Origin of the sequence: Myroides odoratimimus (genome assembly GCF_030326305.1) — a bacterium.
GTDB lineage: Bacteria > Bacteroidota > Bacteroidia > Flavobacteriales > Flavobacteriaceae > Flavobacterium > Flavobacterium odoratimimum_A.
The window spans coordinates 50,074-107,744 of the sequence record NZ_JACAKB010000008.1; the positions used below are offsets into that span (position 1 = coordinate 50,074).

The following is a 57,671-nucleotide window of genomic DNA, read 5'->3' on the forward strand; positions in this document are numbered from 1 at the left end:
GAAGAGTTAACTAAAGCACGAGAAGAAAGTATAGCTAAAGCGGAAGCTTCTCGCTCTAGAATGCTAGAAGAGAGAAAAGTAATTCTAGCTAAAGCGGAAAAAGTACGAAAAGAAGCTTTAAAAGCACGAAAAGAAGAGTTAACTAAAGCACGAGAAGAAAGTATAGCTAAAGCGGAAGCTTCTCGCTCTAGAATGCTAGAAGAGAGAAAGGAAAGGGAGGCAGCAAAAGAAGATCTAGATTTTCGTTTAGAAGAATACAGAAAGAAGTTGACGGAAGGCACAGTAATAGATGGTAAGAATGTAGTTATCATTAAATCTGGTAAGCGCAGTAAAGGGGAGTTTGTGTATTATGTAAACGGAAAGCTGTATGATGAGAGTAATAAACATGAAGCAGAAGCACTAATAGAGAAATCAGGTGTTAAAACTGTTCGCGTTTATAATAGGGCAGCTGCAGCTGACGAACTTGGCTATACGGGTAATGGTAGTGTGTATGGCTTTACATTAATGACAGATGAGGATCGTGCGAATGAGGCTAGAGTAGAAGTGATAACTAAAAAATATAAAGAAAAAGTCATCAAAGATATGACTCAAGTACAGAATAGCGACTATAAAGGACTAGTATATGTCAATGGTGTGAAGAAGTCTGCCGAAGATCTAAAAAATATACGCACAGATAAAATGGTATCAATGGATGTATTTAAAGGAGATGCAGCAGTCGAAAAATATGGTGAAGAAGGAAGAGAAGGTGTTATCCTAATACGTGTAAAACCTTAAGTGAGATTCTTATATAAGATTATGTTAGCGAGTGTGATCTCTATAAGAGGTTACCACTAAAAAGAGATAAAGCCAGATTACGATCTGGCTTTATTATTTTAAGTAAGGTCTCTGCTTAGAAAATACGTTTAATCACGTGGAATATTTGGTATACACTATTAATAGGGTATTCAAATGGTTCGTATATTTTATTACGACTAGATAAGGTGATGACACCTTTTTTCTCGTCATAGTTCGTAATGTCTTTTAAGAAGGTAGCATCTTTAGTGATGACGATGAATCCATAAGTCGTGTTTCTAAAACCGCCTTCCCATAGGTGTCGTCCTACTTCACGTCCTAGTACTTCTGCTCCATCAGGGGTATCTTCTATATTTCCTCCATTCATAGAGTCTCCTACTACATCAAATGCCTTATAATGACCAAGCCCAAACTTATCTACTCTGAACTGTACTGTGTCAAACTCCTGTATAAGCTGTGCGTCATCCTGATAGCAGGTAATATAAGAAGCATGAGCTGATGAAGGGATCTTTAGTACTTCTATATAGATACGCCCATCAGGGTAGAAGGTAAACTTGTTTCCGTGGTTATTATACATAATCTCAGGTACAGTATCCTTCGTGATATTAGTGGCTTCGAAGTTATAGAGCTCTTGCGTAGGAGTATCTCCTGTTAGCTCTTGTATCGCTGGAGATGTATGTGATGTTAATAACATACTCCCTTCTCCTGTTAGTAACCAATGCTTGCTTAAGCTTAGGGCAAATTTGGTTAGATTCTCTATAAAGTTATCGCTGATGTTTACACGTCCATTTACTATCTGAGAGAAAGAAGACTTAGTATACCCTAGTTTTTGTGCTAGATCTGTTTGGTTCTTCGCTAATCCCTCAAAGAAAATCCACTTGATGGCATCGTTTACGCGTTGAATTCTATCCATAATAGTAATGATATTTTAAAAACTATGTTTCTAATTGTTTTTATAATCGAAACTTTGTTTGTATGTTTGTAAAAGTAATAGGAACAAAATTAGTCAAAAAAAGCATAGATAGCTAATTTTAAAGGGATAAACTGAAATAATAGCGGTAGAATACTTCGACAGAAACAAGTAAGATATTCTAAATAAGCAGTGAACTCTCCTTTATAATACGAACGATGTTTATATTCTGGGTGTGTTTTGTTCGATATATCAACACCAAAAAATAAATTATTATGAAAGCAGTGATGAGTACATCAACCGTATTTGAAGCAGGAGAGCCAGCTATTCTGACTTTAAAAGAGAAACGAAGTATAGAGCGTGAACTGTATCTATACAGTGCTTTATATAGAACTAATGGCACTGGATACGTCACTTCTGGGGAGCGTATCTGTATAAACCAAGAGAGAGGGTATCACCTAAGCGTAGGTGGAGAAGAAGAGTTAAAACCTTATCAAATATCTAGTGAGTTAGAAGAAAAAATAGCTAGGCTAAGAGGTAGAAGGTAGTGGGTAAGGAATAAGTGATTGTAAATAAAGTTTCGATTATTAAATTGTTTTATCATTAAAAATAAAAGTTATGACCAAAAGAGTAGCAGGTAGTCAATTAAATAAGTTGAGAAGATATAAGCTGATCTTGGATTTGTATAATCAATACAAGACAGAAGACATCCCAGTGACGGTGGTGTGGAAGAAATATATCTGTCCTGTGTATCCTATTTCTCGTACGACTCTATATGAAGTGCTGAATACACCAGTGTATAAAGAACTCGCAAAAATAGAGGCAACCATGAAAGACTTAGATTAGAGTTATTAACAGTGTTTATAAGATGTGAACAGAGTTGTTCAGCCTCTTGACAACAAATAGGTTATGCTGTTGATAAGTGAGATTTTTGTAGAATAATAATTAGGTTATCAACAGTGACTATAAGAAGTGAACAAGAGTGTTCAGTTACTTAACAGAAAGTTGAGTTAAGGTAGTAAAAGAACGATCTTTGTAGAGTAGAAATGCAGAAATAAAAATTAGGAATATAGGAGTAGTACTTGCACAATTGGCGCCTACGTGCAATGTCTTTCCATCAGTATATTCTTTCCATTACAGATGAGAGTAATCTCATCACAGTATTTATAATCCAATAAAAAATAGAGTAAAGTGTACTTGCTGTCAAAAAGCGAGCAAGGATAATTATGTCTTTATTGTTTAGAAAAGTATTAACCAATCAAAAAAAATAAAATTATGTCAATAGAACAGAAAGCAAATTGTACTAATGTTGATTCATTAGTAAGCGTAAAAGTAGATATCAATAAGGATTTGTTGTGTAGCGGGAGTACTCAAATTTGTGAGTATTTACTATTAGAGGAAAGAAAAAAATTCAAAAGTTTATTCAATTTCATGTATGTAAAGGTATTTACTATAATTACCAATTGAAGGATGGTGATACGATAGCCAAGTTAGGAATAACTGAAATTGATGGTAGGAAATATCCGGATGAAGAGTTTTATAGTCAGTATTATGTTAAAGTGTATTTGGAAAATACTTCAGATTATGAATTTGTGCCATTCAATTACATTTCAGTTGATGAAAAAGTTCCTGATATGGTCAACTATATTGGTAAGACTATACAGCTAGTTAATATTTTACGAAACATGTAATTAATCGTTATGAATAAAGTATAACCAATCCAAAACCAGTGTGCTAATGAATGAAACAATAATAGTGACGGTAGTAGGCTTAGTTTCATCATTAGCGACATGGTGGGCTGCTAGACGTAAGAGTAAAGCTGAGGTACAAAGCTCAGAGCTCGATAATGTAGAGAAATCTCTAAAATACTATAGGGATATAGTAGATGACTTAGGAATTAAATTAAAAGAAGCTACCAATGAGCTTTATAAAACGTCTAATCTGCACCGTGAGGCTATCGATGAGCTAACTGCTGCTAAGAAGGTAATCATCAATCTAGAACAGAAACTAGAGAAATTGGCTCTACAGAATAAGGAGTTGATCGATGAACTAAGGAAATATAAACAGCTAAATGGTAAGAGAGAATGAGAACACAATTAGTTAAACAAGCTCAGAGTCAACTTCATGTACAAGAATGGCCTATCAAGAATAATAAAGGACCTGGAGTAAAAAAGTATCTGAACAGCGTAGGGTTAGGCGAGGGGTATGCGTGGTGTATGGCTTTTGTGTACTGGTGTGTACAAGAGGTGTGTACTGATTATAAACTGTCAAATCCTTTAAAGAAAACTGGAGGAGTTTTAGCTCAATGGAATGCGAGTAAAGAGCTTCGTGTTACTAAACCTGAGGTAGGAGATATCTTCATCATGGACTTTGGGAAAGGATTAGGTCATACAGGTATCGTGATAGCTGTGAATGGAGATATTATCACAACTATAGAAGGAAATACGAATGACCAAGCAAGTAGAGAAGGGTACATCGTGGCTGAGAAGAAACGTCATATCCAAACGATCAATAAAGGATTTATCAGTGTGTTTAGTAACTCGTGATGCTATACAGTCTACCCAATTACATAATCAAAAAACTATATGAATATGAAAAAGCATGATCGATATATGCTCGTTTTTTTAGTGTTGTTGTTAGCACTTCTATTGATGAGCTGTGGTAGTCGCAAGACAGCGATTAATATGCAACCGACCACCACTGAGCAGGTAACCCAGACGGTAGAAGAAGTAAAGAGGGATACGGTACTGGTAATCCCTGCTGATAAGAGTCAGTATATAGCTGAATTAGCTGTACAAGGAAATAAAATAGTTGTGAAAGATGCGAATATAAAGCGCAGTAAAAACAAGGTGTTACAACCGCCAAAAGTACAGCTTCAAAATAATAAGCTAATCGTAGACTGTGAGTCAGAAGCTCAACGCTTATTCTTCGAATGGAGGGATAAGTTTATCAAAGAACAAAAGGTAGTGGAGACAAGAATACCCGTAGCTGTACCCCTGAGTCTATCATGGTGGCAACAGACACAGATATGGCTAGGAAGAGGGTTTATGTTGTTGGTGTTCTTTGGTATGATAGGATTAGCTCTTAGAGTAAGAGTGTGAAAAAAGTAACCAATCTAAATTATAGAGAGACAGTTTAATGAGACAGATCTTTAATAACAGATAAAGTTTAATAAAATTTATTTACCAACGCTCTAGGCTTGCTTAGGGCATTGGTTTTAATATTCCATTCTCTAGGAGTAGTGATTTAGTAGCTATAGTGTTGACTACATCAGTGTTGTGGTCTGTGAGGATGATGATTTTATGTCTAGCAGTGGTTCTAATAGCGTCTGCTATAAACTCTTGTAGTAGTGGAGAAATACCTGCGAAAGGTTCGTCTAATAGACAGATAGGTTGAGGTAAGTTTAGAATGTAAAGCGTCTGGATGAGTTGTTGTTCACCAGTTGACAAGTCACTAATCTTAGTATTTAAATATTGATGAAGGGATGTGCTTCGAATCATATCTTCTTTTACAACATCTTTTACTGTAAGATGCTTAGGAAAGATATTGAATTGAGGTTTATAGCTAAAGTACTGATTGAGCTCATGCTTATTGTTGATAATATTCTTGTCTATTCGGATATAAGCATGATTTGCTTTAAGTGTACCAAATAAGATTTTCATTAATGTACTTTTACCAGCGCCATTGCGTCCACGAATATTGAGTATATCTCCTGTGGAAGCAGTGAGGTATATGCCTCTGAGTATGGGGGTATTCTCAATCGTGTAGCTAAGGCTATCAATATGTAGGGTATGGTTATAAGACATGTAATAAATATTGAATGAGACATGTGATGACTAAACAGCATAAGGCCGTTAGGAGTAAGGTTTTTATAATCGGCGTTTGATTGTTGCGGTGATAGAATAGTTCGTTCTTCTTGAAGGTCAGAAAGTAGATACTGTATAGACCTAACGTAATTATAGGGATAAAGAAAAACAGAACATTGCGCATCACTATGGTTAGGATGATATTTAAAGCGAGTATAGATAGTATGTTTCTCCAGGGGATAATCATGTTGGGATGCATAAATGTATAGTAGTTAGAGTAATAGGGTGTAATTTACCTTTTTTTATTCATTGTAAAGGAATTTAGATAATTTTAATCTAGGAAGAGACTGAGTTATTAGATTAGAAGAACAAGTAGGTTATGTTTATAAATAAAGATGATGTTTTCGTTAGAGTGTAAATTAATTGTAAAACTTCATTGTGTCCGTTGGCTTTCAATAGTTTTAATTATATTTGCCTCTAAACTAATAACATCAATATGAATTTCGGTACTATTATTAAAGAGGCACACTCGGGTGTTGCTTATTTAGCCTTGATTTTCTTAGCTATAGTAGCAGTGAATGCTTTTATGGGATTATCAGGGAACAAAGAGTTTAAAGACAAAGACAGAAAATTAGGATTGTTTGGATTGATATTCACTCATATTCAGTTATTATTAGGTCTTGTACTTTATTTTGTATCTCCAATGGTTCAAGGATTTGGAGTAGCAATGAAAGATTCTACATTAAGACTTTATGCTTTAGAGCACCCATTGATTAACATCATTGCGATAGTATTAATCACTATAGGATGGTCTAAACACAAGAAAGCGACAGATAGTAAATCTAAGTTTAAGAAATTTGCGATTTTCTATACATTAGGATTAGTGTTGATTTTATCAAGACTTCCATGGAAAGTATGGATGCCAAGTTTATTCGCTTAAGCTTATTAAAATATAGAGTAAAAAAGGATCTTCGAAAGAAGGTCCTTTTTTTATTGGTATGCTTATTGCAAATATTCCTCTGTTCTATTTTATAAAACATGAAAACATATCAATATTTACTAGCTATATCTTTTGTAATTTTCTTATCGAGTTTCGGTGGGACTACAAGAGTCATAAAAGAAAATAATGTAAAAACATTATTGACAAAAGTGACTCCGGATTCTCTAGAGTTAGACAACGATTCTATCGTAATAGGAGAAGAAGAAACAGAAGACTTTATCGTAGTAGATGATGATACACAAGCATCTTATTATCACGATAAATTCACTGGAAGAAAGACAGCTAGTGGAGAGGTGTTCGACAACCAAAAATACACTGCAGCCCATAAAACACTGCCGTTTGGGACAAAAGTGAAAGTGACTAACTTAAAGAATAAACGCTTTGTGATATTGACTATTACAGATCGTGGACCATTCGTTAAAGGTAGAAGTATAGATATCTCTAAAAAAGCTTTTGGTGAGCTAACAGATAATGTTGGTCGCGGTGTTCTAGATGTAAAAATAGAAAAGTTTATTGGAGAAAATGAAGAACAATTATAGTATAAAATATTATTTTCTTGTAATTATATTAACCCTGTTTTTAGGAAGTTGTTCTTCTGTAAAAAACGGACAATACACTTCTAAAGGTAATTACAAATCAAATGTAACTGCCTCTTATTACCACAAAAAGTTTAATGGAAAGCGTACAGCGAGTGGGGAAAAATTCCACAACTCGGGGATGACAGCCGCACATAAAAGCTTACCTTTTAATACGAAAGTAAAAGTTACGAACGTAAGTAATAAAAAATCTGTAAAAGTTCGTATTAATGATAGAGGGCCTTTTGTTAAAGGGCGCGAAATAGATCTATCTAAAAAAGCCTTTATGAAACTAGCGGATCACAAAGGCGAGGGATTACTACAAGTAGATATTAAAATCATTAAGTAATACTACCATTTCTTATAAGGATGATTAGCGATATAAGAGTTGTAATACTTTAGATCACCTGTCACTTCCTCTCCTAACCATATAGGTTTCTCGAATTGTTCAGTTTCGGTAGTTAATTCTATTTCCGCTAGAATTAAACCTTCATTATCTCCGTGAAAGATGTCCACTTCGTAAGTGTGTTTATCAATTTGGATAAGATATCTCGTTTTAGATATTACAAAATCTTCACATAAGGCTATAAGTTGATTCGCTTCATCATAGTTTATTTCTTTTTCCCATTCTAGACGAGAAGTACCTGCTTCATTACTCTTTCCTTTAATAGTAATATAGGCTTTAGTGTCTTTTAATCTGATGCGAACAGTTCTTTCTGGATGAGAGTTAAGATAACCTTGAGTTATTTTATTAGACTTAAAGGATTGCTCTATGAATTCTAGAGAGTTGACTAGAAATTTTCTTTCTATTTCGATCATGATTGTTAAGAATAAAATGTAATTTTATGCCAAAATAAACGTTTTTATTTTACTAACGATTTAAAAGTAGATTTTTTTTCAAATGAAATTACGACATATGTTGCGCTCACCTCATGGGGTAGAGGAATTATTTAATAAATATGTTATTGACGGGAAGGTTTATGCTACAGAGGATTTACTTTTTATTGTTGATTTAGTACATATTTTTAGACCTAAGAATAATAAAAAAATAAATAGAGTATCTATTGATGCACTTTTAGCTTATCTAAAGACACATGAGATAGAAAGAGTAGCCTTAATGGAATACCTAAAAGAACTGTTATCTAATCGACACTTTAGTCGTATGGTATCAGATGCTGGTATACTACAAGATGCTGATTTCTTCGATGAGGTAAAAAAGAGATTATGGGCAAAGGTGCTACCATATCAGCCAGAGAAACAGACTTATGAATACGTTTTAAATCAGGTGTTCTATAAACATACTGATGCTGAATGGGTAGATATGATACCTGAAGAACAGTTAATAGAATTGTTTACCCTACTAAATTTCAATACTATCTTCACAGAAGAGAAAGATGGAGGCGCGCTTAACGAATTGTTGACATCTATAGATATTATTACTCAGCGTATGAGTGGTAGAGCGATGGAAAGCTCGATTATTAATATGGTGCCTGAGTATTCTCATTTGGAAAGCCCCTTTAGAGCTTTGGAACAAGAGTTTTCTATTGTATTGCAAAGCTTCCATAAAGGAGAAATGAAGTTCTTGTTAGAGAATGATATTAACTATAAGCAAATCGTGGTATTGCATAAGCAATGTCAGGAATTTGTAAACCAAGCCTTCAAGAATAGTTCTAAGTATGGAATCTCTATGAAAGTGAATCAAAGTTTACTTAGGTTGAGACAACAACTGGCAAGGGTATATATTCTTATCTCCATCTTGGTAGTAAAAGAAGGTACATTATTAGAACGACAACAAAACTCTATAACACTAGCTCGTAAGCTGATAGAATATAACTGTTATAAGTATAATGTAACAGGACTGGTCAAAGAGAGTACACAGCTGATCTCTTATGAGATTACACAACATACTGCTAAAACAGGAGAGCACTACATTACAAATACGGGTAAAGAATACTGGCATATGTTCCGTGGGTCTATGGGGGCTGGTATTGTTGTTGGTTTTATGTGTATTTTAAAAGTTTTTGCGCATGAAGCTGATGTAAGTAATTTTGGTGAAGCCATGTTGTATAGTTTAAATTATGCATTAGGTTTTTGTTTAATTTACTTACTCGGTTTTACTTTAGCTACAAAACAGCCTGCAATGACTGCAGCTACAATTATTACTGCTATTGAGAATGGAAGAAAACAACATATAGACAGCGTAGATAAGCACATTGGCTTTGCTAAGCTATTCGCTAGGTTGTTTAGATCACAGTTCATTGCTTTCATTGGTAACGTGATTTTAGCATTCCCCGTGGCACTTTTGTTGATTTGGGGAATAGACCAGTTGTTTGGTGTAAATATCACTTCTCATGGATGGGACAAAATGTTAATAGATGCTGATCCTATTGAATCACGTGCTTTGTTTCATGCAGGAATAGCTGGGGTATTCTTATTTATGTCAGGTATTATATCAGGTAATGTATCAAATAGAAATAAACACAATAAAGTATTTTATAGAATCCAAGAACATCCATGGTTAAAAAGAAATATTGGTGTTGCTAGTACAACAAAATTGGCAAACTGGGTAGATACAAAATGGCCTGGTATTATTTCGAATGTTTGGTTTGGTATTTTTATGGGTACTTGTGGGACAATAGGAGCGTTTATAGGTTTAGGTATTGATATAAGACACATTACATTTGTAAGTGGTAACATTGCTCTAGGTTGGTATGGATCAGGCTTTAATGCTCCTGTAAATATGCTTGTATGGGCTTTTGTAGGAATGTGGTTAATAGGATTAATGAACTTTTTAGTGAGTTTCTCTTTATCTCTATTCTTAGCATTCAGATCTCGCAATATACCTCTGAAGGAAACTAAGGATTTGGTTAAAGCTACATGGAAACATTTTAAGAGCTTTCCGATGGAGTTTTTCTTACCTACATCAAGTGTAATCGTAGATAAACCTGCACAGCAGACAGGGGATAAGAAAGAAGATAAAACAAAGTAATTTATTTGTATATAAATAAGAGGGGGCTATTACACGTGTAATAGCCCCTCTTGTATTAATTGATGTCGTTAGAATCAGACGCTGTTTTAGGTTGATTATTGTGACTTCGAGTATTCTTTAAACTGTTTTTCAACATTTCTGATTGTTCTGCAAACTCTAATCTAGATACATTGATGTAGTCTTCTAAATTATGTATGTTTTTGGCTAGCTTTCTAAGAGATGCTCTATCGCTTTTGATAAAAAGTTCACTTTGCATATTTGCTTCTTCATGGCTAAAGCCTAGTTTTTCCAGCATTACTCCACCTACATATACAGCAGAGAAGAAAGTCTCTCTATACACTTCTGTAAGACCATCCTGTAAGTATTCATAAGCATTCTTACGGTTCTTCGCTCTTACAATAACTTCTACATTTGGGAAGTTCTTACGAAGTACAGCTACTAATTGTTGATTTAGTTCAGGAGGATCCATTGCAGCAATAACGTAATCGGCTTGATCCACACCAATAGACTTTAGTATATTAATAGAAGTAGCATCTCCATAATACACATTAAAGCCTAACTTGCGTAAATGATCTACACGTTCTGCATCATTATCAAGAACTAATGTAGGTACATCATTAGCTTGCAGTAGTCGTCCGATTGTATTTCCAAAGTCTCCAAATCCTGCAATTACAATTTTCTTTTCAGCAGTAATATGTGATAAATCGTCGTATTCTTGTTTTTCTGTAGTAGAAGGGCTTAATCCTAAGTAAGGAGCAATCCATTTCTCATTAAGAAGTAACAAGATAGGCGTCACCACCATAGACAGTGCTGTAGTAGCTAGTAAATAATCATACCATTGTTGGTTGATTAGATTAATTGTTTTTCCTAATGCCAAAATAACAAAGGCAAACTCTCCAATTTGTGATAATAAGATAGCAAATAAGAAGTTCTGATCTTTTGGAAACTTCTTCCACTTTCCAATAGCTAGTAAAACAATAGTTTTAATTGCCATAGTACCTAGTAGTAAACTAGCGATAATAAGTGGCTCATTGATTATGATCTGGAAGTTGATAGTAGAACCTACTGCAATAAAGAAGATTCCTAAGAGGAGTGCTTTAAAGGGTTCTATATCACTTTCTAGCTGATGCTTATATGGGTTATTCGCTAGTACTACCCCTGCGATAAACGCTCCTAAAGCAGGTGATAAACCTACCATCTGCATTAATAGTGATACTCCAATCACTAGTAATAAAGCGGAAGCAGTGTAAATTTCTCTAATCTGTAAACGACCTACTGATTTAAATAAAGGGTTTACAATATAGTTACCCACTAAGAAGATAATAGATATAGCTCCTAGTATAGCTAGTGTTTTCATAAAAACTGGTGCTCCGTCTAACCAGCTGTCAGCTTCAGTAGTAATAGGTGTCTTAGTAGAAACAGCTAACAATGGAATAATAGCCATCATCGGAATTACCATAATATCTTGGAAGAGAAGTACGGCAAAACTTGATTTACCCGCATTGGATTGATTTAATCCCCGCTCAGATATGGTCTGTAAGATAATTGCGGTAGATGACATGGTGATTACAAACCCCATAGTCAAGGAGGTTCCGATACTTAAACCAACACCCCAATGTGCAATTGCAGCAACGATAGCAGTAGTACCTACTGCCTGGGCGGTACCAAGTCCAATAATCTCGTTTTTAATTTTCCAAAACTCTTTAGGGTCTAGTTCTAACCCTACTAGGAACAGCATCATTACAACACCGAATTCGGTAGCATGCATGATGTCAGCACTGTCATTTCCAACAAACTTTAGTACAAAAGGGCCAATTAAAACACCTGCAAAAAGATATCCTAATACTGAACCCATTCCTAATTTCTTAGAAATTAGGACACATACAACAGCTGCAAATAGAAAGACAAATGCTTGTGCCAAAAAATCATTCATTACGTTTAGCTATTTTTTTTAGTTAATCAATAATGATATAATTATCATTATATGTTTTCATAGTTCTTACAAAATTAAAAAAAGAGAATAGGATTATTAAGAATATATTTAAAAAAAAGAAGATTATTTTTGTACAAGACGTTTTTTAGGTCTGAATAGATAATTAGTTGATTAGATGAATCGTAAGATTATACATGTTGATATGGATGCTTTCTACGCTTCTGTAGAGCAATTAGACTTTCCTGAACTAAGAGGAAAGGCACTAGCTGTGGGTGGTAGTGAAGAAAGAGGTGTTATCGCGGCAGCTAGTTATGAAGCTAGGAAGTATGGAGTGCGTAGTGCAATGAGTGCGATGATAGCAAAGAAGAATTGTCCTCATCTTATTTTTGTCAAACCTCGATTTGAAAGATATAAAGAAGTTTCTCGTATTATACGTTCTGTTTTTTATGAATACACTGATCTTGTAGAGCCTTTAGCATTAGATGAAGCATTCTTAGATGTAACAGAGAATAAGATAGGATGTCCTAGTGCTACGTTGATAGCCAATGAGATTAGGATGAAGATATTAGAACGAACAGGATTAACAGCATCAGCAGGTATTTCGATTAATAAGTTCTTAGCAAAAATAGCAAGTGATTACAATAAGCCTAATGGGCAAAAGACGATCGAACCCGATGAGGTGATTAGTTTTTTAGAAGAATTAGAGATAAAGAAGTTCTTTGGGATTGGGAAAAAGACTGCGGATAGGATGTATCATTTGGGAATTTTCACAGGTAAAGATTTAAAGGCAAAATCAGTAGAATTCTTAACAGAGCATTTCGGAAAGGCAGGACAAATATATTATGATATTGTGAGAGGACTTAGCAATTCTCCTGTAAGGCCTAATCGAACTATAAAATCCGTAGGTACAGAGCGAACGTTCGATGAGAATCTATCTTCTGAGGTTTTTATTGAGACTAAGCTTGATATGTTAGTAGAAGAGCTTAGTTTGCGTTTAAAGAAACAAAATTTAGGAGGTAAAACGATTACATTGAAGATTAAGTACTCTGATTTCGTACAGCAAACACGTAGTACTACTGTTCCTTATTTTGTATCAGATAAAGAGATTATTCTTGATTTAGCGAAGGTGTTATTATATCAAGAAAAACTAAAGGATTCAGTCCGACTAATAGGTGTGTCACTTTCTAATCTTAATACAGATGAAAAGAAGAAGCCTATAGCAGTACAATTAAGTTTTGATTTTTAATTTTGTATAAATCAGAGAAGTACTTTAGTATTTTGAAGATTGTAATTTTAATGTATTTAAAAAATGATAAAACCAGCATATTTAAAGAAAGGTGATAAAGTAGCTATTGTGTGTACAGCGAGAAAGTTTAGTCACGAAGAAGCGAAACAAGCAATCGCTCTGTTAGAATCATGGGAACTCGAAGTTGTATTAGGAGATACTATTGGTTTAGATAGCTATCAACTAGGTGGAACAGATCAACAAAGGGCAAGTGACTTTACAAAACAATTAAAAGACCCTAGCATAAAAGCGATATGGTGTGCTAGAGGAGGATACGGTACAGTGCGTATTATTGATGATATTGACTTTAGTAGTTTTGTTGATAATCCGAAATGGGTAATAGGTTTTAGTGATGTGACTGTATTGCATAGTCATATTCATAATCTAGGAGTAGAGACTATACATGGACTTATGGCTTTTAGTGTAGAGAAGTCTTTAGTAGAATCTAGAGATTCGCTATATAGAGCTTTATTTGGACAAGAACTTATTTATGAGATAGACAGTGATAGTAGTAATAGATTAGGTATTGCAGAAGGGCAGATAGTAGGAGGAAACTTATCTATCCTTTATAGTCTTTTAGGTTCTAGGTCTTCAGTTGATACAAAAGGGAAAGTACTCTTCATAGAAGATCTAGATGAATATTTATATCATATTGATCGTATGATGCATAATCTAAAGCGAAATGGTATGCTTGAAGGGCTTGCAGGTTTAGTAGTTGGAGGGATGACAGACATGCATGATAACGCAATACCTTTTGGTTATGATGCAAAACAAATTATACTATCTGTAACAGCAGAGTATGATTATCCTATTGTTTTTGAATTTCCTGCTGGACATGGAGTTAGCAATTTAGCATTAAACTTAGGAAGTCAGATTCATTTAGAAGTTAATTCAGAGAAGACTCAATTAAAGTTTATATAATATGGCTAAAAATCATGAGGTAGGTAAAGAAGGAGAGACTTCTGCTGTCGATTTTTTGATTAAACGAGGGTATGAGATTCTCGCTAGAAATTATTTTGCTGAGAAAACAGAATTAGATATTGTTGCTTTAAAAGATGATATCCTTGTTTTTGTTGAGGTCAAGACGAGAAGCTCTCTTGATTTTGGAATCCCTCAAGATTGTGTAAATAATCGGAAGATAAAATTATTGATTAAAGCCGCTAATCTGTTTATTACCGAATTTGAAAGAGAAGAAGAAGTTCGTTTTGATATTATCGGTATCCATAAGAAAGGAGACGTCTTTGATATAGAACATATAGAGGATGCTTTCTATTTTTTTTAAATACTATTAATGATAATTTCCTAAAAAATCCCCTGTTTTATAAGACCGAAATATAGGTTTTGTAAGGATTATACTTATTTGGTATAGAGTTATTTAAAAAAAGTCTTAATAAGGTTTGTTTCTTATTTAGAATCATTTTATTTTTGCACTTGTTAAATGAGTCTAAATAACATAATAAAGTATGAGATTAATCAATACTCTTTTGTTTACTATTGGTGGGGTAATAGTAAGTATAGCACAAACGTCGACAATTAAAGGACGTGTTGTGGATGAAACTAATAAACCAATTCCTTTTGCAACAGTTTTTGTAGGGGAAGGAAATGTGGCTACACAAGCTGGTGAGAATGGAGAGTTTAAACTTGTTGATGTACCTAGAGGTAAAGCTCTAGTAAAAGCGTCTTCAGTTGGTTTTGTTGATGCTCAACGTGAATTAAATGTTGCAAAAACGGATGAAGTACTTAACTTCGTTCTATCTTCAGATAGTCAGTTAAATAATATTACTGTTTATGGTAGAAGTAATAAGGATGTAAAAAAACTACAATATTTAACTAGACTTCCATTAGGATTACAAGACCAAGTTCAGTCTATTAGTATTGTATCAGGACATATTATTAAAGAACAAGGGGCATTAACTATTACTGACGCTGCACGTAACGTAGCTGGTGTGGTACAGTTCTCTAACTATGGTGGGCCTGCTGAGAGTATGTCTATTCGTGGATTTAGAGGTACTCCTGTATTACGTAATGGTGTAGGTATGGACTCTGACTTTAGAACAGCATCAGCTATGGCTGATATGCAAGGAGTAGAAAGTGTTGAGGTAATAAAAGGATCAGCAGCTGTATTACAAGGAATTGGTAATGGTCTTGGAGCTGCGGGTGGTGTTATTAACTTAGTTACTAAAACACCTAATTTTCAAAATAAAAGAGAAGTTAGCTTCCGTACAGGAAGTTATGGACATGTGAGACCTGCTTTTGATATTGAACAAGTATTAGATAAAAAAGAAACTGTATCATTCCGTTTGAACGCTGCTTATGAGAGAAATGATGGGTGGAGAACGCATACTGGAAATGATCACTTCTATATTAACCCATCGTTAGCTTGGAAAATAGATGATAAAACCAAATTAACTGTTGAGATGGATTATTTATCTGGGGATTATACACCAGATAGAGGAACTGTAAATTTAGCACCTGATTATGTTGAAGCATTATATAAAATGCCTCACAATAAATTCTTAGGATTTAAAGGAGATAATCAGAGTATTAAAATGCAGAATTATGTTGCTCGTTTTGAGAGACAACTTACAGATAAGTTGACATTCAGAACTTCATATACTGCTTCTATTTATAATGAAGATAGTCGTACTACAAGTGTTGGTACAGTGAAGAAAAAGAATGATATTACTGATTGGAATGACTTCCAAAATATTAGACGTACTGTGTCTAGAGGTGAGACAGGGGATTATAACTCAGTATTCCAAGCTGATTTAGTTGGAAAAGATATCTTTACAGGAGTTCTTAAACATACATTCCAAATAGGGTTTGACTATAGACAGACAAAAACGAATAGTGGAAGTGTAACAGGACAAGTATGGGGGAAAGACAAAAATGGTAATCCTGCTTTAGTAAATTATACTAATGATATAAATGTTTTAGGACCGATTGACAATACATTCCCAGAGGACATTATCTTTGGTGATATTAATAAAACTAGAACGATGAGTCCAACTATTGGATTTATGGTACAAGATTACGTTGCAATTGGTGATAAGTTAAGTGCAATGTTAGGAGTGCGTTATAGTAGATTAAATGGAAGCACTACTGAGAATGCTACTATTGATCGTTGGAATCCTATCTTTGGTTTAATTTTTAAACCTCAAGAGAATATTAGTACATTTATTTCATACACTACAACTTCAAGCTTAAGACAGTCTAATAAGCTTATTCATGGAGGAGGTACAGCTGGTGCTTCAGATACTAAACAAGTTGAGTTTGGTTTTAAATCTAATTGGTATAATGATCGTTTAGGAGTTAACTTTAGCTATTTTATGATTAATCAAGATAATTTATTAGCTCCTTATATTGATCCTATTACTAATGAACAATCTAAAACAGAAAGTATCTTAGTAGGTAGTTTAAAACGTAGTGGCTTTGAGTTGGAAGTTAATGGTAAAATTACTAATAACTTAGAAGTGATGTTAGGATATGCTAACTTAGACGCTAGATATAAAGATAGCCCTAACTATGTAGATGGTTCTGCTCCAATGAATGCTCCAGAACATGTGGCTAATGGATGGGTTAATTATAAGTTTAATGACGGTAAATTAAATGGACTTTCATTAGGATTAGGAGTTTATTATGTTGGTCAAAGACCAGTTAATGAATATGCTAGAACTGCTGATGGACATGGTTCAAATGTAAATAAACGTCCATTTGATATGCCAAGTTATATCACAGCTAATGGACAGATATCTTATACATATAAGAATGCTACTTTAGGAGTTTATATGAATAATATATTTAATGAGTTAGGTTACACTTCATATTATAGAGGAGGATACATCAATGAGATTGCACCTAGAAATTTTGCAGCTCAATTAACTTATAGATTCTAATTATAACAGTTGAATTAGTAGACAAAAACACGACTTTACTCGCAGAGTAGAGTCGTGTTTTGTGATTATAGACCTTTTTATGAAGACAAAAAAGAAGAGCACCTTTCGAAAATTAATGAACGACTTACATTTATGGCTTGGTATAGCTAGTTCATTAATACTATTTGTGGTATGTCTAACAGGGACAATCTATACTTTTAAAAGTGAGATTCAGAAACTGTTAGCACCAGACATGTATAAGTTGACTGTTGTTAAGGATAAGGTATTATCTATTGATGAGATGAAGGCTTATGTTGAATCCACTTATCAAGGAACAGTACAACGTGTAAGTATAAGCCATAAGAAGGATGCTCCTTATGTGTTTTCAGTAAGTTTTGCGGAGAAAGAGAAGAAGAACGAAACGGTATATCTTAACCCATATACAAATGAAGTAGTAGGCAGTGGTAGAGGACCTGCAGACGAATTTTTTATGACTGTATTTAAGCTACACAGATGGTTGTTGTTAGAGAGTGAGATAGGGCGTCCTATAGTTGGAATAGCGACTATTATTTTTGTTTTTTTGTCTGTTTCGGGATTGATTCTTTGGTTGCCAAAGAAAATAAAAGGATGGAAGAGCTTTAAACCTGGCTTTAAGATTAAATTTAATGCAAATTGGAAACGTATTAATCACGACTTGCATAATACACTTGGTTTTTATACTCTTATTATTGTGTTGATTATGTCTTTGACAGGACTGTGTTGGTCTTTCGAGTGGTATAGAGATGGGTTGAGTAAAGTGTTAGGGACAAAGGTATTCGGTGGGCGCAACGAGGTCAAACCTGAATCAGTTGTTCAAGATGATAAAACGATTAGCCTAGCTCAAGCGATTGATATTGCAAATAAAGAACTTCCTTTTACGGCTAGGACTATTACGATATCTATACCTAAAGATTCTGTAGGGAGTTATGAAATAAACAAGAATGACTTAGCACGTTTTAATGAGACTGTGACTGACAGAGTGTTTATAGATCAGTATTCAGGAGATATTATTAAACAAGATCTGTTTAATGATAAGAGTGTAGGAGAGAAGATAGCTAGTTCTATTCGTGCTCTACACTTTGGAGATATTTATGGAATGTTTTCTAAGGTTATTTACTTCATTGTCTGTTTGATAGCTACAAGTTTGCCGATAACAGGTATTTTTATCTGGATAAATAAGATGAAGAAGGGGACTTCTAATAAAGTATAACATTTCTTTATAATTCAGATGTTTTTATGTTTAATAAAAAATGTAACTTTGCTTTATAACCTAATTTTAGATTTATATTATGTATCCAGAAGAAATAGTAAAACCGATGCGTCAAGAATTAGTTGATGCAGGATTTGAATCATTACATACAGGAGCTGATGTAGAAGAAGCTTTACAAAAAGAAGGGACTACATTAGTAGTTGTAAACTCAGTATGTGGATGCGCTGCACGTAATGCACGTCCAGCAGCAGTAATGAGTTTAGGAGGAGAGAAAAAACCTACTAATGTGATCACTGTATTCGCAGGAGTAGATAAAGAGGCAGTAGATGTTGCTCGTCAGCACATGTTCCCATTCCCTCCATCATCTCCTTCTATGGCTTTGTTTAAAAATGGTGAATTAGTTCACATGTTAGAGAGACATCACATTGAAGGAAATACTGCTGATGCTATAGCAGAGAACTTAATGGATGCTTATAAAGAATTTTGTTAAGAATCAAGACCACCTTTTGGTGGTCTTTTTTTTGTCCTTTCTTCACTATTATAGTGTTACTTGATTCTGTCTAATTTGTTTAGAAATAACTTTTAAGAGAATACTTTTAATACAAATTCCTAGATATAATACCTTATATAAGAGTTAATTTGCGAGGTATGTTTATTGTTGTATATATGTTTAAGTGTATATTTGCGATAAACTAATCGATTAATGCAAAAAATAATATCATATCCTATATCTATACTATTTGTGATTATTATGCTAATAGTATTATGTGTATTTCACGCATTACAGTGGATTGCATTCAACCTGTTTGGATATAAAGCTCATAATGTTACTGTTAATGGACTTGTATGGTGGCTAATGGCCTGTACAGGTATCCTTGGTACGAGTTATAAGTTCCGTCAAGAAGAAGAACTTCCTACAGATCGTCCGATCATATTTGTTTCTAATCACCAGAGTATGTTTGATATTCCGATGATTATTTGGTTTTTTAGAAAGAATCACCCAAAGTTTGTTAGTAAGAAAGAACTAGGAAAAGGTTTCCCTAGTGTATCATATAATCTTAACCATGGAGGTTCTGTATTGATAGACCGTAAGGATGCTAAGCAAGCATTAACAGCTATTAAAGGATTAGGACAATATATCACTAAGCATAACCGATCTGCAGTCATCTTTCCAGAAGGAACACGTAGTAGAGATGGTAAGCTGAAGAGGTTTTCTGAGAATGGAGTTAAAATGCTTTGTAAGTTTGCGCCTGATGCATTAGTTGTACCTTTGACTATTAATAATTCTTGGAAGATATTCCGTTTTGGAAACTTCCCTTATGGATTAGGAGCGAGAATAAGCTTATATGCTCATCAACCTTTTGCTGTGAAAGATTACTCTTTTGAGGAAATTATTCAGAGGTGTGAAGACAAGATTAAATCAAAAATAGAATAGAATAAAATTCTAAATATAAACTAGCCTTTTGCTACTGTCAAGCAAACTAAACCAAGAAGTAGTATAGAGGCATAAACATAATTGTATGTCTATAAAGAATGTTCGCCTAGAAGTAATGCAATTCTTAGAAAAGAATATTGATAGCTTCGTAGAGAGTTATCTGATCCCCGTAGAGAAAATATGGCAACCATCAGACCTATTACCAGATTCAGAAGGTGAAAACTTTTTGGAAGAAGTAAAGGAATTAAGAGAATACGCTAAAGAATTACCTTATGATTTTTGGGTTGTTTTAGTAGGTGATACTATCACTGAAGAGGCATTACCAACGTATGAATCATGGTTAATGGATGTAGAAGGAGTCAACCAAAAAGATGGTGAAGGTGGTAATGGATGGGCTAAATGGTTACGTCACTGGACTGGTGAAGAGAACCGTCATGGAGACCTTCTTAATAAGTACCTATATTTATCTGGTAGAGTAGATATGAAAGAGATAGAGATTACTACTCATCACTTGATTAATGATGGTTTTGATCCAGGTACTGATAGAGACCCTTATAAGAACTTTGTATTTACGAGTTTCCAAGAGTTAGCGACTTATATTTCTCATAACCGTGTAGCTAAATTAGCGAAGCAGTATGGAGACCATAAGTTGTCTAAGATCTGTAGATTGATTGCAGGAGATGAGATGAGACATCACCATGCATATAGTGAGTTTGTTGACCGTATCTTTAAAGTAGATCCTAGCGAGATGTTATTAGCATTTGTGGATATGATGAAGAGAAAGATCACGATGCCAGCTAACTTAATCCGTGAATCAGGAGGTAAGATGGGAGATGCTTTTGAGCTGTTCTCTGATTCTGCACAGCGAATAGGTGTTTATACAGCGCATGATTATATCGATATTATGCAGAAATTAATTGACCGTTGGCAAGTAGCAGAGTTGAATAATCTTACTGATGATGCAGAGAAAGCAAGAGATTATCTAATGAAGTTGCCAGCGCGTATGGCTAGAGTAGCTGACCGTATGACCATCGGTAAAGAAGAACACATATTTAAGTGGGTTAAACCAGCCCTTATTAAATAATAAAACAATACAATACAATAGATATGGACAAGCGTATAGATCAAGTCATCCTTTATGTAAAGAAAGAGTTACAGCAAGCTGAGAGCGGTCACGACTGGTTCCACATTGAACGAGTTTATAAGAATGCTTTAAACATCGTAGAAGGAGAGGGAGAAGTGAATCTAGAAATAGTGAAGTTAATAGCCCTACTACACGATATAGCAGATAGTAAATTTCACAATGGAGATGAGACAGTAGGCCCAATTAAAGCTAGAGTATTACTAGAAAACTTAGGATATGATGAAGATACTATTGTACATGTTGTAAAAGGAATTGAAAATATATCTTTTAAAGGAGGTAACTTTAATCAAGCTTTTCGTTCTAAAGAATTAGATATTGTACAAGACGCAGATCGATTAGATGCTATCGGTGCTATTGGTATCGCTAGAACATTTAATTACGGAGGGTATAAGAATAATTTGATTCACGACCCTAGTATTGATCCTAAGATTGGAATGTCTAAAGAAGAGTATAAGAAGAACGTTGGAACTACGATTAATCACTTCTATGAGAAATTACTTCGTTTAAAGGATCTAATGAATACCGAAACAGGAAAACAATTAGCAGAAGGAAGACATCGCTTTATGGAGTCTTTTCTTAGCCAGTTCTACGATGAGTGGGAAGGTAATGCTTAGTACGTTTTATAAGAATAAGAAGAAGCCATTCGTATGAATGGCTTTTTTTATGCCTTCTAAAGAGATTATTTCTGATAGAAATCAAATAATAAAGCGTTTTTCTATCTAATAGGTATTGTAAATTTATTTTTTTGTTAACTTTAGTTAAAATTATTAAACACGACTGAATATGCGTTTAGACTATGAGCATGAAAATCGACCATTAAAATCGAAGAGAAATTACCTTATTATCTTTTTTAATGTTATTGCGTTATTACTTCTTATCAACTATTTACCATACGAACCACAAGTTAATAAAGGATTAGCTCTTTTAGTCTTTGTAGCTGTGTTATGGTTGACAGAGGCGATACATGTGACCACCACAGCCGTGTTTGTACCTGTGCTTGCCATAGGACTTGGATTGACGGATACTAAGCCTGCTTTAGCCTCTTTTGCAGATCCTACTATATTTCTATTTTTAGGAGGTTTCGTATTAGCAGGAGCGCTGCATGTGCAGAAATTAGATATGATTATAGCCAATAAGATTATGTACCTCGCTAAAGGAAGATTGTCTTATGCTGTGTTTTATCTCTTTATAGCTACAGCCGTATTATCGATGTGGATTAGTAATACTGCTACAGTAGCGATGATGCTACCATTAGTGATAGGAGTATTAGGTCAGTTAGATAAAGACCAGTATAGAAGTACCTATGTGTTTGTACTCTTAGGTATAGCGTATAGTGCTAGTATCGGAGGGATGGGAACAGTAGTAGGTAGCCCACCTAATGCTATCGTAGCTTCTCAGTTAAATATTTCTTTTGCAGAGTGGATGAAGATGGGGATTCCTATGGTCTTGATATTATTACCACTGATGATAGGGGTGATTTACTTTGTGTTCAAACCTAAGCTAGACTTTGAATTTAAAGCTAATACAGAGAGAATTCCAATGACTTCTGATAGATGGCTAACATTAGCTATATTTATTACTACAGCACTGTGTTGGATCTTTAGTGATCAGTTAAATCCACTAGTAGCTTCCTTAGTAGGCTTTGAAAGTAAGTTTAGTAATTTTGACACTTTTATTGCCTTAGGAGCATTTATGTTGATCTGTGTGAGTCAGGTTTCTAGATGGAAAGAGTTACAGCACAATGTAGATTGGGGAGTTCTTCTTTTATTTGGAGGAGGTTTGACTTTGAGTATGGTACTTAGAGATTCTGGCGCAAGTGAAGTTTTAGCAGACTTATTAGTATCAGTGATTCGTGATAGTAGTTATTTCACTATTGGGCTAGTAGTATCGTTCTTTATTGTATTCTTGACAGAGTTTACTTCTAATACAGCTAGTGCTGCCTTGTTAGTCCCTTTGTTTATTACGATATCAGACCAGTTAGGATTACCACCATTAGGATTGTCTATGATTATAGGTCTAGGAGCCTCATGTGCCTTTATGTTGCCTGTTGCTACTCCACCTAATGCCATTGTATTTGGTACAGGTGATATTCGTCAGAAGGATATGATGAAAGCAGGTTTTGTATTGAATATTATCTGTGCGGTATTAATTGCTATTATCGCGTACTTCTTTTGGTTACAATAACTAATATAAGTTATATTATATAAAGTAAAAGGGCTGTTATCTTTTGATAACAGCCCTTTTATTATTTAGTCTCTTGTGATGAGATATGCTTTATTTTATATTCTAGTATGGTTTTTCGTCTCTTCCTTCGTAGAAGTTGATAAAAGCTCTATTTACGACTCTATTTCCTCCTTTAGTAGGATAATCACCAGTGAAGTACCAGTCTCCTAAATTCTTAGGACAAGCGATATGTAAGTTCTCTACAGACTGGAATACAATCTTAACTTCAGACTTTATATTCACATCTTTTACCATTACAGCGATCTTATTAGAAATCTCTTCATCTGTAAATGGTGCATAGATATCTTTTACATAGTTAATGACTTCACTATCTTGTAAGTGCTCTTGTGCTTTAGACTTCTTATACACTTCATCTACGATATGATATAAGTTGCGCTCTTTTAATAGCTCTATAGCAGCTTGGAAAGCGATTAATCCCTCTAGCTTAGCCATATCGATACCATAGCAGTCAGGGTATCTCACCTGTGGAGCAGCAGATACCACCACGATACGCTTAGGGTTAAGTCTATCTAGCATGCGGATAATACTCTTTTTAAGTGTAGTACCACGTACGATACTATCATCGATGATCACTAAGTTATCAGTAGGTTTAATCACACCATAAGTCACATCGTATACGTGTGCTACTAAGTCATCGCGACTACTGTCATCTGTGATGAATGTTCTCAGTTTAGCATCTTTTACAGCGATCTTCTCTGTTCTTAGTTTTACAGATAAGATCTCTTGTAACTTCGCTTCAGATAAGTCTTCTTTATTCTTTAGAATATCACTTATTTTACGTTGATTAAGGAAGTCTTGTGCTCCTTCTACCATCCCGAAGAATGATGTCTCAGAAGTATTCGGGATATAAGAGAACACAGAGTTATCTGTATCATCTCCGATCGCTTTTAATACCTCAGGGAAGATTAGCTTACCTAAATCTTTTCGCTCTTGGTATATATCTGCATCATTTCCTCTAGAGAAATACACTCTCTCAAAAGAACATGCTTTAAGAGGAAGTGGCTCTAAGATTTGTTCAAATTTTACTGAAGCATCTTTGCGGATAATGATAGCCTTACCAGGATCTAATTCTTTAATCTCTTCGAATGGTACATTGAATGCAGTCTGTATCACAGGTCTTTCACTAGCTACTACCACGATCTCATCATTCTCGAAGTAGAATGCAGGGCGTATACCAGCAGGGTCACGTAATACGAATGTATCACCATGTCCGATCATACCAGCCATCGCAAAACCTCCATCCCAGTTCTTAGAAGCACGGCGTAAGATACGCGCTACATCTAGACGTTCTCCGATTAGTGGAGAAGCTTTCTTTTTAGTATATCCTTCTTGTTTTATTTTATAGTATAAGTCATTTACTTCATCATCTAAGAAGTGCCCTATCTTCTCCATTACTGTAATGGTATCAGACATTTCTTTAGGATGTTGACCTAGTTCTACTAAGTCTTGGAATAAATCACGTACGTTAGTCAGGTTGAAGTTACCCGCTACGATTAGGTTTCTGTGCATCCAGTTATTCTGGCGCAAGAATGGGTGAACACTCTCGATATTGTTCTTTCCGAATGTTCCATATCTTACGTGACCTAAGAAAACTTCACCTATATAAGGAATATGTTTTTTCTGAAGATCTACGTTGTTTTGGTATTCAGGGTGTGCTTCCATTTCTTCATTGATACGCTCATTGATCTGCATGAAGATATCCTGAATAGGTTGTGCTTTGTTTGAACGAACACGACTAATGTATCGCTCACCAGGTTCCATATCAAGTTTAATACTTGCTAGTCCAGCTCCATCTTGTCCTCGGTTGTGCTGTTTTTCTAGTAATAGATACATCTTTTGTATCGGGTAGAAAGCACTTCCATACTTCTCTTTGTAGTAGGATAACGGTTTTTTTAGTCTTAGAACCGCTATACCGCATTCGTGTTTTAAAGCGTCGCTCATGTTAGTTGTGTGTTGTTGTTGAATAAAAAAAGCCCCATAACGAGGCTTATAATTTTACATTATTGTTTTAATTCGATATCGAATTGAGTTAACATTTTAAATTGTTGTAGTCTTCCCACCACTTCTTTGTCGTTTAATTTTTCCATCCTTGATGTTCCAAATTCTTCTACACAGAATGATGCAAGATTCGAGCCATATATGATAGCATTCTTCATATTTCTGAACGAAACATTGCTGCTCTGTGTCAAATAACCTGTAAAACCACCTGCAAAAGTATCTCCAGCTCCTGTCGGATCGAACACTTCTTTTAACGGTAATGCAGGTGCGAAAAATACGTCTTTATCTTCAAATAATAAAGCACCATGTTCACCTTTTTTAATCACAACGTATTTTGGTCCCATGGTATGAATAACTTCAGCAGCTTTCACTAGAGAATATTCTCCAGATAGCTGACGTGCCTCTTCATCATTGATAGTGATAACATCGATTCTCTTTAGCACTTCCTTTAATTCATCTAGCGCACAATTCATCCAAAAATTCATGGTGTCTAGAACGATAAGTTTAGGTTTAGCGGTTAATTGATCTAATACTTTGATCTGAATGTTTGGATGAAGATTACCTAACATTACTACATCAGATTCTTTAAAATCTTCTGGTACGATAGGATTAAAGTCAGCCAATACATTAAGCTGTGTATCTAAAGTATCTCTAGAGTTTAGATCGTTATGGTATCTACCACTCCAGAAGAAGGTTTTACCATCTTTTACTACTTCTATTCCAGTAGTGTCAATGTTTCTACTATTTAAAAGATCCAAGTGTTCTTGTGGAAAATCATTTCCAACTACAGACACTATAGCTGATTTAATATTAAAGTGTGAGGCAGACAATCCGATGTATGTCGCTGCACCACCTAATATCTTGTCTGTTTTTCCGAATGGAGTTTCTATTTCATCAAAGGCCACCGTCCCCACTATCAGTAATTTATTCATATTTTTTGCAAAGAAATAAGCTACAAATATATGGCAATACTCTTTTTACTACCAAATTTAAAAGCTATAATTAACTATTTTGCTAACACTGAGTGTTTTAGTATAGATTGTTGTTTTTAACGCAATTATCTAGTACTTAGTCAGTATTATTCTATAAAAGGATGATTATATCACCTTTATCAGATATGGTTATTTAACACGGAATTAAATAATTATAAAGTCTTTTCTCTGAAGCTTATTTCACTTCTTTTTTAGAAACTACCCGATGCATAATACAGTGTGCAAAGGAGTCTATACACTAGCTTAAAGATAGTGAAATAATCATAATGGACACATTATAAAAACACTTAAATACTTCTTGCTTCAAGAGTGCTACAACACCTATTCAAGATTCCTTCAACAAAAGCCTTGTTAGCTAGAGCAATATTGGAGAAATGTTGAAGAAGTGTTGAAGGAATTGCTTCGATTGCTTATAAATACTAAGATTAGAGTGTGTTAAGGCTTATTGAGTGATTTGATTGATTTTGTGTTAATATGTTGGTAACTAGCTTTTTGTGTTTATTTTGTTGACAAATTAGGTATAAAAAAGAGTGCCGTTTTTTCTGCTAAAAGAGGATGAATACCCCATAATCTCATCAAAAAACAGAAATAAGGAGTTGTAGTTCGTCTTTTATAGGTCTAAAAAGTGTTTTTTAAGGGGATAGAATAGAAAAAAGAGAAATGTTTTTTAGATTTACGATAACGAACTAACTAATAACCTTATTAATTATGAAGAAGAGCTTAATGCTTTTAATAATGTGTGCTATGGGAACTCTCGCTAGTGCTCAGGTGCGTATTCCTTTTAGACTGACTAAGTATAATAATGTAATACTAAAGACAGTCGTGAATCAGAAGGATAGCCTAGACCTAATGTTTCAGGTAGCGATGGATGATGGCGCTATCTCGCCTGTGCGTGTGAATAAGGTAGAGCATATCATTTTTGATAAAGAAGATTATAGCGCTTCTAATACAGTAGAGATTAGTGGGCATGTGTGGGATGGTATTTCCTTTGTAGATAAGCAGTATAGCGGATCAGAGTCAGATGGTAAGATCGGTATGGCGTTGTTTAAAGATAGTGTATTAGAGATAAATTATGATAAGGAGGAGTTGGTGTCTTATGCAAGTATGCCTAGTGTAGAGGGATATCAGTCTGTTTCTGTTCATTATCGCAATGGTGCTATGTTTATCGATATGCTGAGTGAGATAGCTGGGCAGGAGTATGTACATTCTTTTTATCTTCAGTCTGGTTATTCGGGAGGGATTCTATACGATGACAAATTTGCGGAGGAGAATAGGTTAAAAGACAAATTAGTTACTATAGATCATAAAGAATTAAAGAACTCAGCAGGCAAAAGTGTGATTACGAATACTGCTGAGGTGACTAAAGTAAGTTTAGGTAGTGCTGAACTACAGCAGGTGAGAGTGGCGTACTTCTCAGGAGAATTAAAGAATCAACCTTTTAGTTTATTTGGAGCAGATATGATGAAACGTTTTAATTGGATTATTAATGCAGAGAGAACTAGGGCTTGGATAAAGCCGAGTAAGCATTATAAGGATGAATTTATAAAACTATAGAAGAATTATGAGAGGGATAAGTATAGTGTGGTTCATATTTTGTTTTCTTGTGCCTTCTTTAGTGTCAGCACAGGGATCACATATTATAAAAGAGCCTATCGTATTATTAATGAATGCAGCAGCAGGAGAGAAAGAAGTAAGAGACGCTAAACAGCTTAGATTTATTGGTAATCCTATACGAGAGGATGGTCTGCTTAAGGAATTTCAAGTGAAAGTATATGAAAATAGTGGTGTATACTATGTGTTTAATTTCTCTGTTGTAGAGTCGGGTGTGATATTAGATACAAAGTCAATGGGGCAGGAGATGTCGATTAGTAAGTTTTTTAAATTCGCTGAGTTAAAAGCTACTCAACATAATAAAGCTAATAAAAAAGTGGGGAGACCTTATTTCTCTTTGGCATCTGATTTGATATTTGAAAGTGTAATTCTTAAAGAAACTAAAGAAGATGGTACATCAGTTTATTATACAACTGAGAATAAGAACAAAAGTGGGATACTCAGTTACAAAGGAATAGAGTAAAATGAATGAGAAGATAGATAAATATTACGAGGGAATTGACTTTAGAGAATGTGATATCTTTTTTGAATACTGATACGAGTCGACAAGAAAAGGTGATTACTGAGAACAGTGATATTGCTTATAATTTTGGATATGGTCTTGATATAGATGATTTACTTATTTCGCTAGAAGATGAGTTTGGGGTAAGTTTTGATTATTTTGAGTTCGCTCGCTATTTCTATCACGAACGAAATATAAATACACTTATGTGTTTAGTTTTATTTTTTGGATTATTCATTTATGCTTTTAAAAGATTATTCGGTATAAAAGAACAGTATCAACCTGATCCAAATAAGGAGGTATGTACGCCTGTGACTCTTTATGTGGATATGTTTGAAAACAAAAAGATTGAATAGGGTATTTTATAATCATTAATATGTTTATTTTTGTTAAAAAAATATAATTAATGAATAAAGAATACTTTATCTCTATTAATGGCGAAAGTCAAGGACCATATCAGTTCTCTGAGTTAGGACAGTTTGTAATCTCTCCGACTACGCTAATCTGGCATAGTGAATTGCACGATTGGACAGAGGCAAGATTTCTACGAGAGTTTGAGGTGTATCTTCAGAGACCGATGTATAGCACACCAAATTATGGGTATAATCAAAATGTTAGTTTGGCTTATACTAGGGATAATCGATATGTGATTGTAACTACACCTACAGAACGAATTCACTATCGATACGCTGACTTTGGAGAGCGTTTTGTAGCAGGGTTATTAGATGGTTTGATTCTTTTAATACCAAGCCTCTTTTTTCCATTTATAGCTGGGTGGCTCTATTTTTCATTAATGCAGAGTAACGATGGACAAGCGACTATAGGGCAAAAAACGATGAAGATTATGTTACTTGACTGTAAGGGACAGCGAGTGACTTATGGTCAGGCTACAGGGCGATTTTTTGCTAGATTATTATCTGGTTTTATGTTATGTATTGGTTATTTTATGTTTTTCTGGTCAGATCAGAAGCAGACTTTACACGATAATCTAGCGGAGACTCTAGTAGTAACAGAGATTCGCAGGGAGAGGCTGTAAGGACAAAGGGTATAAATCAATAACTATAATGCTAAATTAAAAGGAATAAGATGAATGAGTTTTCTAATGACAATAAACAGTTAATCCATAATGTAACGAATATTATTGGGCTTTCTCCGAGTGTAGATACATTTCATAATCACGAACATGCTGTGCGTATAGATGTACTACAGTGTCAATATCCTTTAAATAAAGATATTGATATTTACTGTACTGTAGGGGTGTCGGATAGTGAGAACCTTATAGAGATGAGGGATGGTAGTCTGGTGAATATACCTGTGGAGATACTAATGGAGGGGAATGTGAATTCTGATAAGTGGCATTCTATCATTTTGGCAGCAGGCTTTAGTATAAAAGTGGATAAAAATCCATGTCAACCCTATACTGTATTTAAAGATCTCATTAGAACTTATATAAAAGATACTCATTTACCTCATTTATTATTCGTTCACCCGTATTTATGGGAAGATAGGTTAGGTCAAATGCAACTAGAAGATAAGACAGTATATTTTTTACTAGCTGTACCAATATTAGATAATGAATTAGCATACTTCACAGAATATGGAGCTAGTGAGTTATGCGATAGGTTATTTAGTAGTGACTTAGATTTTTCGGATATAGAGAGACCTTCTCTTATGTAGTATAACGACGAAGAGCATCCCTTAAAAAGATGCTCTTTGTTGTTTTATTAATTTTCTTCAGACTCGTAATATTCGTCTATTAATAATTTAGTTCCTGTTGCTGCTTTTACTGCAAGGACATCACATCGTTCGTTCATAGGATGGTTGTTATGTCCTTTTACCCATTTAAACTGGACGTTGTGTTTGCGGTATACTATTAAGAAGCGTTGCCATAAGTCGGGGTTCTTTTTGTCTTTAAAGGCTTTTTTCTCCCATCCGAATACCCATCGCTTTTCTACAGCGTCTACCACATACTTAGAGTCAGATACCACTAGGACATTAGTGCCTTCGTTCTTTAGCATTTCTAAGCCTACGATCACCGCTAGTAGTTCCATGCGGTTATTGGTAGTTTTGCGGTATCCTTGGGATGCTTCTTTATAGACATTATGACCTGCCCACTCTAGTATTAGTCCATATCCACCAGGACCAGGGTTACCTCTAGAGGAGCCATCGGTATATAGTATTACTTGTGGCAAATTCATTTATAATATTAAAATAGTAGTTTCTCGATTACTTGTGGGAAGTGTAGGTGTTCTAGTTTAAGTACAGCTGCGCCTACTTCTTCTGGTGTATAGGAAGGTTCTATCGGAGTAGAAGCTTGGAATATAACAGCTCCTTCATCATAGTTTTCGTTTACATAGTGAATAGTGATTCCAGACTCCTTCTCTTTATTTTCTACGACTGCTGTGTGTACGTGATGACCATACATTCCTTTGCCACCGTATTTCGGTAAAAGGGCAGGGTGTATATTAATTACTTTATTCGGATATTTTTTAACAAGGTCATCAGGAAATTTCCATAAGAAGCCTGCTAATACAATTAAATCAGGTTGAAATTGTTCTAATTTTTGAGATACAACACCATCATTTAGCATATTTCTGTCAAAAATCAGAACTGGAAGATTTCTTTTTTCAGCTTTTTCTATTACCTTAGCATTTTGGTTGTTAACCAATATAAGGTATTGATTAGAAATAGACTTGCTTTCAAAGTAGTTGATAATGTTTTCTACATTAGTCCCTGAACCAGAGGCGAATAGAGCTATGTTTTTCATGTAGTTAGTTGTGTTATGAAGTTGAAAGTACAATAAATAAGTACAAAAAAAAGAATAATAACTGACAATAAATAGAAAAATAGCGATAAGTATTAATAATTTTTATAATTTCGCACCGACAATTAACATGGAAAATCAGGTTTTAAAATAAAGTTTTTTATTTTTGCCTACGAAATTAAATTTAAAATTAAAGATTATGTCAGACATTGCATCAAGAGTAAAAGCGATTATCGTTGACAAATTAGGTGTTGACGAGAACGAAGTTGTAGCAGAAGCAAGCTTCACTAATGATTTAGGAGCTGATTCACTAGACACTGTTGAGCTTATCATGGAGTTCGAAAAAGAATTCGATATTCAAATTCCAGATGACCAAGCTGAAAACATTGCTACAGTTGGACAAGCTATCTCTTACATAGAAGAAGCTAAAAAATAATAACTATATCCCGCGTGTTTATTCCATAAACATGCGGGTGTTATTATTTTTTTGAAAATGACTGATTTTTAGAAGAAACAAAAAAGGACAGATTGGCAACAATCTAACAAATACAATCAAACAAACACCCCAATGTTTCCTTTTTTTACAAAAGTGAAGATTGGGATTTTTTTTTATAGTACAAACCATATAAGTTATTTTATGAAATTAAAGCGAGTTGTTGTTACCGGTTTAGGTGCCCTTACGCCAATTGGAAATAATATTCAAGAGTATTGGAACAACCTAATTAATGGAGTAAGCGGAGCTGCACCCATTACATATTTTGACGCTACCAATTTCAAAACTCAGTTTGCGTGCGAAGTAAAGAATTTTAACGTAGAGGATTTTATTGAGAGAAAAGAAGCACGTAAAATGGACCGTTATGCACAGTATGCCATGGTTAGTGCAGATGAAGCGATCAAAGATTCAGGTTTAAATTTAGAAACTATTGATTTAGATAGAGCAGGAGTTATTTGGGGTTCAGGTATAGGAGGATTAGAAACATTCCAAAACGAGGTGACTAACTTCGTAGAAGGAAATGGAGTACCAAAGTTCAATCCTTTCTTTATCCCTAAGATGATTGCAGATTTAGCAGGAGGACATATCTCTATGAAATACGGTCTGAGAGGACCTAACTTCACTACAGTGTCTGCATGTGCATCATCTACTAATGCTATTATAGATGCATTTAACTATATTCGTTTAGGTATGGCTGATATCTTCGTAACTGGAGGTTCTGAGGCTGCTGTAACGATAGCGGGTATCGGTGGATTTAATGCAATGCATGCACTATCTACTAGAAATGATGATCCTAAGACTGCGTCTAGACCAATGGACAAAGACAGAGAAGGATTCGTATTAGGAGAAGGAGCTGGAGCTATTATCTTAGAAGAATATGAACATGCTGTAGCACGTGGTGCTAGAATCTACTGTGAGATCGGTGGAGGAGGTATGTCAGCTGATGCTCACCACTTAACAGCACCACATCCAGAAGGATTAGGGGCTACTAATGTGATGATCAACTGTCTTAAAGATGCTGGATTAGAAGCGAAAGATGTAGATGTGTTAAATATGCATGGTACTTCTACACCACTAGGAGACATCGCAGAGTCTAAGGCTATTCTTAATGTATTCGGAGAGCATGCTTATGAGATGAACTTGAATTCGACTAAGTCGATGACAGGTCATTTATTAGGAGCTGCTGGTGTTATCGAGGCTATCTCTGTGATTTTATCACTAGAGCATGGTATCGTTCCACCTACAATTAACCATTTTACAGATGATGAAGCGATAGACTCTAAGTTAAACTTCACATTTAATAAAGCACAGAAGAGAGATGTAAAAGTAGGAATGAGTAATACATTCGGCTTTGGTGGACATAATGCTTGTGTGTTGGTTAAGAAATTAGAGAAGTAAAATCATCCTATAAAGATGAAAAAGTTACTAAATAGAATATTCAATAATTCCCGTTCCTTCAATAATGAAGACGGGAATTTTTGTCGAAAGGTGACTGAGATAGTAGGTGTAAAGCCTGTAGAGATATCTTATTATAAAATAGCATTCACTCATCGATCGATGAATAGATGTGATGAAGCTGGCCACCCCATTAACTATGAGCGTTTAGAGTTCTTAGGAGATGCGATGTTGGGTTCTGTTATTGCTTCTTATTTGTTTATAGAAGTTCCGAGTGGAGATGAGGGCTATCTGACGAAAATGCGTTCTAAGATTGTGAGTCGAGAAAATCTAAACCAGCTAGGTAAAGATTTGAAACTAATCTCACATGTAGAGAGTAAAATGGGCAATCAACAGTTTGGAGAGAATATACATGGCAATTTATTAGAAGCTATTATAGGAGCTATTTATCTAGATAGAGGTTATCCTGCTTGTGAGAAGTTTATCCATGAACAACTATTGAGTAAGGTATCAGATATCCAAGAGTTGGAAACAAAGATAACTAGCTATAAGAGCTTGCTAATCGAATGGTGTCAGAAGAGAAAGCATACGTTTAAATATGATACTTTCGAAGAAGACACAGCAGAAGAATTAAAGTACTTCGGTGTACGTCTGTTTATAGACGATAAACTAGTGGCTAAAGCAAGAGCTACTTCAAAAAAGAAAGCAGAAGAGAAGGCATCACAACGTGCATACTTCGCATTTCAAGAGCAGATAAAGCAATAATTTTTGTTAATTCCTTAACTTTTTTATAATCTATTATAGCGAGGTTATACAAATATAGCTCGATAAAAGTTGTATATTTGTGTAACTAATTTCTTATATGGGTATAATAAAATATAAGCTTGAAGACTTTGATAGTGAGGATTATCGCTTGATCGCTATACATACTTCCAGAAAAGAAGATTACAAAGTAGTGTATTTTATAAATTCAATACTTGAAATTAATCTAGAAAGAAGTAAGAGTGATGTAGACATCTTTACAGATGTAGGACATGCTTTTTTTTCATTCTATGAATATGATGATTTTGATCATCACGTGTATTGGAAGGTGGTAGCGAATAAGGCTTTTTTAATACCTGAGTCAGGATTAGATTCTCCTTTATTTGTCTCAGCTAATCATCCAGTAACCAAGCAAGGGTATTTATTGCCCGAATTAAAGTCAGTCGATTATTTGATTAAGATAGAAGAAACTGATAGTCAGTTCGAAATTGGTACAATCATTGATCGGTTGAATTCAGTAAAAATTATCTCTGCAGCTTATGAAATAAAGCAAGAGATATTAAAAAATAAAACGAACTTAATTTTTTAAAAATATGTTAGCACAAAAAAAGACGAAAATCGTAGCAACGTTAGGACCAGCATCTAGTACGAGAGAGGTATTACATGATATGATTAAAGCTGGTGTAAATGTTTTTAGAATCAACTTTTCACATGCTGATTATAAAGATGTTCAAGAGAAAGTAAATATAATCCGCGATCTAAATAAAGAGTTTGGATATACTACTTCTATTTTAGGTGACTTACAAGGGCCTAAATTAAGAGTAGGGGTGATGTCTGAAGACGTTATCGTGAATCCTGGTGATGTGATTACATTTTCTACTAAAGAAGAGTTTAAAGGTGACGCAGAACGCGTTTACATGAATTATAAAAAATTCCCAACTGACGTTAACGCAGGAGAGAGAATTTTATTAGACGATGGTAAACTTATCTTCGATGTATTAGAAACTAATGGAGAGGATGAAGTAAAAACTGTAGTTGTACAAGGTGGGCCACTTAAATCTAAAAAAGGGGTTAACTTACCAATGACTAAAGTATCATTGCCAGCGTTAACGGAAAAAGATATTAGAGATGCTATTTTTGCTTGTGAGTTACAAGTAGATTGGATTGCATTATCTTTCGTTCGTACACCTGAAGATTTGATGGACTTACAGAACTTGATTAAAGAACATTCTGATCACAAGATTCCAATCATTGCTAAAATAGAAAAGCCTGAGGCAGTAAAGAATATTAAGAAGTTAGTAGCGTACTGTGATGGTCTAATGGTTGCACGTGGAGATCTAGGTGTTGAGATTCCTGCTCAAGAGGTACCATTGATCCAAAAAGAATTAGTTCACGTAGCTAAGAATGCTAGAATCCCTGTAATCATCGCTACACAGATGATGGAAACGATGATTTCTAGTCTTACGCCTACTAGAGCTGAGGTAAATGACGTAGCAAACTCTGTAATGGACGGTGCTGATGCTGTAATGTTATCAGGAGAGACTTCTGTAGGAGCATACCCAGTACAAGTAATCGAGAAAATGACACAGATTATTCAAAGTGTTGAGACTTCTCCATTAATTAAAGTACCACAAAGTCCACCTACAATCAAGACAAACCGTTATATCACTAAAAATATTTGTTACCACGCTGCTTTAATGGCGAATGATATCGAAGCTAAGGCTATCTGTACATTGACAAATAGTGGTTATACAGCCTTCCAAATTTCGGCTTGGAGACCAAATAGTAATATATTAGTATTCTCTTCTAATCGTCGTATTATTACTCAATTAAACTTGTTATGGGGAGTTCAGGCTTTCTATTACGATAAATATGTGAGTACTGATGAGACTATTGAGGATATCAATGCTATGGTAAAAGAGAAAGGATTAGCTGAGACAGGAGATATGGTTATCAACTTAGCAGCTATGCCAATTATCGAAAAAGGTATGGTGAATACACTAAGAATATCTGAGGTACAATAATTATCGTACTTCCACAATATAGAAAGCTCAGGACATGGTTCTGAGCTTTTTTTGTTTGCCCAAGAGCGCTGTAGTGTATAATGAATAAAGAATCTGGGTTTAAGGCATAAAAAAAGCTCCATTGCTGGAGCTTTTAATAGTTTGTAATGAGGTGCAAAAATTAATTATTTTGCCTCTGCGTATCTTCTTGCTACTTCCGCCCAGTTGATAACATTAAAGAAAGCATTAATGTAGTCAGGACGACGGTTTTGGTAGTTTAAGTAATAAGCGTGTTCCCAAACATCCATTCCTAAGATTGGAGTTCCTCCACAAGCAACACCAGGCATTAATGGGTTGTCTTGGTTAGGAGTACCACATACTTCTAATTTACCATCTTTAACACATAACCAAGCCCATCCAGACCCGAATTGTGTAGCACCAGCTTTAGCGAAAGCATCTTTAAAGTTTTCGAAAGATCCGAAAGCAGTATTGATTGCGTCAGCTAACTCACCTGTAGGTAAACCACCTCCGTTAGGAGTCATTACTGTCCAGAATAAGTTGTGGTTATAGAAACCACCACCGTTGTTACGAACAGCTCCATTAGACATGTCTAAGTTAGCAAGGATATCTTCGATAGTTTTTCCTTCTAAAGCTGTTCCAGCGATAGCTGCGTTTAAGTTAGTAGTATAAGCATTATGATGTTTTGTATGGTGGATTTCCATCGTACGTGCATCAATATGTGGTTCCAATGCATCGTATGCATATGGTAATTTTGGTAATTCGAAAGCCATAATTCGTATTATTTAAAGATTAATATTAATTTTATTTCAAATTTAAACAAATAAAGCCTAATATGGAAGGTTTGTAATGTTTAATATAAGTTAATAAATAGAACCTACTTCATGCTTGATAAGCCTTCATTCTCAATATATAACGCGTCTGCTGGGTCTGGAAAAACCCATACTTTAGTTAAGGAATATCTTAAGATTTTACTCCTTGATAAGCAAGATGACGCCTATAAAAAGATACTTGCTATTACTTTTACGAATAAAGCTGTAGCAGAAATGAAGACTCGTGTTGTATCTTGTCTAAATGCTTTTTCTAAAGAAGAGTTAGATCCTAAATATGGAAGTATCTTTCATCAAGTACAAGAAGAAACAGAATTAGAGGAAGGGTTTATAAGAGCGAAGTCAGGACGTATTATCAGAAGTATTATTCACAACTATGCTTCTTTTGATATTTCTACGATAGACAAGTTTACCCATAAGGTTATTCGCTCTTTTGCTTTTGATTTAGAATTGCCAATGACCTTTGAGGTTTCGTTAGATTCAGATGAATTGCTACAAGAGGCGGTGGACGCAGTAATCGCAAAAGCTGGTGTGGATAGTGAATTGACAGATTTGTTGATTGATTTTTCTATTGATAAAGCAGATAATGATAAGAGCTGGGATATCACGAGAGAGCTTAAAGAAGTAGGAGCTTTACTATTAAATGAGAATAATAGAGAAGAAATAGCTTTGTTCGCTGAGCATACTTTACAAGACTTTGTAAAGGTGAGAGATTTTCTTCGCGAAGAGATTAAAAAGATTACGGCAGAGAGTATTGTTTTAGGACAGAGTATAATGGACTTAATAGAGTCTAAAGGAATGGATAAGACTTCGTTCTTAGGACAGTATTTCGTCAAGCATATAGAGAATGTGATTCAAGATACTGTAGGTACAACGAAGCGTTATCACGAATTTGATGATATTAAAATAAAGAAGACTGCTAAAGATGTTGAGTTAATCGAAGCTTTTATACCAGATTTTCTAAAGGTGTTAGCGCAGGTATATGATCTGTATTCTCGTAGAGCTTTTTATACTGCTTTCTTGAAAAACCTTACTCCTCTATCTCTATTAAGTACAATAGGACAAGAGATGGATAAGATTCAAGAAGAGCAGAATATATTATCAATTACTCAGTTTAATGCGATTATTCACAATGAAATACAGAATCAACCAGCCCCATTTATTTATGAGCGTTTAGGAGAGCGGTATCATCACTTTTTTATAGACGAGTTTCAGGATACGTCAGAAATGCAGTGGCAGAATCTAGTACCATTGATTGATAATGCATTAGCAGGAGAAGATCACACAGGAACTAAGGGAAGCTTAATGATAGTAGGAGATCCTAAGCAGTCTATCTATAGATGGCGCGGAGGAAAGGCAGAACAATTTATCGCCTTGAGCAAGGATGAGAATCCCTTTGCTAATCCTGATAAACAGACTGTGAACCTTGGTCGTAATTATCGAAGTTATGCAGAGGTCATTCAATTTAATAATAGATTTTTTAAGGATGTCTCTCGTAACTTTATTAACGAGGATTATAAAGATCTATATGAGAATAATAGTTATCAAGAGGTTAATAGTAAAGCTGGCGGGTATGTAAATATTGAATTCTTACAAAAGGATGAAGGAGAAGATGCTGAAGAGAAGAATATGCAATATGCACAAGCTACGCTGAATACTATACAAGGTGTTTTAGAACAAGGGTTTGATTTAAAAGATATTGTTATTCTAACACGTAAGAGAGATCACGGTGTGCTCTTAGCAAATTACTTAACAGAGAATGGTCTAGAGATACTTTCTTCTGATTCGTTATTGATTAACAATGCTAGTGAGGTGAGGTTGATCATTAATGTACTGAAGTTCTTAAAGACAGAGCGCGATTTAGAAGCAAAGATGATGATGCTGTACTATGTAAGTGGTAAGCAAAGTGATTTGACAAAGAAACACGACTTTATAAAAGCGGGACTTTCTTTTGAGACTGAGTTAGAATTAGAAGCTTGGTTAGTAGATCACAATGTGCCTATCTCATTTGAGGCTTGTCGTTCGAAGTCATTGTATGACGCTGTAGAGGCTATTGTTTTAGCCTTTTTACCAGATAAGAGTGCTAGTTCATATGTTCTATATTTTTTAGACTTGGTGTTAGAAAAGTCTTTAAAGAATCAGTTTGGAATTAGTGACTTCTTAGAGTATTGGAATACAAATTATCACAAGTTTAGCATACCGACACCTGAAGGTAGAAATGCTGTGCAGATTATGACGATACACAAATCTAAAGGGTTAGAATTTCCTATCGTTATATTTCCTTTTGCAGAAGAGGACTTTACACGCCCTAGTCGTGATAAGCTATGGGTAAATATAGAGACGGATAAAGACCAGATTATGTTCCCAAAGGCTTTAGTTGATTCTAAGAAGGAAGTGGTGGAGTATGGTGAGTATGCTCAACTTCTGTACGAGAAAAAAGAACAAGAGATGTTGCTGGATAATGTAAATGTCCTTTATGTAGCATTGACAAGGGCAGAAGAACAGTTGTATATTATTAGTTATAAAAACGTAACGAGCAAGGGAGAGTTTAGAAATAATTTATCTAAACTTTTCTTAGATTTTTTAGTAACAGAAGGTGTTTACAATGATGTGGATTTAGTCTATGGATTTGGAGAGAAGGTGAAGGTTTCTAATAGTAAAGAGGTCATTACAGATGAAGTGAATAAAATGATTCTTCCTGTAAAGAGTGTATTGGATTTCGAAGCGATCAAAATTGCACAGAGGGAAGCCTTGATGTGGGACTCTCATAACCAAAAAGCGATAGAGTATGGTAATCTAGTCCATAAATTGATGTCGTTTATAACAGATTATCACGATGTAGATGCTGTGGTGAGAGAAGGGCTAGAAAAGGGATTGATACAAGAAGATGCAAAGGAGCGTTTTAAAGAAATTATTCAGCGTATCGTAAGTAACCCTGATTTAGAGATTTTCTTTAGAGAAGATAATATTGTATTTAACGAGCGAGTAATCATAGGACCTTATCAGCGCAATACTATACCTGATAGAGTAGTGATAAGAGGAAGACAGGCTTATATATTAGATTATAAAACAGGTAAAGAAGAAGAGAAATATAAAGACCAAGTGAGGGCTTATGGACAGTCATTAGTAGAAATGGGTTATGAAGTCGTTAAAATGGTGTTGCTATATACAGGGGAGAACTTAAATATAATACATTTGTAGAAGAGTATAAATTGTTTAAAACTTAAAATATTATGTACGGAAAGATTAAAGATCATCTTCAGAATGAATTAAAGTCAATAGAGGATAACGGATTATTTAAAAAGGAGAGAATTATTACTTCGCCACAAGGTGCAGAGATTACTGTTTCTACAGGGGATAAAGTTTTAAACTTTTGTGCAAACAATTATTTAGGATTGTCATCACATCCAGAAGTAATTCAAGCAGCAAAAGATACATTAGATACCCATGGATTCGGAATGTCTTCAGTGCGTTTTATTTGTGGAACACAAGATATACACAAAAAATTAGAAGCTACTATTGCTGATTTTTATGGAACAGAAGATACTATTCTTTATGCAGCAGCTTTTGATGCTAATGGAGGAGTATTCGAACCGTTATTAGGTGCAGAAGACGCAATTATCTCTGATAGCTTAAATCACGCTTCAATTATTGACGGAGTGCGTTTGTGTAAAGCAGCTCGTTATCGTTATGAAAATAACAATATGGCTGAATTAGAAGAGCAATTAATCAAAGCGAATGAGGCTGGACACCGTTTTAAAATCATTGTAACGGATGGTGTATTCTCAATGGATGGCCTAGTAGCACCATTAGATAAAATATGTGATTTAGCTGATAAGTATGATGCTTTAGTAATGGTAGACGAATGTCATGCTGCTGGATTTATCGGAGCTACGGGTAAAGGAACATTAGAAGCTAAGAACGTAATGGGCCGTGTGGATATCATCACAGGAACTTTAGGTAAAGCTCTAGGTGGTGCAATGGGAGGATATACTACAGGTAAAAAAGAAATTATTGAATTATTAAGACAACGTTCTAGACCATATTTATTCTCTAACTCTTTAGCACCAATGATTGTTGGAGCCTCTATTAAAGTATTTGAAATTTTAAAACACGATACTTCATTACGCGATAAGTTAGAGTGGAATACAAACTACTTCAAAGATGGAATGAAAAAGGCAGGTTTTGATATTATTGATGGAGATTCTGCTATTGTACCAGTGATGTTATACGATGCTAAATTATCGCAAGTAATGGCAGATAGGCTTTTAGAAAAAGGAGTTTATGTAACAGGATTCTTCTTCCCTGTGGTGCCAAAAGATAAGGCGAGAATCCGTGTACAATTATCAGCTGCACATACTCAAGAACATTTAGACAAAGCTATCGCTGCGTTTACAGAAGTAGGTAAAGAGCTAAAAGTTATTCAATAAAAAAGGTTAATACAATAAAAAGTACTATTCTTAACGAAATTTTTTGTAAATATTGATTGATAATTGTACTTTTGCTAGATTATTACGGTAAAGTAAAAAATAAAAGTTATGAAACATTTCAACAAATTATTTGCAGCAGCAATTCTTTGTGCAGGGCTTTCAGCTCACGCGCAAGACGCTGACCATCCGTGGGCTGTAACTGTTGGAGCAAACGCAGTTGACACAAAAGTAAGTTCAGCTAAAGGTTTTGCACACAGAACAGGAGGATATTTTAAAACGGATAACTGGAATATCTTACCATCAGTATCTTACTTAAATGTAGCTAGATACTTAGGTGATGGATTCTCTTTAGGTTTAGTTGGGTCTGTTAATAAAATTGACAAATTCATCAAATCAGAAGCAGAAGGATATGAAAAGTACAATCCTGGAGATTTAACTTACTACGGAATTGACGCAGAAGTTAAATATAGCTTCAAAGAGATTTTGAAATCGAAAGTAGTTGATCCATTCATCTTAGTAGGTGGAGGTTATACTTTTATGGGAGATGCAAGTCAAGGAACTGTTAATGGAGGAGCTGGATTAAACTTCTGGTTTACTAAAAACGTTGCTTTAACTGTGCAATCTACTTATAAACATTCATTTTCTGATTCTAGAACACCAGACGTAGGAGTTGCTTCACATATGCAACACTTTGCAGGTATTCGTTTCCAATTTGGTGGAAAAGATACAGATGGAGATGGAGTTTTAGACAAATATGACGAATGTCCAGAGATCCCAGGTTTAGCTGAGTTCAACGGATGTCCTGATACAGATGGAGATGGAATTCCAGATCATTTAGATGAGTGTCCAGATTTACCAGGTTTACCAGAATTCAACGGATGTCCTGATACAGACGGAGATGGTATTCCAGATAATAAAGACGAATGTCCAGAGATCCCAGGTTTAGCTGAGTTCAACGGATGTCCTGATACAGACGGAGACGGAGTGCCAGATAATAAAGATGAGTGCCCTGAAGTACCTGGTCCAAAAGAAAACAATGGTTGTCCTTGGCCAGATAGAGATGGAGACGGAGTGCCTGATCATTTAGATAAATGTCCAGACGTACCTGGTCCAGCTTCTAACAACGGATGTCCTGAAGTTAAAGAAATCGAGCCTGAGAAAGTAAAACAGCTTAACGATTACGGAAAAACATTATTATTCCACACAGGAAAATATACTTTCCAAGATGGTTCTTACGCAGTGTTAGATAATATGGTTAAAATCATGAAAGAATACCCAACTGCTAATTTCCACATCGCTGGATATACTGACAGTACAGGATCTGACAGAATTAACATACCATTATCTGATAATAGAGCTAACGCTGTAAAAGTTTACTTAATTGAAAAAGGAATCGATTCTGCTAGATTAACTTCTAAAGGATACGGATCTAAAGATCCAATCGCTTCTAACAAAACAGTTAAAGGACGTGAGTTAAACAGACGTGTTGAAATCCAATTAGCTAAATAATTGATTTAAAACACATAATCTATAGAAAACGCTTCGAGTAATCGGAGCGTTTTTTTTGTACCTTTATTTTATGAGATCAAATACTTTTTTAGATAAGCTGAGTGCGCAGATTTATGCCGATTTTCCTAATTCTATGGATAATTTGGTTATCGTTCTTCCTAATAAAAGAGCAAAAGTCTTTTTGTTAGAAAACTTAAAGAAGTATTACAGAAATAGTGTCTTCGCTCCAGAGATTATTAATATTGAGGATTTCATTCAACAGGTATCGAAGATTAGAGGGATAGATTCGATAGAATTACTTTTTAAGTTTTATGTAGCTTACCAAGAAATAGAGGGCGGTAATGCACAGGATTTTGATCGCTTCTCTAGCTGGGCTAATATGTTGTTAAGTGATTTTAATGAAGTGGACCGTTACTTGTTGAACCCTGATTATGTGTTTTCATATTTAAAAAATATCGAAGATATTAAACACTGGTCTTTAGATCCTGAACAAAAGACAGACTTAATTGTAAATTACTTAGCTTTTTGGGAGCAGATACCAGTATACTATAAAAAGTTCTATGAAGTTCTATTAGAAGAGCGTATCGGCTATCAAGGATTGATATATCGAGAGGCTGTTAAGTCTCATAAAGAGTACTTGAATAGTAATAATAAGGTGTTTTATTTCGCTGGGTTTAATGCATTAAATGCAGCAGAGGAGAAAATTATTCAACATTTCTTGTTAGAGAAGAGAGCTAAGGTGTTCTGGGATATTGATAAACATTTTATGGAAGATCCTTATCACGATGCAGCGCTCTTTTTGAGACGTATAAAGCGCAATTGGATACACTATCAGTATAACCCTTTTGAGTGGATAGTAGATGAATTTGGAAAAGAAAAGAATATACAAGTAATACAGACTCCTAAAAGTGTAGGGCAAGCAAAGATCGCTGGGCAAATCGTGGAAGGGCTTGGTGATGAAGCTTCAAGGTTAGAGAAGGTTGCCATTGTATTAGGAGAGGAGAATTTGCTATTACCTGTACTGCATAGTCTGCCTTCTTCAGTATCAAGTTTGAATATCACAATGGGGTATAGTGGTAAGAGTAATCCTATTCAGATTTTGTTGAATAAGATTTTTAAGATGCATTTGGCTGCTATACGACGCTCGAGTAAGCAATATGTTGTTTACTACAAGGAGATTTTAGATGTGCTGACTAATCCTGTATTAACACAAATTATTGTTCCTGAAAAGGTTATTAAAGAAATTAATGATCGAAATCTTAGCTTCTTTAGTATAAATCGTTTTGCAGAGTGGATAGAGGATGATGAGTTTCCTGTTCGTAAGCTTGTGTTTGGTAGATGGAATGAACGGTCATCTGTTGAAGTTTTACAAAACCTTATAGAGATTGTATTGGCTATTAAGGATAGTTTAAATGATGAGGTACACAGTGATCGAATTAGTAAAACATTCTTGTATTCTTCTTATCAGATGTTGAATAGGCTAGTTTCTTATTGTCAGAAATATGATTTTATACAAAATTATGATACTTTGTATTCGTTGTATAAACAGGTGATGGATATGTCTGAAGTATCTTTTGAAGGAGAGCCTTTAGAGGGGCTTCAGATAATGGGAGTATTAGAGAGTCGTGTTTTGGATTTTGATACTGTTATTGTCACTTCTGTTAATGAGGGTAAATTTCCTGCAGGTAAGTCAGTTAATTCCTTTATACCTTATGATGTAAAGAGAGAAATAGGCTTGCCAACTTATAAAGAAAAGGATGCTATTTATAGTTTTCACTTTTATCATCTCTTGTTAAGAGCAAAGAATATCTATCTTTTGTATAACTCTCAATCAGAGGGAATGGATGCTGGAGAAAAGAGTAGGTTCTTAACACAGTTAGAAGTAGAACAATTAGAAGCCCATGATGTAAAATATGTTACCTATTCAGCAGATCTACCCGAAAAAGCGAATGAGTTGATTCAGATTCCGAAGTCAGACCTTTTAAAAGAAGAGCTAAAGAATATTGCTACAACTAAGGGGTTTTCTCCATCAGCTTTATCTAATTATCTTCGCAATCCTATACAGTTTTATTTACAACGTGTCTTAAGGATTAGAGAAGTGGAGGAAGTAGAGGAGAGTGTGGCTTTAAATACACTAGGGACTATTATACACAACTCTTTAGAGAATTTGTATAAACCCTTTAAAGGAGCTAGACTTACAGTGGAGATCATTAACACCATAAAAACAAAGGCAGATGCAGAGGTACAATTGCAGTTTGAAGAAGTGTATAACAGTGATAAGGAGAAAATAGGTAAGAATTTATTAGCTTTTGAAGTAGCCAAACGAAATGTGTATCACTTTCTAGAAGGTGAGATAGAAAAGATAAAAGAGGGAGATGATATTTTATTATTGGAGTTAGAAACAGAGCTTACTTTTACACTTGAAGATTCTAGGTTGCCTTATCCTATTAATCTATTTGGATTTGTAGATAGAATAGAAGAACGAAATGGAGTTATCCGAGTTATTGATTATAAAAGTGGCAAGGTAGAAGCAAATGATGTTAAGTTAAGTACATGGGAAGGACTTACACTTGATTTGAAAAATGATAAGATTATTCAGTTATTGTGTTATGCTTTGATGTATACGAAACACAATACAAATCAATCTGTAGAAGCTGGTATTTATTCATTCAAGAATAGAAAAGGCGGGTTCTTATTTTTCGGAGTGAAAGAAGGAAGAGAGGTTGATCATGCTATTACAAATGATACATTAGCTCTATTCAAGGATGAATTAGTTGCTTTGTTGTTAGAAATACTAAATCCTGATGAGGACTTTATAGAAAAAGAACTATAGAAAATAGGGAAGCTTTTGCTTCCCTATTTTTACTTTATCGTATTTTTTAGTGCTTCTAGTAGTTCTTCTTTAGCTTCAATCTGAAGTAGGTGCCCTCCAGTGATAATAGTTAAATCACATTCAGTATTTTCGACTTCTTTAGTGATTTCTTCAATAGAAAGAACAGGATCAGCATTACCTACAATCATACTTATAGGATAGGGAGCAAAATGAAGTAGAACTTCTCTGTCATTTCTTGATTTCATTCCTTCTACAGCTGCTAGTATACCTTGCTTAGGTGTTCTAAGAGCAATATCTAAGTGTTCTTGTACTTCTTTAGCGTGAGTGATTTTAGTATCTTCTAAAAAGGTGTTGTTAATCGCCATAGTAACAAAGAGATCGCTGTTCTTTTTAATTACTTCAGTTGCTCTGTCTCTGTTAATTTGCCTTTCTGTGCTGTCAGCTCTGGTAGTAGATGAAACTAATATTATTTTCTTTACATTATCAGGATATAGTTCTCCGAATGCTAGTGATACATAACCTCCCATAGAATGACCTATTAGTGTTACTTTTTTTAGATTTAAAGAATTTGTAATTGTAAAAACAGCATCAGCCATATCTTCCATACTGTGTATGTAGCCAATACAACCTGATTCACCATGTCCTAAAAGATCAATAGCAATAACTCTATATTTCTTAGAAAAATAGTCAAGGTAGTAATTCCACATTTTACTATCCTCTAAAAATCCATGTAGGAAAATTAAGGTACTTCCTTTTCCTTTGTCAGTATATGATAAATTAGTGTTTTTATATAGAATTTTTGTAGTTGCCATTCTTTAATTTTGTTGCAAATGTATGATATAGTATGACTTTGTCAAATCTTTTAACATTCAACAGTGCTCCAGGCATTATATCTATATTAAATCAGTCTAAATAACAGAAAAGAGTATCTTTGCATTTCTAATTTCAAAATATTTATTAAAATGAAAAAAATAGTTAGTGCATTTTTGTTGTTATGCGGAATAACTTATGGACAATCAGGATTGCCTTATCAAATCTATACTAATAAGGGAAAAAAAGTGTCTTATGAAAAGATGATAAAATCGCTTAGTAAAAGTGAGGTGGTTTTGTTTGGGGAGTTTCACAATAATTCATTAGGACATTGGTTACAATTACAGGTAACAGAATCGCTAGGAGATAGAAGGCAGCTAACTCTTGGAGCAGAAATGTTTGAAGCGGATAACCAAGAGGGATTGACTAAATATGTAAAAGGAAATAGTACAGAAGAGCAGTTTCAAGAAGAAGTACGACTTTGGAATAATTATAAAACTGATTATAAACCATTAGTAGAATATGCAAAGGAGAATAAATTAGAATTTATTGCGACTAATGTACCTAGACGATATGCGAGTCTATTGTTTAAAAAAGGTACTGCTGCATTAGATACTCTAAGTGTACAAGAGAAGAGTTGGATTGCACCATTGCCATTTCCTTATGATGGTAATTTACCAGGATATAAGAATATGATGGCGATGTTTGAGGATCATAAAGATGAGAATTTGCCAAAGGCACAAGCAATCAAAGATGCTACTATGGGGCATTTCATTGTTCAAAATTTAAAACCCAACCATTTATTTTTGCATTATAATGGTTCTTATCACAGTAATAATTATGAAGGGATAGTATGGTATCTAAATCAATATAGACCTTCATTGAAGATTGCTACTATTACAATGGTAGAGAGTGATAATGTAGGTCATTTCGAATTTGATAATTTAGACTTGGCTAACTTTATTATTGTTATAGATGCGAATATTTTAAAATCATTTTAACGCTTTACTATAAAAAACCTTTTTTTTTCTTAAAAAAAATCTCGATTGGTCTATTTTAGTGAGTTAGCATTGTTTTATTCTTTGTTTATATCGAGTATAAATAGAAGGGCAGGCTTTGTTGATAACGTTAAGAAGGTGTATTTTTGAGAGATTTTTTCAAGAAAAACAATTAAAATTACATTATGGCAAAATCTGCACTTTTAAAGTCATCCTTAGCTAAGAAATATTGGATGGCTCTTACAGGGTTATTTTTATGCTTGTTTTTAGTAGGTCACTTGGCGGGAAACCTTCAATTGATATTTGGTGACGCTTCTGCATTTAACGAGTATGCGTTATTTATGACTACTAATCCAGCAGTAAAAGTATTATCTTATGTTACGTATATTTCAATCCTTTTCCACGCGATTGATGGTATCGTTTTAACGATTCAAAACAAAAAAGCACGTCCAATCGGATATGCAAAAAACAATGCTGCTTCTAATAGCTCATTTTCTTCAAGAAATATGGCGGTATTAGGAACTTTACTTTTAGTATTCATCGTGACTCACATGGCTAACTTTTGGGCTAAAATGCACTTTAGTGAAATGCCTTTACAAACTGTAGAAGTAAAAGTAGAGGGTCAAGATCCTGTAGTAGTATATAAAACAGTACAAGAGCAAGCTATCCCAGTAAACGCTGTTGAAATGGGACAGATAGAAGTAAAAGGTACTAAGTTTTATCAAGCAGGTACAGATTTAAAAATTGCTGATGGATATAAAGATTTACATAAAATTACAATTGAGTTCTTCCAAAACGAAAGTACTGGATTAATCGCTACAATTGCTTATGTACTTGCTATGGTGGTTTTAGGATTCCACTTATCTCATGGATTTGGTAGTGCATTCCAATCTTTAGGAGCTAATAATCCTAAATATAAGGGAGTACTTAAAGGGTTTAGCTTTTTGATTGCGTATGTTGTACCTGCGCTATTTGCTATCATCCCATTATATATTCATTTTATTAAATAGTCCTAAAGAAATTGATCATGAAATTAGATTCTAAAATACCTAATGGACCACTTGATAAAAAATGGTCTGACTATAAAAATCATATTAAATTAGTTAACCCAGCGAATAAACGTAACATCGATGTTATTGTTGTAGGAACTGGATTAGCAGGTGGTTCTGCTGCTGCTACATTAGCTGAGTTAGGATATAACGTAAAAGCTTTTTGTTATCAAGATTCACCTCGTCGTGCGCACTCTATTGCTGCTCAAGGGGGGATTAACGCATCTAAGAACTACCAAGGTGATGGTGACTCAGTTTACAGATTATTTTATGATACTGTAAAAGGAGGTGACTACCGTGCACGTGAAGCAAACGTTTACCGTTTAGCTGAAGTTTCTGAAAATATTATTGACCAATGTGTAGCTCAAGGTGTACCTTTTGCACGTGAGTACGGAGGTTTATTAGATAACCGTTCTTTTGGTGGGGTACAAGTATCTCGTACTTTCTACGCTAAAGGACAAACTGGACAACAGTTATTGTTAGGAGCATACTCTGCTATGAATCGTCAAATCGGTCGTGGTAAAATCCAAATGTATAACCGTCATGAGATGTTAGACATCGTTAAAGTTGATGGTAAAGCAAGAGGTATTATCGCTCGTAACTTAATCAATGGAGAGATAGAACGTCACTCTGCTCACGCTGTAGTTATCTGTACAGGTGGATATGGTAACGTATTCTTCTTATCTACAAATGCAATGGGTTCTAACGTTACTGCTGCTTGGAAAGCACACAAACGTGGAGCATTCTTCGCTAACCCTTGTTATACACAAATTCACCCAACTTGTATTCCTGTAACTGGTGACCACCAATCAAAGCTTACTTTGATGTCTGAGTCATTGCGTAACGATGGACGTATTTGGGTTCCTGCAAAAATGGAAGACGCTATAGCAATTAGAGAAGGTAGATTAAAACCAACTCAAATTGCAGAAGAAGATAGAGATTACTACTTAGAAAGAAGATACCCATCATTCGGTAACTTAGTACCTCGTGACGTTGCGTCTCGTGCTGCTAAAGAAAGATGTGATGCTGGATATGGAGTTAATGCTACAGGTGAAGCAGTATACTTAGACTTCGCTTCTGCTATTGAGCGTTATGGTAAAGAGCAAGCTCGTATTCAACATTTAGATGAAAATGACGCTAAGTTAGTTTACAAATTAGGTAAAGATGTAGTTGAAAATAAATATGGTAACTTATTCCAAATGTACGAGAAGATCGTAGATGAGGATCCATATACAACTCCGATGATGATTTATCCTGCAGTTCACTATACAATGGGTGGATTATGGGTAGATTATAACTTAATGTCTACTATCGAAGGATGTTATATCTTAGGTGAGGCTAACTTCTCTGATCACGGTGCTAACCGTCTTGGAGCTTCTGCATTAATGCAAGGTTTAGCTGATGGATACTTCGTATTACCATATACTATCGGAGATTATTTAGCTAATGATATTCGTACTGGAACTATCCCAACAGATTTACCTGAGTTCGAAGCTGCTGAGAAAAATGTTCGTGATATCATTGACCACTTAATGAACAATAAAGGAACACATTCTGTTGACCACTTCCACAAGAAGCTTGGGAAAATTATGTGGGATAAAGTAGGAATGGCTCGTAACGCAAAAGGTTTAACTGAAGCTATGGCTGAAATTGCTGAGTTAAGAGCAGAGTTCTATAAAGATGTGAAAGTATCAGGTACTGCAGAGAGCTTTAACCAAGAGTTAGAGAAAGCTTTAAGAGTAGCTGATTTCTTAGAATTAGGTGAATTATTCGCTAAAGATGCTTTACACCGTGAAGAATCTTGTGGAGGTCACTTCCGTGAAGAGCACCAAACTGAGGATGGAGAAGCAAAACGTGATGATGAGAACTTCGCATACGTTGCTGCTTGGGAATACAAAGGAAACCCAAGTGATGCAGTGCTTCACAAAGAAGACTTAGTTTATGAAAACATTAAATTGGTAACTCGTAGTTATAAATAATATTGAGACTTAGGTCTTCGGACCTAGTCTTTTTGTAAAAATTCGATACAAATGAATCTTACACTTAAAATATGGCGTCAATCAAACGCTAAAGTACAAGGAAAAATGGTTGATTATAAAATCAACAATGTTTCTCCTGATATGTCTTTCTTAGAAATGCTTGATGTATTAAACAATGAGTTAATCGAGAAAGGTGATGATCCAGTAGCTTTCGACCATGACTGTCGTGAGGGTATCTGCGGTATGTGTTCTTTATTTATTAATGGTGAAGCTCACGGACCAGATAGAGGTATTACTACATGTCAGTTACACATGAGAAAGTTCAAAGATGGTGATACTATTTATATCGAGCCATTTAGAGCTAAAGCTTTCCCTGTAATTAAAGACTTAGTAGTTGACCGTACTGCTTTTGATAAAATTCAGCATGCAGGTGGTTTCGTATCTGTGAATACTTCTGGTAATACACAAGATGCTAACGCTATTCCAATTCCTAAGCATGATGCTGACCGTGCATTTGACGCAGCTACTTGTATCGGATGTGGAGCATGTGTAGCTACTTGTAAAAACTCTTCTGCTATGTTATTCGTATCTGCAAAAGTTTCTCAATTTGCTTTGTTACCACAAGGTAAGGTAGAGGCAGCTGATCGTGTACTTAATATGGTAGCTGAGATGGATGCTTTAGGATTCGGTAACTGTACTAATACAGGAGCATGTGAGGTAGAATGTCCTAAAGGAATTTCTTTAGAGAACATCGCTCGCATGAACAGAGAATACTTAAAAGCAAGCTTGAAATAATAGTTTTTCTTGAAATAAATGTAAAAGCAGATATAGAGATATATCTGCTTTTTTTATTTTTGCTATTCTAATTTTAGGCAAGAGAATTTGAGTGATGAAGAGAAATATTTCGATAAAACACAGGATATATAATTTACTGAATAATGATTCTAATTCAATTGAAAGTAAGATTGTTCAAGGAGCTATCATTATCTTGATATTACTGAATGCTATCTCATTGATCTTTGAATCAATTCCTGAATTTAGAGAAGAGTACAGTTCTTTTTTCTATTCATTTAATTTATTTTCTGTTGCTTTCTTCTCGATAGAGTATGTATTGAGAATGTGGTCTATTACCTGTGATAAACGTTTTAACCAACCTTTTTTAGGAAGATTAAAATATGCTTTTACTTCTATGCAGTTAATAGATTTATGTGCTGTCTTACCATTTTATTTAGCTTTTGTACATGTGGATCTCCGTATTATAAGATTAATGCGCGTGTTTAGATTATTACGTGTGTTTAAGATTACACGTTATGTATCTGCATTAGCTCTTGTGATCAGTGTATTTAAGAGAAAAGCTAGTGAGTTAGCGATTGCGGCATTTATGTTGATATTTTTATTATTGATAGCTTCTACAGCTATTTATTATGCTGAGAATTCTTCTCAGCCTGAAGCATTCTCTAGTATACCGGACTCCATGTGGTGGTCTGTTATTACGATTTGTACTGTAGGATATGGAGATATCTATCCTGTAACTGTGATAGGAAAGTTAATAGGAGGAGTACTTGCTGTTATTGGGATAGGCTTTTTTGCTTTGCCTACAGGTATTATCTCATCAGGCTTTTCAGAAATCTTGGCTGAAAGAAAAGAGAAGAAGTTATTAGCTTTACAAAAAACGAATGTTTCTAGTTGTAATTGTCCGTGTTGTGGTAGACCTCAAGAAGAGAAGTAAGAATTATTGCTTATTTTTGGAGTATAATCTAAATATCGTAGTGTAATGAAAGTTGCCATGTTACAATCGCCATTGGTATGGGAGGATATAGAAGCGAATAAAGAACATTTTTTAGACAAGCTTAATGCCATAGAAAAAGATACAGATTTGGTAGTTTTACCTGAGATGTTTGTGTCTGGCTTTACAATGAAGCCTGAGCGCGTTTTCTTGACTATGGAAGACGAATATATCAATAAGCTACAATCGTTGTGCAAAAAGTATCTATATGCGCTTACAGGGAGTGTTGTTATTAAAGAAGGAGAAGACTACTATAATAGAATGTTCTTTATCTCTGATGAAGGTGAGATCAGTACTTATGATAAACGACACTTGTTTTCATTAGCAGGAGAAGAGAAGATATATAAAGCTGGGGTAGATAGATTAATAGTTAACTATAGGGGGTGGAATATATGCCCTTTAGTTTGTTATGACCTAAGATTCCCTGTTTTTAGTAGAAATAATGACGGAGTGTATGATTTACTAATCTATGTGGCTAGTTGGCCAGATCAGCGTATTTATGCATGGGACTCTCTGCTAAAGGCACGTGCTATCGAGAATATGAGTTATTTGGTAGCCGTAAATAGATGTGGAAGCGACGAGAATGACAATATCTATTCAGGTCATTCGCAAGCCTTAGATATGTTAGGAGGATACTTAGTAGAACCATTGACAGGAGAACAAGTAGCGTATGTAACATTAGACAAAGCAAAACAAGATAAAATAAGAAAGAGTTTCGGTGTACTTAGAGATGCTGATTCATTTACTATCCTATAAACAAATAAGGCTCTTAGCATAAAAACTAAGAGCCTTATTATTTATAAATTGATTTGTTCTTTAATATCCCAGTTAGCACGGACATCTATCTGTTCTGGGAAGTAGACAGATTCTTCAGGCTGTCTTCTGTCCCAATAGTATCCTTTATCCCATACACCATTTTTATTATCGTCATAGATAACTCTTATGTAGTACATTCTAGGTGGTAATGCTAAGAATTCAAATACATTAGAGCTTTCACTGTATTGACTAACGATTACTTTTTCTTTATCGTCTAGTAATTCAACGATGACAGGATAACGTTTTAATCCATTTAGTGTAATGGTCAAGTTTCCGTAATCTGTATAAGCTGTCGTTTTATTGTTCAGCACGATTGTATCATTTGCCTTACCAAAGAAGTCTGTAATAGCGCCAGGCCATAAGGTTACTTTATAATTATCTAGCTCTTCTTTTTTAAACTTTAGATAGAACTTTTGTTCTCTTGCTTTGTTCTCTATTGTAAAAGGAACAGCTACAGAATCTTTGTTAAAGATGGTAATTAGTTCTTTATTAATAGACTTAACAGGTGTAGTTGTTTCTACTAATACATCAGATAAGAAATCAAGTGTACCTGATTTTCCTGATACCGATAGCGAATCTATTTCTTTCATCTTAGGTCTTGGTTTAACCATGAATGTCTTTGTAAACTCACCTTTAGTAGCTGTGAAGTGCAGAGAGTCTGCTTCTATCTTTGGGAACCAAACTTGTAAACTATCTTTATCAGCTAGTTGTGTATAAGCACTAGGGATTACTACTCCATCTTTTTTAACTTCTACAGTAGCTCCTTCAGCATTCCCTATATAGGGTAAGTACCATTTGTTTTGGGTAATCTGGGCAGGTCTAGAAGCCTCAAATTTCTCATCAGACTTGAACAGTGTCAAGTCATAAGATTGATCTGTTGGGATTTCAATCGGTTCTTTTATAAATGCTATTTTATCCTCAGTAGGATTAAACATAAAGTTGCTGTTCTTATCCTTTAATGCTACTAAGTAATACTTTCCTGCTTTTATATTCTCTATAGAGAAGGTCGTAAGACTGTCTAGTGTATTCGTTACATAAAGAGGCTTTTCTCTATAGATAGTAGAGTCTTTAAATGTCTCAGCATCGTATAACATGACATTGACGAAGTTATCCGATTTTAACTGATGTGCAGTTCTGATTGTTCCGCTTAGTTTTAGAGAGTCGATATAGTCTCCTGTAGAGAAGATATATTTAAACTGCTTTAGGACATTACTTTCATTGTTATCCGCTATAGCGTCCCCGAAGTTAAAACTATAAGTCGTATTCGGTTTTAAAGTGTCTATAAGATTGATCGTAACTGTCTTTCTAGCATTTCCCATTGGCAATACTTCAGGCATTCTATCCATAGGAGGAGAGATAATCAAGTTTTGATTTACGTTTTTGATCTTAACGAATTCGTCGAAATCAATAGTAATCTGCTTTTTGTCAAAATGGACAGAGTGGTTCTTAGGATTACTCCCTAATACCACTGGAGGAATAGTATCTTTAGGACCTCCTGAAATAAACCCTCTCTTAGCACAGTTCGAAAACGTTATAAAACAAAATACCGTAAAACAAACAATAAAGTATATACGAAACTTAGACATAGTTTTAATTTAAAAGACAAATTAACGACTATATTTTTTAGTTAGAAAATATGTATTATTAAAACTTTTAAATGCTACGAGCCAAACAGAGGATCGTGATTTTGGTATTCGGTATTTGCAATAATTTTTTACAGCATGCTTCTAATGTGTTCCCCGTAGTGAGGATATCATCTAGAAGTAAGAAGTGATTGTATTCCTCGTCTTTAAAGTTTAGGTCTAGGTCAAAGACTTCTTTTGTCTGACTTTTTCTCTGAAAACGTGATTTAGTTGTCTGAGAAGAGGTTTGGAGCGTTTTGATTAGGAGTTGATTATTTATTTTGATGTGAAAGTGCTCACTTATTGCTTTCGCGAATCCGTCTACTTGATTATACCCTCTTTTCTTTTGTTTCTTTTTATGCATGGGGACAGGTATGATAGAAGTGATCTCTTTTAGAAGAGTTGTTTTTGCCAGTTGATAAGCATATATATTACCTAAGAAATAACTTAGCTCTGGGTGATTTTTATATTTAAGGTTATGAATGATTTGCTGTACTTTACCTCCTTTAGAGAAGAAAAGCAAACTAGCTGCAAATTCTATAGGTATTTTACCATAGAACTTAGCCATAGAATCATTTTGCGTTACTAGATGTTCTTGAGTATAAGGGATCTCGTCTCTACAACTCAGACACAGACATTGTTCGTTCTTCAGTAATATACAGTTACAAGCCATGCAGCTCTTCGGAAAGAGTAGATTCAAGATATCACTTATAATCATCAGTCCAGGGGTATTATTTATGTTATTTAGATACTATGCTAAAATTAATTAGAACTTTCTCTACGTAATTATTAATAACAAATATCTTTGTGTTGAAATGAAGATATAGAAATGAAAATAGAAGAAGTACAACAGCAGATCATGCAATTAATGGTATTAATTGCTCAAAATAAAAAAGAAGAAGCCTCTGTAGCAATAGAGAAAATAGAAGAAAGTATCAATGATGGACTTGACTATGCACAGACAGATGACGAAGTGGTTCGTTGGGGTAAATTTCTGAAGATTATCGAAGAGTTAAAACAGAAGATAGGATAATGGAGCAGCACCAACCTTGTTATTGTTGTAGCGGTAAGGCGTATAGCGAGTGTTGTGAGCCGTATGTGACGAATACTACTGCTCCTTCTACTGCAGAGCAGTTAATGCGCTCTAGGTACACAGCCTATGCCTTAGCGAATGCGATATATATTATTAATACTACACATCCTAAGACTAGACACTTCCATAGTAAGAAGGCTATTCTGCAATGGGCAAAAGAAAATACATGGCAACGCTTAGAAATAGTGATAAGTGAAGAGAGCCGTGTTGTCTTTAAGGCTTATTATAAAGATGTAGAGGGCAATGTGTGTGAACACTATGAAGATTCTTTGTTTGAAATGTTAGGAGGGAAATGGTATTATGTATCAGGAACATTTAAGGAATAATCCTTGTATTTTAGAGAGGGTAAATAAAAATTACTTCGTAACTTAGTGAAAATATAAAACTGTATAAGTATGAAACCAACCAGAATTGAAAGCGACTTAATAGGTGAATTAGAAATTCCTCAACAGGCTTATTATGGTGTACAGACACAAAGAGCAATCAATAATTTTAAGATATCGACAAGTAAGTTGTCTGATTATCCTGAGTTTGTAAAAGGATTAGCTATTGTAAAATGGGCGGCAGCCAAAACCAATTTTGAGTTAAACGTCTTAGACGAAAAAATATATAAGGTTATCGCTGATGTATGTCAGGAGATAATAGACGGTAAGCTACATGCTGAGTTCCCTGTAGATATGATACAAGGGGGAGCAGGTACTTCTGTTAATATGAATGCGAATGAAGTTATCGCAAATAGAGCTTTAGAAATCTTAGGTTTCGAGAAAGGTGATTATCAACACTGTTCTCCTAACGACCATGTAAACTTATCTCAATCTACTAATGATGCATACCCTACTTCTCTTAAGGTAGCTGTATTCGAAATGAATAAGAAAGTAGTAGAGAAGCTAGAGAAATTAGTAAAAGGATTTGAGGCTAAGGCTGTAGAGTTTGAGAATATTATCAAGATGGGAAGAACTCAGCTTCAAGATGCAGTGCCAATGACTCTAGGACAGGAGTTCGGTGGTTTTGCCTTTACTTTGAAGAGAGAAATAGCAGTTCTTAACCAAGCTAGCCAAGCGTTCTTAGAGATTAATATGGGAGCTACTGCTATCGGTACAGGATTAAACGCTGTACCAGGTTATGCAGATCTATGTGCTAAGAACTTAGGATTGTTGATGAAACAACCTGTTACTTCTGCTGAGAACTTAGTAGAGGCTACATCTGATACAAGTGGATTTGTTGCTTATTCAGGAATCTTGAAGAAAGTAGCTATTAAGCTATCTAAGATCTGTAATGACCTTAGATTATTATCTTCAGGACCACGTACAGGACTTAACGAGATTCAGTTACCTCCTATGCAGCCAGGTTCTTCTATTATGCCAGGTAAAGTAAACCCTGTTATCCCAGAAGTAGTTAACCAAGTGTGCTTTAAAGTAATCGGTAACGATATGACTATCACAATGGCTTCTGAGGCAGCTCAGTTACAGTTAAACGTGATGGAGCCTGTATTAGCTCATACTCTAATGGAGTCTATGACATGGTTAGAGAATGCTATGGAAACGTTAGTAGAGAAGTGTGTAGTAGGTATTAAGGCTAATGTAGAACATAATAAGGAGTTAGTATTAGGAAGTATCGGTATCGTTACAGCGCTAAACCCTTATATCGGATATAAAGCGAGTACTAAAATCGCTAAAGAAGCATTAGAATCAGGTAGAGGAGTTTATGAATTAGTATTAGAACACAATCTATTAACTAAGGAAAAACTAGATGAGATTCTAGACCCTAAACATATGTTAGCACCGCATTCGATATAATCGATACGTGTTATTAGATATAAAAAGTCTCCTATTAGGAGACTTTTTTATTGTTTATAGATGTAACTTTTCTAAAATCTGTTGTCTCAATACAAATTGGTAAGTTTATTGTAGTGGTATAATAGCTTTAAATGGTTTGTTATGAAAGCATTAGTCATTGGAGGTACTGGAGCAACTGGTAAAGTACTCGTACGTCAACTACTTTGCGACGATGATTTTCACGAAGTAGTCATATTTATTCGTAAAGAATGGGATATTCAGCATCCTAAGTTAGTCGTTCATTTAGTTGATTTTGAACAAATCGACCAATGGAGGCATTTAATAGAAGGAGATGTGGCTTTTAGT

The 57,671-nt window shown here is 34.7% G+C and carries 55 protein-coding genes and 1 pseudogene (1 of these 56 running past the window's edge); 44 read left to right on the top strand and 12 right to left on the bottom strand.

The features are described from left to right. Positions 1 to 774 (top strand): annotated as a pseudogene (locus HX049_RS08160) (M56 family metallopeptidase); the annotation flags it as partial. 115 nt (positions 775 to 889) lie between these two features. Here the strand turns inward: HX049_RS08160 and HX049_RS08165 are convergent. Then, a complete protein-coding gene (locus HX049_RS08165; RefSeq protein ID WP_006259918.1) occupies positions 890 to 1,705 on the bottom strand; it encodes an XRE family transcriptional regulator in 816 nt (271 codons plus the stop codon). Positions 1,706 to 1,977: 272 nt separating this feature from the next. On the opposite strand from HX049_RS08165, the gene HX049_RS08170 reads away from it, so the two are divergent. The 5 genes from HX049_RS08170 (at position 1,978) to HX049_RS08190 (ending at position 4,803) form a co-directional block, all read left to right on the top strand. Beyond that, complete coding sequence (locus HX049_RS08170; protein WP_286415321.1) at positions 1,978 to 2,250, top strand: hypothetical protein; 273 nt, start codon at positions 1,978 to 1,980, stop codon at positions 2,248 to 2,250. A 70-nt stretch (positions 2,251 to 2,320) separates the two neighbouring features. Beyond that, entirely contained in the window at positions 2,321 to 2,548 is a 228-nt protein-coding gene (locus tag HX049_RS08175) for a hypothetical protein (RefSeq protein WP_006259916.1), read from the top strand. Between the two features lie 891 nt (positions 2,549 to 3,439). Continuing rightward, positions 3,440 to 3,790: a hypothetical protein gene (locus tag HX049_RS08180; RefSeq protein ID WP_025125244.1), complete on the top strand. Its 351-nt coding sequence runs from the start codon at positions 3,440 to 3,442 to the stop codon at positions 3,788 to 3,790. Then, entirely contained in the window at positions 3,787 to 4,248 is a 462-nt protein-coding gene (locus HX049_RS08185; RefSeq protein WP_286415323.1) for a CHAP domain-containing protein, read from the top strand. Before HX049_RS08180 ends, HX049_RS08185 begins: the two co-directional genes overlap by 4 nt. Before the next feature lie 45 nt (positions 4,249 to 4,293). Then, positions 4,294 to 4,803, top strand: coding sequence for a hypothetical protein (locus tag HX049_RS08190; protein ID WP_286415326.1), 510 nt, complete (start codon positions 4,294 to 4,296; stop codon positions 4,801 to 4,803). 102 nt (positions 4,804 to 4,905) lie between these two features. Here the strand turns inward: HX049_RS08190 and HX049_RS08195 are convergent, their stop codons facing one another. Next, entirely contained in the window at positions 4,906 to 5,508 is a 603-nt protein-coding gene (locus tag HX049_RS08195) for an ATP-binding cassette domain-containing protein (protein WP_286415330.1), read from the bottom strand. A 496-nt stretch (positions 5,509 to 6,004) separates the two neighbouring features. On the opposite strand from HX049_RS08195, the gene HX049_RS08200 reads away from it, so the two are divergent. The 3 genes from HX049_RS08200 to HX049_RS08210 all read left to right on the top strand — a co-directional run bounded on the left by HX049_RS08200 (position 6,005) and on the right by HX049_RS08210 (position 7,432). Then, on the top strand, positions 6,005 to 6,448 hold the full coding sequence (locus tag HX049_RS08200; RefSeq protein ID WP_006259908.1) for a hypothetical protein: 444 nt from the start codon (positions 6,005 to 6,007) through the stop codon (positions 6,446 to 6,448). A 98-nt stretch (positions 6,449 to 6,546) separates the two neighbouring features. Further along, on the top strand, positions 6,547 to 7,047 hold the full coding sequence (locus HX049_RS08205; RefSeq protein WP_286415331.1) for a septal ring lytic transglycosylase RlpA family protein: 501 nt from the start codon (positions 6,547 to 6,549) through the stop codon (positions 7,045 to 7,047). After that, a complete protein-coding gene (locus HX049_RS08210) occupies positions 7,031 to 7,432 on the top strand; it encodes a septal ring lytic transglycosylase RlpA family protein (RefSeq protein WP_286415332.1) in 402 nt (133 codons plus the stop codon). The genes HX049_RS08205 and HX049_RS08210 overlap by 17 nt, the downstream gene beginning before the upstream one ends. A gap of 2 nt (positions 7,433 to 7,434) precedes the next feature. On the opposite strand, the gene HX049_RS08215 is transcribed toward HX049_RS08210, so the two are convergent. Next, a complete protein-coding gene (locus HX049_RS08215) occupies positions 7,435 to 7,902 on the bottom strand; it encodes a CYTH domain-containing protein (protein WP_286415334.1) in 468 nt (155 codons plus the stop codon). Positions 7,903 to 7,999: 97 nt separating this feature from the next. Here HX049_RS08215 and HX049_RS08220 point away from each other — a divergent pair, with 97 nt between their 5' ends. After that, complete coding sequence (locus HX049_RS08220; RefSeq protein ID WP_286415436.1) at positions 8,000 to 10,072, top strand: site-specific recombinase; 2,073 nt, start codon at positions 8,000 to 8,002, stop codon at positions 10,070 to 10,072. Between the two features lie 55 nt (positions 10,073 to 10,127). On the opposite strand, the gene HX049_RS08225 is transcribed toward HX049_RS08220, so the two are convergent. Beyond that, complete coding sequence (locus tag HX049_RS08225; protein WP_286415336.1) at positions 10,128 to 12,005, bottom strand: monovalent cation:proton antiporter-2 (CPA2) family protein; 1,878 nt, start codon at positions 12,003 to 12,005, stop codon at positions 10,128 to 10,130. 175 nt (positions 12,006 to 12,180) lie between these two features. On the opposite strand from HX049_RS08225, the gene dinB reads away from it, so the two are divergent. From dinB to HX049_RS08275, 10 genes are all read left to right on the top strand, one after another. Further along, the gene (gene dinB / locus HX049_RS08230; protein ID WP_286415340.1) at positions 12,181 to 13,251 is read left to right on the top strand and encodes a DNA polymerase IV; all 1,071 of its coding nucleotides are present in this window, start codon (positions 12,181 to 12,183) and stop codon (positions 13,249 to 13,251) included. Positions 13,252 to 13,314: 63 nt separating this feature from the next. Further along, positions 13,315 to 14,211, top strand: a complete 897-nt coding sequence (locus HX049_RS08235; RefSeq protein WP_286415342.1) for a S66 peptidase family protein — start codon at positions 13,315 to 13,317, stop codon at positions 14,209 to 14,211. Position 14,212: 1 nt separating this feature from the next. Then, a complete protein-coding gene (locus HX049_RS08240; protein WP_286415344.1) occupies positions 14,213 to 14,572 on the top strand; it encodes a YraN family protein in 360 nt (119 codons plus the stop codon). Between the two features lie 181 nt (positions 14,573 to 14,753). Continuing rightward, positions 14,754 to 17,186, top strand: a complete 2,433-nt coding sequence (locus tag HX049_RS08245) for a TonB-dependent receptor (protein WP_286415346.1) — start codon at positions 14,754 to 14,756, stop codon at positions 17,184 to 17,186. 79 nt (positions 17,187 to 17,265) lie between these two features. After that, positions 17,266 to 18,414, top strand: coding sequence for a PepSY-associated TM helix domain-containing protein (locus HX049_RS08250; RefSeq protein ID WP_286415349.1), 1,149 nt, complete (start codon positions 17,266 to 17,268; stop codon positions 18,412 to 18,414). 79 nt (positions 18,415 to 18,493) lie between these two features. Further along, on the top strand, positions 18,494 to 18,904 hold the full coding sequence (locus HX049_RS08255) for a BrxA/BrxB family bacilliredoxin (protein WP_286415351.1): 411 nt from the start codon (positions 18,494 to 18,496) through the stop codon (positions 18,902 to 18,904). 213 nt (positions 18,905 to 19,117) lie between these two features. After that, entirely contained in the window at positions 19,118 to 19,849 is a 732-nt protein-coding gene (locus HX049_RS08260; protein WP_286415353.1) for a lysophospholipid acyltransferase family protein, read from the top strand. An 85-nt stretch (positions 19,850 to 19,934) separates the two neighbouring features. Next, complete coding sequence (locus tag HX049_RS08265; RefSeq protein WP_006259895.1) at positions 19,935 to 20,933, top strand: acyl-ACP desaturase; 999 nt, start codon at positions 19,935 to 19,937, stop codon at positions 20,931 to 20,933. A 23-nt stretch (positions 20,934 to 20,956) separates the two neighbouring features. Continuing rightward, positions 20,957 to 21,607 (top strand): HD domain-containing protein, encoded by a 651-nt coding sequence (locus tag HX049_RS08270; RefSeq protein WP_286415354.1) that lies wholly within the window; start codon positions 20,957 to 20,959, stop codon positions 21,605 to 21,607. A gap of 169 nt (positions 21,608 to 21,776) precedes the next feature. After that, complete coding sequence (locus HX049_RS08275; RefSeq protein WP_286415355.1) at positions 21,777 to 23,177, top strand: SLC13 family permease; 1,401 nt, start codon at positions 21,777 to 21,779, stop codon at positions 23,175 to 23,177. 102 nt (positions 23,178 to 23,279) lie between these two features. Here the strand turns inward: HX049_RS08275 and HX049_RS08280 are convergent, their stop codons facing one another. Both HX049_RS08280 and HX049_RS08285 read right to left on the bottom strand, forming a co-directional pair. Continuing rightward, positions 23,280 to 25,178, bottom strand: a complete 1,899-nt coding sequence (locus HX049_RS08280; RefSeq protein WP_286415357.1) for an amidophosphoribosyltransferase — start codon at positions 25,176 to 25,178, stop codon at positions 23,280 to 23,282. A gap of 59 nt (positions 25,179 to 25,237) precedes the next feature. Further along, positions 25,238 to 26,167 (bottom strand): PfkB family carbohydrate kinase, encoded by a 930-nt coding sequence (locus tag HX049_RS08285; protein WP_286415359.1) that lies wholly within the window; start codon positions 26,165 to 26,167, stop codon positions 25,238 to 25,240. Positions 26,168 to 26,935: 768 nt separating this feature from the next. On the opposite strand from HX049_RS08285, the gene HX049_RS08290 reads away from it, so the two are divergent. The 5 genes from HX049_RS08290 to HX049_RS08310 are packed head-to-tail and all read left to right on the top strand — an operon-like array spanning position 26,936 to position 30,017. Next, positions 26,936 to 27,781 (top strand): hypothetical protein, encoded by an 846-nt coding sequence (locus HX049_RS08290; protein WP_286415361.1) that lies wholly within the window; start codon positions 26,936 to 26,938, stop codon positions 27,779 to 27,781. Between the two features lie 7 nt (positions 27,782 to 27,788). Further along, a complete protein-coding gene (locus tag HX049_RS08295) occupies positions 27,789 to 28,301 on the top strand; it encodes a hypothetical protein (RefSeq protein WP_286415363.1) in 513 nt (170 codons plus the stop codon). Between the two features lie 35 nt (positions 28,302 to 28,336). Further along, positions 28,337 to 28,696 carry a hypothetical protein gene (locus HX049_RS08300; RefSeq protein WP_286415365.1) on the top strand — a complete coding sequence of 120 codons (360 nt, stop codon included), beginning with the start codon at positions 28,337 to 28,339 and terminating at the stop codon, positions 28,694 to 28,696. A gap of 50 nt (positions 28,697 to 28,746) precedes the next feature. Further along, positions 28,747 to 29,376: an RDD family protein gene (locus HX049_RS08305; protein ID WP_286415367.1), complete on the top strand. Its 630-nt coding sequence runs from the start codon at positions 28,747 to 28,749 to the stop codon at positions 29,374 to 29,376. A 50-nt stretch (positions 29,377 to 29,426) separates the two neighbouring features. Next, the gene (locus tag HX049_RS08310; protein WP_286415369.1) at positions 29,427 to 30,017 is read left to right on the top strand and encodes a suppressor of fused domain protein; all 591 of its coding nucleotides are present in this window, start codon (positions 29,427 to 29,429) and stop codon (positions 30,015 to 30,017) included. A gap of 47 nt (positions 30,018 to 30,064) precedes the next feature. Here HX049_RS08310 and rnhA read toward each other — a convergent pair whose 3' ends face one another. Together rnhA and HX049_RS08320 are read right to left on the bottom strand one after the other, a co-directional pair. Continuing rightward, a complete protein-coding gene (gene rnhA / locus HX049_RS08315) occupies positions 30,065 to 30,538 on the bottom strand; it encodes a ribonuclease HI (protein WP_286415370.1) in 474 nt (157 codons plus the stop codon). Positions 30,539 to 30,546: 8 nt separating this feature from the next. Continuing rightward, positions 30,547 to 31,107 carry a phosphoribosylglycinamide formyltransferase gene (locus tag HX049_RS08320; protein ID WP_041894808.1) on the bottom strand — a complete coding sequence of 187 codons (561 nt, stop codon included), beginning with the start codon at positions 31,105 to 31,107 and terminating at the stop codon, positions 30,547 to 30,549. A gap of 196 nt (positions 31,108 to 31,303) precedes the next feature. On the opposite strand from HX049_RS08320, the gene HX049_RS08325 reads away from it, so the two are divergent. The 5 genes from HX049_RS08325 to pyk all read left to right on the top strand — a co-directional run bounded on the left by HX049_RS08325 (position 31,304) and on the right by pyk (position 35,778). Then, positions 31,304 to 31,540, top strand: coding sequence for an acyl carrier protein (locus tag HX049_RS08325; RefSeq protein ID WP_002988156.1), 237 nt, complete (start codon positions 31,304 to 31,306; stop codon positions 31,538 to 31,540). Positions 31,541 to 31,741: 201 nt separating this feature from the next. Continuing rightward, the gene (fabF, locus tag HX049_RS08330) at positions 31,742 to 32,995 is read left to right on the top strand and encodes a beta-ketoacyl-ACP synthase II (protein WP_286415371.1); all 1,254 of its coding nucleotides are present in this window, start codon (positions 31,742 to 31,744) and stop codon (positions 32,993 to 32,995) included. A 15-nt stretch (positions 32,996 to 33,010) separates the two neighbouring features. Continuing rightward, a complete protein-coding gene (gene rnc, locus HX049_RS08335; RefSeq protein ID WP_286415373.1) occupies positions 33,011 to 33,757 on the top strand; it encodes a ribonuclease III in 747 nt (248 codons plus the stop codon). Positions 33,758 to 33,854: 97 nt separating this feature from the next. After that, a complete protein-coding gene (locus HX049_RS08340) occupies positions 33,855 to 34,343 on the top strand; it encodes an IPExxxVDY family protein (RefSeq protein ID WP_286415374.1) in 489 nt (162 codons plus the stop codon). 4 nt (positions 34,344 to 34,347) lie between these two features. Continuing rightward, entirely contained in the window at positions 34,348 to 35,778 is a 1,431-nt protein-coding gene (pyk, locus tag HX049_RS08345) for a pyruvate kinase (protein WP_006264507.1), read from the top strand. A gap of 164 nt (positions 35,779 to 35,942) precedes the next feature. Here pyk and HX049_RS08350 read toward each other — a convergent pair whose 3' ends face one another. Beyond that, positions 35,943 to 36,548: a superoxide dismutase gene (locus HX049_RS08350; RefSeq protein ID WP_041894799.1), complete on the bottom strand. Its 606-nt coding sequence runs from the start codon at positions 36,546 to 36,548 to the stop codon at positions 35,943 to 35,945. 111 nt (positions 36,549 to 36,659) lie between these two features. Between HX049_RS08350 and HX049_RS08355 the strand changes: the two genes are divergently transcribed. From HX049_RS08355 to HX049_RS08370, 4 genes are all read left to right on the top strand, one after another. After that, a complete protein-coding gene (locus tag HX049_RS08355; protein ID WP_286415375.1) occupies positions 36,660 to 39,806 on the top strand; it encodes a UvrD-helicase domain-containing protein in 3,147 nt (1,048 codons plus the stop codon). A 32-nt stretch (positions 39,807 to 39,838) separates the two neighbouring features. After that, on the top strand, positions 39,839 to 41,035 hold the full coding sequence (gene kbl, locus HX049_RS08360; RefSeq protein WP_006259877.1) for a glycine C-acetyltransferase: 1,197 nt from the start codon (positions 39,839 to 39,841) through the stop codon (positions 41,033 to 41,035). 108 nt (positions 41,036 to 41,143) lie between these two features. Further along, complete coding sequence (locus HX049_RS08365) at positions 41,144 to 42,544, top strand: thrombospondin type 3 repeat-containing protein (RefSeq protein WP_286415376.1); 1,401 nt, start codon at positions 41,144 to 41,146, stop codon at positions 42,542 to 42,544. Positions 42,545 to 42,614: 70 nt separating this feature from the next. Further along, a complete protein-coding gene (locus HX049_RS08370; RefSeq protein ID WP_286415377.1) occupies positions 42,615 to 45,377 on the top strand; it encodes a PD-(D/E)XK nuclease family protein in 2,763 nt (920 codons plus the stop codon). A gap of 29 nt (positions 45,378 to 45,406) precedes the next feature. Here HX049_RS08370 and HX049_RS08375 read toward each other — a convergent pair whose 3' ends face one another. Further along, the gene (locus HX049_RS08375) at positions 45,407 to 46,189 is read right to left on the bottom strand and encodes an alpha/beta fold hydrolase (RefSeq protein ID WP_286415378.1); all 783 of its coding nucleotides are present in this window, start codon (positions 46,187 to 46,189) and stop codon (positions 45,407 to 45,409) included. Positions 46,190 to 46,339: 150 nt separating this feature from the next. On the opposite strand from HX049_RS08375, the gene HX049_RS08380 reads away from it, so the two are divergent. The 6 genes from HX049_RS08380 to HX049_RS08405 all read left to right on the top strand — a co-directional run bounded on the left by HX049_RS08380 (position 46,340) and on the right by HX049_RS08405 (position 52,755). After that, positions 46,340 to 47,188 carry a ChaN family lipoprotein gene (locus HX049_RS08380; protein WP_286415379.1) on the top strand — a complete coding sequence of 283 codons (849 nt, stop codon included), beginning with the start codon at positions 46,340 to 46,342 and terminating at the stop codon, positions 47,186 to 47,188. Between the two features lie 182 nt (positions 47,189 to 47,370). Continuing rightward, on the top strand, positions 47,371 to 48,195 hold the full coding sequence (locus tag HX049_RS08385; protein ID WP_286415380.1) for a succinate dehydrogenase cytochrome b subunit: 825 nt from the start codon (positions 47,371 to 47,373) through the stop codon (positions 48,193 to 48,195). A 17-nt stretch (positions 48,196 to 48,212) separates the two neighbouring features. Then, positions 48,213 to 50,213 (top strand): fumarate reductase/succinate dehydrogenase flavoprotein subunit, encoded by a 2,001-nt coding sequence (locus HX049_RS08390; RefSeq protein ID WP_286415381.1) that lies wholly within the window; start codon positions 48,213 to 48,215, stop codon positions 50,211 to 50,213. Between the two features lie 51 nt (positions 50,214 to 50,264). Further along, complete coding sequence (locus HX049_RS08395; RefSeq protein WP_006259870.1) at positions 50,265 to 51,008, top strand: succinate dehydrogenase/fumarate reductase iron-sulfur subunit; 744 nt, start codon at positions 50,265 to 50,267, stop codon at positions 51,006 to 51,008. Between the two features lie 94 nt (positions 51,009 to 51,102). Next, positions 51,103 to 51,942, top strand: a complete 840-nt coding sequence (locus HX049_RS08400; protein ID WP_286415383.1) for an ion transporter — start codon at positions 51,103 to 51,105, stop codon at positions 51,940 to 51,942. Between the two features lie 45 nt (positions 51,943 to 51,987). Beyond that, complete coding sequence (locus HX049_RS08405; protein WP_286415384.1) at positions 51,988 to 52,755, top strand: nitrilase family protein; 768 nt, start codon at positions 51,988 to 51,990, stop codon at positions 52,753 to 52,755. Positions 52,756 to 52,796: 41 nt separating this feature from the next. On the opposite strand, the gene HX049_RS08410 is transcribed toward HX049_RS08405, so the two are convergent. Both HX049_RS08410 and HX049_RS08415 read right to left on the bottom strand, forming a co-directional pair. Continuing rightward, positions 52,797 to 54,401, bottom strand: a complete 1,605-nt coding sequence (locus tag HX049_RS08410) for an Ig-like domain-containing protein (RefSeq protein WP_286415385.1) — start codon at positions 54,399 to 54,401, stop codon at positions 52,797 to 52,799. A 67-nt stretch (positions 54,402 to 54,468) separates the two neighbouring features. Further along, on the bottom strand, positions 54,469 to 55,155 hold the full coding sequence (locus HX049_RS08415) for a ComF family protein (RefSeq protein WP_286415387.1): 687 nt from the start codon (positions 55,153 to 55,155) through the stop codon (positions 54,469 to 54,471). A gap of 111 nt (positions 55,156 to 55,266) precedes the next feature. Here HX049_RS08415 and HX049_RS08420 point away from each other — a divergent pair, with 111 nt between their 5' ends. The 4 genes from HX049_RS08420 to HX049_RS08435 form a co-directional block, all read left to right on the top strand. Further along, positions 55,267 to 55,470: a hypothetical protein gene (locus tag HX049_RS08420; RefSeq protein WP_006259864.1), complete on the top strand. Its 204-nt coding sequence runs from the start codon at positions 55,267 to 55,269 to the stop codon at positions 55,468 to 55,470. After that, complete coding sequence (locus HX049_RS08425; RefSeq protein ID WP_286415389.1) at positions 55,470 to 55,856, top strand: YchJ family protein; 387 nt, start codon at positions 55,470 to 55,472, stop codon at positions 55,854 to 55,856. The genes HX049_RS08420 and HX049_RS08425 overlap by 1 nt, the downstream gene beginning before the upstream one ends. A gap of 69 nt (positions 55,857 to 55,925) precedes the next feature. Continuing rightward, positions 55,926 to 57,326, top strand: a complete 1,401-nt coding sequence (gene aspA, locus HX049_RS08430) for an aspartate ammonia-lyase (RefSeq protein ID WP_286415390.1) — start codon at positions 55,926 to 55,928, stop codon at positions 57,324 to 57,326. Positions 57,327 to 57,467: 141 nt separating this feature from the next. Beyond that, positions 57,468 to 57,671, top strand: partial view of an NAD(P)H-binding protein gene (locus tag HX049_RS08435; RefSeq protein WP_286415391.1) — the start only. It continues 426 nt past the right edge of the window; the window shows 204 of its 630 coding nt (coding positions 1–204); the start codon lies at positions 57,468 to 57,470; the stop codon falls past the right edge of the window.

Excerpts from the sequence above, each read along its gene's own strand:
- HX049_RS08340 (WP_286415374.1), top strand. The coding sequence starts at position 33,855 with ATGGGTATAATAAAATATAAGCTTGAAGACTTTGATAGTGAGGATTAT.
- HX049_RS08205 (WP_286415331.1), top strand. The coding sequence starts at position 6,547 with ATGAAAACATATCAATATTTACTAGCTATATCTTTTGTAATTTTCTTA.
- HX049_RS08415 (WP_286415387.1), bottom strand. The coding sequence starts at position 55,155 with ATGATTATAAGTGATATCTTGAATCTACTCTTTCCGAAGAGCTGCATG.
- HX049_RS08355 (WP_286415375.1), top strand. The coding sequence starts at position 36,660 with ATGCTTGATAAGCCTTCATTCTCAATATATAACGCGTCTGCTGGGTCT.
- HX049_RS08165 (WP_006259918.1), bottom strand. The coding sequence starts at position 1,705 with ATGGATAGAATTCAACGCGTAAACGATGCCATCAAGTGGATTTTCTTT.
- HX049_RS08420 (WP_006259864.1), top strand. The coding sequence starts at position 55,267 with ATGAAAATAGAAGAAGTACAACAGCAGATCATGCAATTAATGGTATTA.
- HX049_RS08170 (WP_286415321.1), top strand. The coding sequence starts at position 1,978 with ATGAAAGCAGTGATGAGTACATCAACCGTATTTGAAGCAGGAGAGCCA.
- HX049_RS08295 (WP_286415363.1), top strand. The coding sequence starts at position 27,789 with ATGAGAGGGATAAGTATAGTGTGGTTCATATTTTGTTTTCTTGTGCCT.
- fabF (WP_286415371.1), top strand. The coding sequence starts at position 31,742 with ATGAAATTAAAGCGAGTTGTTGTTACCGGTTTAGGTGCCCTTACGCCA.
- pyk (WP_006264507.1), top strand. The coding sequence starts at position 34,348 with ATGTTAGCACAAAAAAAGACGAAAATCGTAGCAACGTTAGGACCAGCA.
- HX049_RS08245 (WP_286415346.1), top strand. The coding sequence starts at position 14,754 with ATGAGATTAATCAATACTCTTTTGTTTACTATTGGTGGGGTAATAGTA.
- HX049_RS08370 (WP_286415377.1), top strand. The coding sequence starts at position 42,615 with ATGAGATCAAATACTTTTTTAGATAAGCTGAGTGCGCAGATTTATGCC.
- HX049_RS08175 (WP_006259916.1), top strand. The coding sequence starts at position 2,321 with ATGACCAAAAGAGTAGCAGGTAGTCAATTAAATAAGTTGAGAAGATAT.
- HX049_RS08375 (WP_286415378.1), bottom strand. The coding sequence starts at position 46,189 with ATGGCAACTACAAAAATTCTATATAAAAACACTAATTTATCATATACT.
- rnc (WP_286415373.1), top strand. The coding sequence starts at position 33,011 with ATGAAAAAGTTACTAAATAGAATATTCAATAATTCCCGTTCCTTCAAT.
- HX049_RS08350 (WP_041894799.1), bottom strand. The coding sequence starts at position 36,548 with ATGGCTTTCGAATTACCAAAATTACCATATGCATACGATGCATTGGAA.
- HX049_RS08310 (WP_286415369.1), top strand. The coding sequence starts at position 29,427 with ATGAATGAGTTTTCTAATGACAATAAACAGTTAATCCATAATGTAACG.
- HX049_RS08265 (WP_006259895.1), top strand. The coding sequence starts at position 19,935 with ATGTCTATAAAGAATGTTCGCCTAGAAGTAATGCAATTCTTAGAAAAG.
- dinB (WP_286415340.1), top strand. The coding sequence starts at position 12,181 with ATGAATCGTAAGATTATACATGTTGATATGGATGCTTTCTACGCTTCT.
- HX049_RS08210 (WP_286415332.1), top strand. The coding sequence starts at position 7,031 with ATGAAGAACAATTATAGTATAAAATATTATTTTCTTGTAATTATATTA.
- HX049_RS08190 (WP_286415326.1), top strand. The coding sequence starts at position 4,294 with ATGAAAAAGCATGATCGATATATGCTCGTTTTTTTAGTGTTGTTGTTA.
- HX049_RS08200 (WP_006259908.1), top strand. The coding sequence starts at position 6,005 with ATGAATTTCGGTACTATTATTAAAGAGGCACACTCGGGTGTTGCTTAT.
- HX049_RS08225 (WP_286415336.1), bottom strand. The coding sequence starts at position 12,005 with ATGAATGATTTTTTGGCACAAGCATTTGTCTTTCTATTTGCAGCTGTT.
- HX049_RS08180 (WP_025125244.1), top strand. The coding sequence starts at position 3,440 with ATGAATGAAACAATAATAGTGACGGTAGTAGGCTTAGTTTCATCATTA.
- HX049_RS08425 (WP_286415389.1), top strand. The coding sequence starts at position 55,470 with ATGGAGCAGCACCAACCTTGTTATTGTTGTAGCGGTAAGGCGTATAGC.
- HX049_RS08325 (WP_002988156.1), top strand. The coding sequence starts at position 31,304 with ATGTCAGACATTGCATCAAGAGTAAAAGCGATTATCGTTGACAAATTA.
- HX049_RS08320 (WP_041894808.1), bottom strand. The coding sequence starts at position 31,107 with ATGAAAAACATAGCTCTATTCGCCTCTGGTTCAGGGACTAATGTAGAA.
- HX049_RS08250 (WP_286415349.1), top strand. The coding sequence starts at position 17,266 with ATGAAGACAAAAAAGAAGAGCACCTTTCGAAAATTAATGAACGACTTA.
- HX049_RS08280 (WP_286415357.1), bottom strand. The coding sequence starts at position 25,178 with ATGAGCGACGCTTTAAAACACGAATGCGGTATAGCGGTTCTAAGACTA.
- HX049_RS08275 (WP_286415355.1), top strand. The coding sequence starts at position 21,777 with ATGCGTTTAGACTATGAGCATGAAAATCGACCATTAAAATCGAAGAGA.
- HX049_RS08305 (WP_286415367.1), top strand. The coding sequence starts at position 28,747 with ATGAATAAAGAATACTTTATCTCTATTAATGGCGAAAGTCAAGGACCA.
- HX049_RS08385 (WP_286415380.1), top strand. The coding sequence starts at position 47,371 with ATGGCAAAATCTGCACTTTTAAAGTCATCCTTAGCTAAGAAATATTGG.
- HX049_RS08365 (WP_286415376.1), top strand. The coding sequence starts at position 41,144 with ATGAAACATTTCAACAAATTATTTGCAGCAGCAATTCTTTGTGCAGGG.
- HX049_RS08390 (WP_286415381.1), top strand. The coding sequence starts at position 48,213 with ATGAAATTAGATTCTAAAATACCTAATGGACCACTTGATAAAAAATGG.
- kbl (WP_006259877.1), top strand. The coding sequence starts at position 39,839 with ATGTACGGAAAGATTAAAGATCATCTTCAGAATGAATTAAAGTCAATA.
- rnhA (WP_286415370.1), bottom strand. The coding sequence starts at position 30,538 with ATGAATTTGCCACAAGTAATACTATATACCGATGGCTCCTCTAGAGGT.
- HX049_RS08395 (WP_006259870.1), top strand. The coding sequence starts at position 50,265 with ATGAATCTTACACTTAAAATATGGCGTCAATCAAACGCTAAAGTACAA.
- HX049_RS08270 (WP_286415354.1), top strand. The coding sequence starts at position 20,957 with ATGGACAAGCGTATAGATCAAGTCATCCTTTATGTAAAGAAAGAGTTA.
- HX049_RS08220 (WP_286415436.1), top strand. The coding sequence starts at position 8,000 with ATGTTGCGCTCACCTCATGGGGTAGAGGAATTATTTAATAAATATGTT.
- HX049_RS08405 (WP_286415384.1), top strand. The coding sequence starts at position 51,988 with ATGAAAGTTGCCATGTTACAATCGCCATTGGTATGGGAGGATATAGAA.
- HX049_RS08400 (WP_286415383.1), top strand. The coding sequence starts at position 51,103 with ATGAAGAGAAATATTTCGATAAAACACAGGATATATAATTTACTGAAT.
- HX049_RS08290 (WP_286415361.1), top strand. The coding sequence starts at position 26,936 with ATGAAGAAGAGCTTAATGCTTTTAATAATGTGTGCTATGGGAACTCTC.
- HX049_RS08410 (WP_286415385.1), bottom strand. The coding sequence starts at position 54,401 with ATGTCTAAGTTTCGTATATACTTTATTGTTTGTTTTACGGTATTTTGT.
- HX049_RS08240 (WP_286415344.1), top strand. The coding sequence starts at position 14,213 with ATGGCTAAAAATCATGAGGTAGGTAAAGAAGGAGAGACTTCTGCTGTC.
- HX049_RS08380 (WP_286415379.1), top strand. The coding sequence starts at position 46,340 with ATGAAAAAAATAGTTAGTGCATTTTTGTTGTTATGCGGAATAACTTAT.
- HX049_RS08285 (WP_286415359.1), bottom strand. The coding sequence starts at position 26,167 with ATGAATAAATTACTGATAGTGGGGACGGTGGCCTTTGATGAAATAGAA.
- HX049_RS08215 (WP_286415334.1), bottom strand. The coding sequence starts at position 7,902 with ATGATCGAAATAGAAAGAAAATTTCTAGTCAACTCTCTAGAATTCATA.
- HX049_RS08195 (WP_286415330.1), bottom strand. The coding sequence starts at position 5,508 with ATGTCTTATAACCATACCCTACATATTGATAGCCTTAGCTACACGATT.
- HX049_RS08255 (WP_286415351.1), top strand. The coding sequence starts at position 18,494 with ATGTATCCAGAAGAAATAGTAAAACCGATGCGTCAAGAATTAGTTGAT.
- HX049_RS08185 (WP_286415323.1), top strand. The coding sequence starts at position 3,787 with ATGAGAACACAATTAGTTAAACAAGCTCAGAGTCAACTTCATGTACAA.
- aspA (WP_286415390.1), top strand. The coding sequence starts at position 55,926 with ATGAAACCAACCAGAATTGAAAGCGACTTAATAGGTGAATTAGAAATT.
- HX049_RS08235 (WP_286415342.1), top strand. The coding sequence starts at position 13,315 with ATGATAAAACCAGCATATTTAAAGAAAGGTGATAAAGTAGCTATTGTG.
- HX049_RS08260 (WP_286415353.1), top strand. The coding sequence starts at position 19,118 with ATGCAAAAAATAATATCATATCCTATATCTATACTATTTGTGATTATT.